Below are 57,417 nucleotides of genomic sequence, written 5' to 3'. Positions count from 1 at the left end.
CGGTTCAGCGAACGCAGCACGGTGGACTTGCCACAACCGGAGGGACCGATGAAGGCGGTGACGCTGCGGGGCAGCACGGTCAGGTCCACGTCCGACACAGCGTGGAAGGCGCCGTAGTAGATATTGAGATCTTTGACGTCGATCCGCTTGGCCATCTGAGTTATCCGTTCGCTTCTATCGGTTCCGGGTGAGCAGCTTGTTGACGCCGGCAGCGGCCAGGTACAGCGCCGCGATGATCAGGATCAGCGTGAGCGCCGCACCCCAGACCCGCTCGCGACCGGCAGCCTCCGGGTTGGCCAGCTCTTGGTAGATCAACAGCGGCAGCGAGGCCATGTTGCCGTCGAAGATGTTCTGGTTGATCGACTTGCTGTAGCCGACCAGCACGAGCACCGGCGCGGTCTCACCCATGACGCGGGCAAGGGCGAGCAGGATGCCCGAGATCATGCCGGGGGCCGCGGTGGGAATGACGATCCGCAGGATGGTCTTCCACTTCGGCACGCCCAGCGCGTAGGACGCCTCACGCAGCTCGTCGGGCACCAGCTTGAGCATTTCCTCGGTGCTGCGCACGACGACCGGCAGCATCAGCAGGACCAGCGCCAGCGATACGGCGAACGCGCTCTGCGGCATACCGAAGGTGGCGATCCACAGCGCGAAGATGAACAGCGCCGCGACGATCGACGGCACACCGGCGAGGATGTCGACCATGAAGGTGGTGACCTTGGCGAGCCTGCCGCGACCGTATTCGACCAGGTAGACCGCGGCCATGATGCCCAGCGGCACGGCGATGATCGAGGCCACCGCGGACTGCACGATCGTGCCGTAGATCGCGTGGTAGACACCGCCGCCGGTCTGATCCGGCAGGATGCCCTTCTGCGAGTTGAACCACCAGTCGGCGGACACGATCGCGGCGATGCCCTTGGTGACGACGAGTCCGAGCACCCACACCAGCGGGATCAGCGCGATGACGAAGCAGGCGGTGACCAGGCCGGTCGCGATGTTGTTCTTGATCCGCCTGCCGGTGCTGACGTGACGGAAGGTAGGCGCTTTGACCGGCTTGTCGAGGGTCGTTGTGCTGGTCATGTCAGCCGTTCACCTTTCCACCGGAGGCCAGGCGGGCCAGCGCGTTGACGACGAAGGTCAGCGCGAACAGGACGAAGCCGGCGGCGATGTAGGCGCCGGTCGGCAGCGGTGCGCTGAACTCCGAGGCGGCGGAAGCGATCTTGGAGGCGAAGGTGTAGCCGCCGTCGAAGAGCGACCAGGTTCCGGCCTGGCTCGCGGTGCGCAGCACCACCAGGACGGCGATCGTCTCACCGAGCGCGCGGCCGAGGCCGAGCATCGAGCCCGCGATCACACCGCTGCGGCCATAAGGCAGCACGGTCATCCGCACGACTTCCCACTTGGTGGCGCCGAGCGCCTGCGCGGCCTCGATGTGGGCGCGCGGGGTGAGCGCGAAGACCTCGCGGGCGACGGAGGTGATGATCGGCAGGATCATGACGGCGAGCACGACGCCCGCGGTGAAGATGGTGCCACCGCCGCCGATCGAGACGTTGCCGTCGGAGAAGAGGAAGAACCAGCCCAGCTTGTCGTTGAGGAACTGCTGGACCGGCGCGATCTGCGGCGCGAGCACCAGGAAGCCCCAGAGACCGAACACGATGGACGGCACCGCGGCGAGCAGGTCGATCAGCATCGTGAACGGCCTGCCGAGCTTCGACGGCGCGTAGTGGGTCAGGAACAGCGCGATCCCGACACCGATCGGGACCGCGACGATGAGCGCGAACACCGAGCTCAGCACCGTGACCATGAACAGGTCACGGATGCCGAAGCGCAGGTTGTTCGCGTCACCGGTCGAGAATTCGGTACTGGTGAAGAAGTTGACCTCGTCAGCCCTGAGCGAGGGGACCGCGCGGATCAGCAGGAACAACGCGATCAACGCGATGGCAGCGACGATGGTCGCGCCGGCCGCGGTGGCCGTCCACCGGAAGATCGTCTCGGCGTTCAGGCGGCCGGTACGACCCCCGTCAGGGGCCTTGTCGATTTTCGGTTCGGTCGGCATAGTCGCAGTATCTCCGGCCGCCCGCGGGCTCGTCGAATCCGACGAGCCCGCTGCGGTCACCTCAGGGTGCATGGTCATGGCCAGAAAGCGATCAGGAGATGGCGTTGATCGCGGTGGTCAGCTTGGTCTTGAACTGCTCCGGGATCGGCACGTAGCCGGCCTCGTCGAGACCGTTCTGACCGTTGGTGATCGCCGAGGTCAGGAACGCCTTGACGGCCTTGCCGGTGTCGGCGTCGGCGTACTTCGAGCAGACGATCTCGTAGGTCGGCATGATGATCGGGTAGGAACCGGCGACGGTCGGCTTGTAGAACGAGCTGACGTCGAGCACCAGGTCGTTGCCCTCGCCCTTGATCTTCGCGCCGTCGATGGCCTTACCGGCCGACTCGTTGGTCAGCTTCACCGGGGTCTTGTCGGCCGAGGTGACGATCTGCGCGTACGACAGGTTCTGCGCCTTGGCGAAGGACCACTCGTTGTAGGTGATCGAGTTCTTGGTGTTCTTGATCGCGGCTGAGGTGCCCTCGTTGCCCTTGGCGCCTTCACCGACACCGCCGTTGAAGGTCTTGCCGCCACCCTTGCCCCAGGCGCCGTCGGAGGCCGCGTCGAGGTAGAGCTGGAAGTTGTCGGTGGTGCCCGACTCGTCGGAGCGGAAGATCACGGCGATCTTCTCCGAGGGCAGCTTGGCGTTGGGGTTCAGCGCCTTGATCTCGGGGGCGTCCCAAGTGGTGACTGCCCCGTTGAACACCTTGGCGGCGGTCGGGCCGTCGAGGACCAGGTCGGTCACGCCGTCGATGTTGTAGGTGATCGCGATGGGACCGAAGACGGTCGGCAGGTTCCACGCCGGGGCGCCACAACGCTCCTGCGCCTTCGCGGGCTCTTCCTTCTTCGAGCTCAGCGGCGAGTCCGAGCCGGCGAAATCGGTCTGGTTGCCGATGAACTCGTTCACGCCCGCGCCGGAGCCGCTGGAGGTGTAGTTCAGGGTGAAGCCGTCGCAGTTGGTCTCGTAGGCGGCGACGAAGCGCTCCATGGCGTTCTTCTGCGCCGAGGAGCCGCTGGACTTCAGCGCCTTCTTGCCTTCGCAGGCCACGCTGGTGTTGGCGGCGTTGCTGGGGTCGCCACCGGTGTTGTCGTCACTGCCACAGGCGGCAAGAGACATGGCGCCCGCGGCGAAAACGCCGACCAGGGCACTGGTGCGCTTGAAGTTCACTTTTCCTCCGACAAAGCTGGGTGACTCGCTCGGTCCCTCACCGGCCCGAGCGAGTTGGGCGGTGCGGATCGCGGGGGAACGCGCGCACCAGGCGACGACTGTGCCGCCCAGAAGTAACCTAGGGTCGCCCGGTTGACAGTTGGCCGGACGTGGGTTAACGGAGAATGAACAGCCCGGCGCGAATCGGGCCACGAATGTGACGTTTGCCCCAGTTTTACTCACACGTACCCGGTCATCCGCGCGATATTCAGCGGCGCAGAAGAATTCACCCGCTGTGTGAGGTGTCTCGCATCAGCTCAGGGCAGCGCGTAGGCGACGTCGATATGGGCCGGGGCGAACCCCAGTGTGGTGTAGGTGTGCACGGCGGCCCGGTTGTCGGCCTCGGTGTAGAGCAACACCTCGGCCAGACCCTCGGCGCGCAGGTGCCGCAATCCGGCCAGGGTCAGCAGTCTGCCGAGGCCACGGCCCTGCGCGGACGGATCGATGCCGACCACATAGACCTCGCCGGCCGGCGCGGCGTCGGGGTGCACCTTGGTCCAGTGAAAGCCCAGCAAGCGGGCCGGATCGGCGGCGTCGAAGGCCAGGAACAAGCCGGCCGGATCGAACCAGGATTCGGCGCGCCGTGCCGCGATGTCGCGCTCGGTCCAGCCGCCCTGCTCGGGGTGCCAGGCGAATGCGGCGTTGTTGACCCGCAACAGTTCGGCGTCGTCGGCGGGGCCCGCATAGGTGCGCAGGACGAGATCCTCGGGCACTACCAGTTCCGGTAGCTCCGGGGTTGCCAATGATCGGCGCATCTGCCACAACTCCCGCGCCGTCACCAGCCCCAGGCCGGTGGCGAGCGCCTTGGCGGCGGGCAGATCACCGTGCGCCCACACCCGAGCGCCCGGTCCGCCTTCGGCAAGGGCGGCACGCACCAGCTCGGCGCCGACGCCGTTGCCGCGCGCCGACGGGTCGACCGCGACCTCCGCCATCGCGGGGTGTTCATCATGTGCCGCAACGAGATTCGCGTAGCCGACGAGTTCGCCCGCGCGTTCGGCGAGCAGATGCCTGGTCGCCGGGTCCGCCTCGGCGAGCGAGAGCACCGCCTGCTCGGAGACCGGCGCGACGCTGTCGGCCGCCGTCGCCCTGGCGAGCAGGTCGCGCACCAGCGGCGCGGCGACCGGCTCGACCCGGTCGGTCCAGGTCAGGGTTGCTGTCTGCGACATCGCCGTCCTCCTCGCTGTGCGCGGCGGGCAGGCGACCACGCCGCGCCGTACCGTCCTGGCGCTGCTCGGCGCGCGCTACTGCGCGCTGCCGTTGAGCGGGGCCAGCGAGTCGTCGCCGTCGACGTCCTCGTCGTGGAAACTCACCACCTCGCCCTTGGCCGCTGGCGTCCTCGCCGGGCGCACCGCCTTGTAGCCGACATTGCGCACGGTGCCGATCAGCGACTCGTACTCGCTGCCGAGCTTGGCGCGCAGGCGCCGCACGTGCACGTCGACGGTGCGGGTGCCGCCGAAGAAGTCGTAGCCCCACACCTCCTGCAGCAGCTGGGCGCGGGTGAACACCCGTCCCGCGTGCTGGGCGAGGTACTTGAGCAGCTCGAATTCCTTGTAGGTGAGGTCGAGCGGGCGCCCGCGCAGCCGCGCGGTGTAGGTGCCCTCGTCGATCACCAGCTCACCCAGGGTGATCTTGCCCGTGTTCTCCGGGCTGGCCACGCCGCCGTTGCGGCCGACCAGCAGCCGCAGCCGCGCGTCCAGCTCGGCGGGGCCGGTGCCGGGCAGCAGGATGTCGTCCAGGCCCCAGTCCGCGTTGACGGCCACCAGACCGCCCTCGGTCAGCACCGCGACGACCGGCACCGAGGAGCCGGTGCTGCCGAGCAGTCTGCACAAGCCGCGTGCGGCGGCAAGGTCGGTTCTCGCGTCGACCAGCGCCACATCGGCGCTGCCCGCCTCCAGCAGGGACGACACCTCGGTCGGCGCGGGCCGCACGTTGTGCGCCAGCAGCGACAACGACGGCAGCACCGCATCGGGGTTGGGGTCGGAGGTCAGTAGGAGCAGCTCCACCGGGCTCTCCTCCTATCTCGTGGCTCCGCGGACGACAGCAGCCGCGTAGCTACGTCGCCGAAACACAGGTCAGTCGATTGCAACACTAGCGCGTGCGCGGCCATGACCTCGCAACATGGTGCCCGCGAGATGACGAGTCGGCGTGCGCGTCGCCCGAACGGTAGCGCCGGATAGGCTGGCTCGCATGCGCAAGCTGATCATCGGGCTGCTGTGCCTGGCCGGGGTGGCGGTGGTGATCGATTTCGGCGCCGCCGCCTACACGGAGTACCACGTATCGCGGCAACTGCGAGCCGGAGCCGACTTGTCGGCCGACCCCGAAGTGACCATCAAGGGTTTCCCGTTCCTGGCCCAGGCGATGTCGGGTCGCTACGACGACGTGCTGGTCCGTGCGCGCAGCATGCGCCCCGACATCCCCGGCGAGATCGCGCTGGAGGCCACTCTCTACGGTCTGCACGCCTCGGCGAGTCAGCTGGTCGACGGCACCGCCCGCGCCGTGCAGGTCGACCGCGTCGAAGCCCAGATGGCGATCGAGCCGACCGAGCTGGGCCGGCTGTTCGGCATCCCCGACCTGCAGGTCCTCGGTCCGCCCGCCGACAAGTCCGACGGCACCGGCGGTTCCGGCGGCTCCGGGCTGACCACCGCGGGCGCCCATGTCCTCAAGGGCACCCTCCCCGTCGCGCCCAACGGCCGCATCCTCGGACCCGGCGTCGTGCCGACGAGCAACGCGACCAAGGTCGAGGTGCAGGTCGAAGCCGATCTGCTGCTCGACGGCGACAAGATCCGGATCCAGGCCACCCGCTTCTACACCGACCGCACCTCGACCACCGACACCCCGGCCTCGACCACCAAGACCGAGATCCTCGACGTCGATCGACCTGCTGTGCTCGAGCGGTTCAGCCGTACGATCGATACCAAGGAACTGCCGTTCGGCATCGCCCCCACCGAAGTGGAGGCCAAAGGCGGCCAGATCATCGTCTACGGTGTCGGCCGCTCCCTGACCATCGACCTGGACCGATTGCAGCAACCATGATCGAACTCGTCATCCTCGCCGCCGTGGTGCTGGCCGCCGTCGCGGTCGGCCTGCTGCTGCGGCGCAATCAGGGCCGCGTCCGCCCGGCCACGCTCGACCCCGAGACCGCCCAGCGGGCCCGGCTGCTCGACGCGGCGGGCGTCACCGGCGCCACCCCCGCGGTGCTGCACTTCTCGGCCGACTGGTGCGGCCCCTGCGACGCCGTCCGCCGGGTCGTCGCGGGCGTCACCGCCGACCTGTCCGATTCCCCGAACGCGCCGCGCGACATCGAGATCGACATCGACGCCGACCCCGCGCTGGCAAGGGAGCTCAACGTCCTCTCGCTGCCGACGACGTTCGTCTTCGACGCCGCGGGCAAGGAGCGTTTCCGCATCTCCGGCGTGCCGAAGGCGGGCGATCTGCGCACCGCGCTCGAACCGCTGACAGTGTGATCTAGCCCGGAGTTCAGGGGGGCCGGGACATTTCCCGGGACGACCGGGTAAACTGCTTCTCGTGCAATCCGACCACGAGCTGATGCTCACCCGACGCCGCACAGTTGATCTGTGTCGGCTCGGTGGTTGTTGCTGCCTGTGCCGCTGAACGGTCGGCTTCTCTCCCGAGATTCCTGACGCCGACCTATGTCCGCCGCGCGAGTGATCGTCTCGATCCCCCGGCGAACTGGCAGATCCGAAGTCAACAGACTCATCTTCAGCGCAGGAGTTCGCACAATGACCACTACCCTTGATTCCCCACCGCGCGTCGATGTCCGCGGGCCACGTTTCGTGGCCTGGGTGACGACCGGCGTGCTGGTTCTGGTGCTTGTCGCCGCCGCCTTCTCCACCGTCGCCGCCGCGATCCTGATCGGCCTGCAGGCTGTCGTCTTCGCGATCGGCGCCTCTGGCGGTCCTGCCAAGCACCCTTACGGCCGGATCTACGCGGCGTTCATCGCGCCGCGGCTCGGTCCGCCCACCGAGACCGAGCCCGTGCCGCCGCTGCGTTTCGCGCAGCTGCTCGGCTTCGCGTTCGCCGGTCTGTCCCTGCTGGGCTTCGCGCTCGGCTCCCCGATCGTCGGCGCGGTGTTCGCCGGCTTCGCTCTGTTCGCGGCGTTCTTGAACGCGGCGTTCGGGGTCTGCCTGGGCTGCCAGATCTACCCGCTGGTTGCCCGCTTCCGCCGGTCCACTGAATCGTCTGGCGAAACTGGCTGGCCCTCCGTGGTTACGCAGGCTGCCTCCTCCGGGCCTGACGCCAGTTCCGCCGGCCCGGCATCGAACTGAACCCCTGCAAGTCATCTCTGAAAGGAACAACATGGCTCGCTCCGATGTCCTGGTCTCCGTTGACTGGGCCGAAGAGAACCTCAACGCCCCCGGCGTCGTCTTCGTCGAGGTCGACGAGGACACCTCCGCCTACGAAGGTGGCCACATCGAAGGCGCCATCCGCCTCGACTGGAAGACCGACCTGCAGGATCAGGTTCGCCGCGACTTCGTGAACCAGGAGCAGTTCTCCGACCTGCTCTCCGCGCGCGGTATCGCCAACGACGACACCGTCGTGCTCTACGGCGGCAACAACAACTGGTTCGCGGCGTACGCCTACTGGTACTTCAAGCTGTACGGCCACAACGACGTCAAGCTGCTCGACGGTGGCCGCAAGAAGTGGGAGCTCGACGGTCGTCCGCTCTCGCGTGACGCGGTCTCGCGCCCGGCCACCCAGTACAAGGCCTCGGCGCCCGACACCTCGATCCGCGCGTTCCGCGACGAGGTCATCGCGGCCATCGGCGCCAAGAACCTGGTCGACGTGCGTTCGCCCGACGAGTTCTCCGGCAAGATCCTGGCTCCCGCGCACCTGCCGCAGGAGCAGAGCCAGCGTCCCGGCCACATCCCGGGCGCGATCAACGTGCCGTGGAGCAAGGCGGCCAACGAGGACGGCACCTTCCGTTCCGACGCCGAGCTCGCCGAGCTCTACAAGGATGCGGGCCTGGACGGCGAGAAGGAGACCATCGCCTACTGCCGCATCGGTGAGCGTTCCTCGCACACCTGGTTCGTGCTGCAGGAGCTGCTCGGCCACCAGAACGTCAAGAACTACGACGGCAGCTGGACCGAATACGGTTCGCTCGTCGGTGCACCTATCGAGTTGGGAGCGTAATCAATATGTGTGCAGCACCTACCCAGGGTCAGGCCATCCCGGCCGGCGTCGACGTGGAGAAGGAAACGGTCATCACCGGCCGCGTCCTGAGCGCCGACGGTCAGCCGGTGGGCGGCGCGTTCGTGCGTCTGCTCGACGGCAACGGTGACTTCACCGCCGAGGTCGTGGCCTCCGGCACCGGTGACTTCCGCTTCTTCGCCGCGCCGGGTTCGTGGACCCTGCGCGCGCTGTCCTCGTCGGGCAACGGCTCGGCCTCGGTCACCCCCGAGGGCGCAGGCATCCACTCGGTGGACGTCGCGGTCGCGAAGTAAGAACCTCACAACGGCCCTGGTAGTTCCTGTGCGGGAACTACCAGGGCCGTTTTCGTGTCCGCTCGGCGGAGTCGCTAGACTCCGATTCGTGGTCCTCTTCTTCGAGATTCTCCTTGTCGCCGTGTCGATCCTCATCGGCTGGTTCGGCCTGTACGTCTTCTACCGGCTCTTCACCGAGTCATGAGCGGGCTCGCGAGCGAAGGTTCCGAACCGGCCGAGCGAGCGAGCACAGAGCAAGACGCTCCGGCCGAGCGTCGCAGCGGTGACGAGGCAGTCAACGTCGCCGCCGAACGGGCCAAGGAGACCGGTGTCAGGAACATCGCGGTCCTGGCGGGCCTTCCCCTGCCCACCGACACCGCGAACCTGCGCGAGGGTCCCGACCTGAACCACGCCATGTTGGCGCTGCTGCCGCTGGTCGGCGTGTGGCGCGGCGAGGGCGAGGGCAATCATTCCACCGACGGCGACTACCGCTTCGGCCAGCAGATCGTCGTCTCCCACGACGGCGGCGACTACCTGGTCTGGGAATCGCAGACCTGGAAGCTCGACGCCGACGGCAACTACGAGCGCCCCGATCTGCGCGAGAGCGGCTTCTGGCGCGTCGGCACCGACGGTGACGACGAGATGCTCGAACTCCTGCTCACCCACAGCAACGGCATCGTCGAGCTGTTCTACGGCACCGCCCGCACCCAGTCCTCCTGGGAACTGGCCACCGACGTGGTGATCCGCAGCCAGTCCGGCGCGGTGGTCGGCGGCGCCAAGCGCCTCTACGGCATCGTCGAAGGCGGCGACCTGGCCTACGTCGAGGAACGAGTAGACGCCGACGGCGCCCTCGAACCCCGCCTCTCGGCTCGCCTGCAGCGCTACATCGGCTGACAGACTCACCGAAGGCCCCGCACATCCCGTGCGGGGCCTTCGACGTTCTCCGGAGAAATGGAGCGACCCCCGAGCCGTTCCACCGCGTTCGTGAACGCGGCGGTCCCGGTTGGATAGGCCGGGGGCTCGGGGGCCGGGTGACTGCCTGGGATTCGCTCAGCGCACCGCTGGGGAATCTCCCGCAGTGGTGCTGCTAGCGGGCAGCCACCTCACGCATCCGATAGACATACATCCGTCAGATCACCTCCTCTCTTGTGTACCGATGAATCTATCGGCACGTCGTGAGCTCGGCAATTGATTTTCTCGTCGCGCTGACCTGGGCGGATACCGGTCAGCGCGCCGGGTGGGTGACATGGCAGGCGCCGGTGACGTCGACGGTGACGATCGTGTCGGCGCGGTGGTCCGGCGGGAGCTGGTGGGTGACCACGACGACCGTGCGGTCCGGGTCGACCAGGCCGCTGTCGGCATCGAGCAGATCCCGGAGCAGTTGTTCGCCTTCGGCGGCGGCCAGGTGCTCGGTGGGCTCGTCGAGCAGCAGGGTGGTGGCCGGGGCGACGAGTGCGCGGGCGAGGAGGATACGTCTGCGCTGTCCGCCCGATACCGCGGCCGCGCCCCCGGTCAGGCCCGTGTGCACGCCGTCGGGCAGGGAGTCGAGCCAAGGGCCGAGTCCGACTGTGCGCAGAGCAGTTTCGGCGTCTTCGACCGTGAGGTCACCGTGGGCGACACGCAGGTTTTCCAGGATCGAGGTGCCGAAGAGGTGTGCGTCCTCGGCGAAGAACGTGACGCCATCCCGAGGGGTGTCGAAAAGGCCCGCCCAGGACATGAGCAGGGTCGTCTTGCCCGCACCGCTGGGTCCGATGACGACGATTCGGCGGCCGTCGGGCAGCGGAATCCGAGGCGACAGGCGTCCCGCGCCCGTGTCGGCGGACCCGCCGGATTCGGCGGCGCGGAGGCGGTGGAGGGCGGCGCGGGATGTCGTCAAAGTGGTCGCTGCGGCGGGGAGGGCGCCGACGGCTTCGAAGGCCGACAGCGGGACCAGAACGAGGATGGTGAGGGCCATCGGGCTCATGCCGCCGGGTAGTCCGCCTGTCGGTCCGTACGCGGCGATGCCGACCAGCAGGGCTCCCAGTGCGCTGACGCCGATGGACAGCGGGGTCGCGGCGGCGGCCCAGGCGCTGTGCGAGGCGGCGGTGTCCTCGGCTTGCACCGCGCGCCGGGTCGCCTTGTCCGCCTGGGCGAGTGCCGCGTCGAGCTTGCCCGCGACGCGCAGTTCGGCGGCGTGGTCGAGCACGGTGACCGCCTCCGCCGTGAACTCCGCGCGATCGGCGCGCACGGCCTGCTCGGCTTCCCGCGCTGCCACTCCGGACAGCCACGGCGCCAGCATCCCCGAAACAGCGAGGGCAACCGCCAGAATCACCGCCGCGGGCACCGAGATGAACGCGATCAACCCGACCGCCGCGAGCGACAGCACCACCGCGACCACCACCGGAACGAGCACCCGGACGACCACCGCACCGAGGTCATCGATATCGGCGCCGATCCGCACCAGCAGATCACCACGCCGCATCTCCCGCAGATCACCACCCCTGGGTTCCGACGCCTCCGAATCGCCGGACTGGGAACGATCCGCCGAAGTCCCCTGAAACCACCAGATATCCGCATGCGCGAGGGTGCGATACACCGTCGTCCGCGCCGACGTCATCGCCCGCAGCGCCACATCATGGGTGGCCAGCCGCTCCAGATACCGGCACACCCCGCGCGAGATGCCCAGCGCCCGCACCGCGACCACCGCCACGCTCAGATACAACACCGGCGGCATCTGCCAGGCCCGCGCGATCAACCATGCCGCCAGCGCGGCCAGTCCGAGCCCACTACCGAGCGCCGCCACACCCCACGCGATCGCCACCACGACCCGCCACGGCGACAACGCCAGCAGCTGGCGCATCTCCCGCAGATCCCGCCGCAGCGACCCACCAGCGGAACCGCCACGCGCGAGCTCGACTTCGGTCATGACACCGTCACCCCCGCTGGCACCTCGGACGCGCCAACCGCCAGGCCGGACTGCCGACCGGCTGAGTCAATGCCCGATGTGCCGGGCGAACTGCCCGGCACTGCATCGCTCTGATCACCGTCCCCGTCAGGTCCACGATCACCAGTTCCGCAGCTCTGAGACGCCGCGCTTTCACGCATCGTCTCTGTGCCGTCGGCGCGGTTGGCCGAGAGACCGCTGATGCCGAATCCGGTGTCCGGGCGCGCATCAGACGAGGCAGCATGGGCGTCGGGGGTCGGCCGGCCGGGATCGTCATCGCCGGGTCGGTCGGTGCCTGGTGCGCTGCTGCCGACCACCTGGACGACGACATCGGCCGCGGCCAGGACCGTCGGTCGGTGGCCGACGACAACGACCGTCGCGCCCGCGGCTGCGAGGGCGCGCAGAGTGGTCAGCACCTGCTGCTCGCTCTGGGAGTCGAGGTGGGCGGTGGGTTCGTCGAGCAGGAGGATGGGGCGGCGGGCGGCCAGCACCCGGGTGAGGGCGAGGCGCTGGCGCTGGCCCAGTGACAGGCCGATGCCGCCCTGTCCGACCTTGGTGTCCCAGCGGTCCGGTAGTTCGTTCAGCACCGTGTCGAAACCTGTTGCGGCGCTGATCTCGTCGAGGTCGGCAGCACTGGCCCGCGCACCGAGCAGTTCGACATTCTCCCGCAGTGTTCCCGGGACCAGGACAGGTCGCTGCGGCAGCCAGGCGATGCGGGCCCACCAGCTGTCCGGGTCGAGCTCGCGGACATCGGTGCCGTCGACCAGGACGGCACCGGCATCGGGGGCGACCAGGCCGAGAATCGCTTGCAGCGTGGTCGATTTCCCGCATCCGTTCGGCCCGGTCAGCACTGTCACCGCCCCGGGAGCGAGTTCGGCGGTCAGACGATCGGGCGCATTCCCCGAGCGGGCGGCAATCGTCAACCCGCGCACAGTGATACCCGAATCGACAACACCTGGGACCTCCGCAACCCGGCCGCCGGCATCGGACCGGTCCGTGCTCGCAGGCTCCCGCGACCCGGCCTCCAGCACCGCGAAAGCCTTGTCCCCCGCCGCCATCCCATCCTGCGCCGCATGGAACTTCTCCCCCACCTGCCGCAGCGGCCAGTACACCTCCGGCGCCAGGATCAGCGCGACGAGCCCGGCGTACAAACTCATCTCCCCGTACACCAACCGCAAGCCGATGGCGACGGCGATCAGCGCGACACTCAAGGTCGCCAGCGACTCCAGCACCATCGAGGACAGGAACGCGATCCGCAGCGCCCGCATGGTCCGCTGCCGCAGCGAATCACCCAGCGCCTCGACCTGATTCACCATGGTCGGCCCCTCTGGCCCTTCGCGGCCGAGAGCGCGCAGCGTCGGCATGCCCGCGAACAAATCGAGGAGCTGATCGGACAGGCGGGTGGTCGCGGCGAGGGTCGCTTCGGCGCGACCCTGGGTGAGCAGGCCGATGAGCACCATGAACAGCGGGATCAGCGGCACCGTGATGATCGCGATCAGCGCCGAGGTCGGATCGTGGAGGGCGATGACCACCAACACGATCGGCGGCACCAGGCAGGCCAGCAGCAGCGCGGGCAGATAGCCGGTGAACCAGCCCCGCAAGCCACTCAGTCCGTTGCCGACCACGACCGCGATCTCGGTCCGGCGCGCGTCGAGTTCGCGCGGCGGCAATTCCGCGCCCGCCCGCAACACCGCCGATTCGAGCTCTGCGACAACGGTCGCACCGGCCCGATGGGCCAGCCGCGCCTGCCACCAGCTCGCCGCGGCACGCACCGCCACGGCGACGGCCAGTCCGATCAATTCCGTTGTCCACACGTCGAACTCGCGCTTGCCGGGGTCGGTGATGACCCCGGCCAGCACCCGGCCGAGCAGCACGGCGATCACCACGATCGTCGCCGTGATCACCAGCGCGAGCAGCACCGACACCACCAGGTGGGGCCGGGCCGAGCGGGCATACCGCCACAGCCGTGGATCGATGGGGCGGCGCCTGGCGACGGTCTGCCGCTCGACGGCCGAACCGTCCCGGGACGAGTTCGCCGACACCATCACTCAGTCCTTGCTGATCAGCGGCAGCCCCGTCGGCGCGGGGATCTGCTCGACGGTCAGCCGCTGCCGGAACACCCAGTACGTCCAGCCCTGGTAGACCAGCACGACCGGCGTGGCCAGCAGGGCGGCCCAGCTCATCACCTTCAGCGTGTACGGCGTCGAGGACGCGTTGTAGATGTTCAGGTCGTAGAGCGGGCTGATCGTCGACGGCAGCACGTTCGGGTACATCGAGCCGACGATGAGCGCCGTCGCCGAGATGACCGTCAGCGTGGTGCCGACGAAGGCCCAGCCGTCGCGGCCCGCCGCGTTCGCCGCACCGGCGAGGACGAGTCCGAGCACCGCCGTCCCCAGCACCGCCCAGGTCCAGCCCGCGCCGTAGGCGAGCTGGGTCCACACCCCGAAGCCGCCGACGATCACCGCGGTCGGCACCAACAGCAGCCGGACGATGCGCTGCGCGTCGACACGGACCTCACCGCCGGTCTTGAGCACCAGGAACACCGCGCCGTGCAGCGCGAACAGGATGCCGGTCGCCAGGCCGCCGAGCAGGGCGTAGGGGCTGAGCAGATCCCACACCGAGCCGACCATCTGGCGATCGGAGTTCAGCGGCACCCCGCGCACCAGGTTCGCGAACACCCAGCCCCAGGCCAGCGCCGGGATCCAGGAGCCGATCCCGATGCCGATATCGCACCAGGCCCGCCATTTCGGATCGTTGATCTTGGCGCGGTATTCGATCGCGCAGATCCGCAGGATCAGCGCGACCAGCAACAGCAACAGCGCCAGGTAGAACCCGGAGAACATGCTCGCGTACCACTCGGGGAACGCCGCGAACATCGCGCCGCCCGCGGTGATCAGCCAGACCTCGTTGGCGTCCCACACCGGGCCGATGGTGTTGAGCACCACGCGCCTGCGCGTATCGGAGCCCTTGCCGAGGATCGGCATCAGCATGCCGACACCGAAATCGAAGCCCTCCAGCACGAAGTAGCCGGTGAACAGCACGCCGATCAGTACGAACCAGAACTGCTGCAGATCCATCACCGGCTCCTAGTAAGCGAAGGAAAGTTGTTCGACGGCAGGCTCTTCCGATTTCCGGTGCTTGCCGTCCGGACCGTCGGGACCGTCGTCGGCGGTGGGCCGTGTCGGCTCGTCCGGCCCGGCGACGGTGTACCGGCGGATCAGGTAGAACCACACCACCGCCAGCGCGCCGTAGAGCAGCGTGAACACCGCCAGCGAGAACACCACCGTGGCCGGCGCGTGGTCGGAGACCGCCTGCTGCACCGTCATCCGGATGTTCGGGTCGCCGGTCGGGTTGGGCACGACAGCCCAGGGCTGGCGGCCCATCTCGGTGAACACCCAGCCTGCGCTGTTGGCCAGGAACGGGGTGGGGATCGCGAGCAGGCTCAGCCAGGAGAACCAGCGCTGGTCGGGCACCCTGCCGCCGCGGGTCACCCAGAATCCGGCGAGCAGCAGCAGCACCGAGCCCGCGGCCAGGCCGATCATGGCGCGGAAGGACCAGTAGGTGACGAACAGGTTCGGCCGGTAGTCGCCGGGCCCGTACTCGACGTTGTAGGTCTGCTGCAGATCGACGACGCCGTCGAGGGTGACGCCGGTGAACTGGCCCTCGGCCAGATACGGCAGCACATACGGCACCTCGAGCACGTGGGTGACGCTGTCGCAGTTGTTGTGCGTGCCGACCGTGAGAATCGAGAAGTCGGGGTCGGTCTGGGTGTGGCACAGCGATTCCGCCGAGGCCATCTTCATCGGCTGCTGCTCGAACATCAGCTTGCCCTGGATGTCGCCGGTGAAGATCACCGCGACACCGGCCAGGGCGACCACCACCAGCGAAAGCCGCGCCACCGGCCGCCACATGACGCGCGCGTCCTCGAGTTTGGCCGGGTCGCCACTGCGCGCGTTGCGCACCATCCACCAGCCCGCGATGCCGGCGACGAAGGTGCCCGCGGTGAGGAACGCGCCCGCGACGACGTGCGGGAACGCGGCCAGTGTCGTGTTGTTGGTGAGCAGCGCCCAGATGCTTTCCAGCTCAGCGCGTTCGGTCTCGGGGTTGTAGCGCGCGCCGACCGGATGCTGCATGAACGAGTTCGCGGCGACGATGAAGTAGGCCGACGCGTTCACGCCGAAGGCCACGATCCAGATGGTCGCCAGGTGCACCAGTTTCGGGAGCCGGGTCCAGCCGAAGATCCACAGGCCGATGAACGTCGACTCCATGAAGAACGCGATGAGCCCTTCCAGTGCCAGCGGCGCGCCGAAGATGTCGCCGATGAAGCGGGAGTATTCGCTCCAGTTCATCCCGAACTGGAATTCCTGCACGATGCCGGTGGCGACGCCGATGGCGAAGTTGATCAGGAACAGCTTGCCGAAGAACTTGGTGAGCCGGTACCAGTGTTCCTTGCCGGTGACCACCCAGGCGGTCTGCATGATGGCGATCAGGGGCGCGAGACCGATGGTCAGCGGAACGAAGATGAAGTGATAGACGGTGGTGATACCGAATTGCCACCGGGAGACATCCACAATGTCCATCCGACCCTCCAGCTTCTACTACGACAAGTCGTAGTAAATCGTACGCCGGGGTCTACCCTTGTTCAGCGTGACAACCGCCACGACACGCCGAAAGGTTGCTGCACGATTGGATATACGCGGTCCGACCGGGAATTCCCGGCGCCGCAGGGGCACGCCCACCCGTGCCCCGCACACGACTCACCAGTCGCCGATGGTCCCCGGCCGTTCGACCCCCAGATTCACCATGTCGATGATCTCCTGCGCGTTGTCCGGCGCCGACATGCGCACCCCGTCGAGCTGATTCACCCGCGCCGCCAGCGTGATGCTCGACAGCAGCCAGATGCTGTCGCAGTCGAACAGGTCGGCGGTGAACAGCGACTGATACTTGCACTCCCAGCCCTGCTTCTCCGCCACCGCGAACAGCGAACGCTGGGTTACTCCCGGCAGCACCCCGCTCTTCGCCGGCGGGGTGATGAGCTGTTTGTCGCGCGCGATCACGACGGTTGAGCGCGGGCCCTCGAGCACCCGGTGCTCGGTGCTGTGGAAGATCACGTCCTCGGCGCCCATCCGCCGCGCGAACCGCAGCGCGGCCATATTGGTCGCGTACGAGAGGGTCTTCGCGCCGAGCAGCTGCCAGGGCGCCGCCTGCGCGAGGTCGACCGAGATGCCGCGGGCCAGCGACATCACCTTCACGCCTTCGGCGCGGGCCGTGGCGACCCGAGCCGGTACCGGGGAGACGAGCACGTACGCGGTGGGCTTCGGTTCGGTCGGGGTCAGTCCCGCCGGGGCGTCGTATTCCGAATCGCGGCCGCGGGTGTAGATCAGCCGCAGCATGCCTTCCTCTTCCGAACCCCACTCCTTGCACGCCAGCTCGACCGCGGCGCGCCATTTCGACAGCCCCGGCTCCGGCAGCTCCAGCGCCTGCGCGGACCGGCGCAGCCTCGCCAGGTGGAATTCCAGCGCGGTCGCCGTGCCGCCGCGCACCAAAATCGTTTCGAAGACGCCATCACCGCGCAGTGCGCCGATGTCGTCGGCATAAAGCAACGGCGCGTTCGCATCAGCGACCGCGCCGTCGAGTGTCACAAGAACCCGTTCTCCCATGTGACGAGCGTAGGCGTTATCGGTCCGTTATGCCTACGGCTGCGCACATTGGGCATGCTCGGGCGGCCTGCGTGGTCACGCTCCGCTACCGCCTCCGGCCGCTGACCTCGCATGCCGCCCCCGAATCGGACGCCCGGCTGCGGCGCGTGTCGGTGGACGCGCCTACAGTGGGTCTTGTGTCGGTGGTCGTCGCCCCCAGTCCTGTTCTCCACACTCCGGGTGCCGTCGCGGGCGCACCTGGCTCCCCGGACGCCGCGGTCGCGTGGCATTACGGTGATCCGTTCGGCGAGCAGAGGGCCGCGGCGCAGCGCGTCGCGGTGGTCGATCGCTCGCATCGCAGCGTCGCCAGGATCACCGGCGCCGAGCGCCTGAGCTGGCTGCACACCATCACCAGCCAGCACATCGCCGCGCTGCCCGACGGGCACAGCGCCGAGAATCTGGATCTCGATCTCAACGGCCGCGTGCTGCACCACTTCGTGCTCACCGATCTCGACGGCACCGTCTGGCTCGACACCGAAGCCGACCGCGGCGCGGAGCTGGTCGCGTTCCTGCAGAAGATGGTCTTCTGGGCCGACGCCAAACCAGAGCCCGCGCCCGACTACGCCGTACTGAGCCTGCTCGGCCCCCAGGTGAGCACTCTGCTCGACGCGCTCGGCGTCGCCGCGCTGCCCGAGGTCTACGCCGCCGTCGCGCTGCCCGGTGGCGGCTTCCTGCGGCGCATGCCGTGGCCGAGCGCCGATTCCTTCGACCTCGTCATCCCCCGCGCCGAGCTCACCTCCTGGTGGACCAAGCTCACCCAGGCAGGCGCGGCGCCCGCGGGCATGTGGGCCTTCGAGGCGCTGCGCGTTGCCGAACTGCGGCCCCGGATCGGCGTCGACACCGACGAGCGCACCATCCCGCACGAGGCCCGCTGGATCGGCGGCGTCGACGAGCACGGGGCGGTGCACCTGAACAAGGGCTGCTACCGCGGCCAGGAGACGGTCGCCCGGGTGCACAACCTCGGCAAGCCGCCGCGCAACATGGTGCTGCTGCACCTGGACGGCTCGGCCGACGAACGCCCGGCCACCGGCGCCGACGTCACCGCGGGTGGCCGCACGGTCGGCAGGCTCGGCACCGTCGTCGACCACTACGAACTCGGCCCGATCGCCCTGGCCTTGATCAAGCGCTCGGTCCCCGCCGGCACCGAACTGGTGGTCGGCACCATGGCCGCCGCCATCGACCCCGACTCGATCCCCGCCGACGATGTCGTGCAGGCGGGCCGGGCCGCCGTCGACCGGCTGCGCGGGCGATGAGCCGCCCGATCATGCGCGTCGGTGACACCGGCCGCGTCGAGGCCGTGTGCGTCGTGCACGCCGAACTCGAGGTCCGCACCCGCGTCGGGCGGACCGCCATCGACAAGCGACCCGTCGACGGTCGCGTCGCGGTGCGTGCCCTCGGCCTGGCCGGCGATCACGTCTGCGACACCGTCAACCACGGCGGCGTGCACCAGGCCGTCTACGCCTACGGCGAGGAGGACGCCCGCCGCTGGGCCGGGGAACTCGACCGCGAGCTGCCCGCCGGCTGGTTCGGCGAGAACCTGCGCCTGAGCGGGCTCCCGATCAGCGACGCGGTGCTCGGCGCGCGCGTCACGGTGGGCGACACACTGCTCGAGGTCAGCGCGCCCCGCGTCCCCTGCTCGACCTTCCAGCAGTGGGCGGGCGAGCGGCAGTGGGTGAAACGCTTCACACTCCAGTCCGACACCGGCGCCTACTTCCGGGTGCTCACCGAGGGCACGGTCGGCGCCGGCGACGAGGTGCGCGTGGTGCACGTGCCCGAACACGGCATCACCGTGCGCGACGTGTTCACCGGCGCCGACCCCGCGCTGCTGGAACGGCTGCGCACCGAGGAGCCGACCATCTCCGACGACATCCGCATGCAGATCGACCGGCACACCAGAACCCGCACCGAGGTTCCCCTGGAGGTCCGGCCCATGAGCGAGCGTCAGCGAGCGAATCAGCAGCTCAGCGTGCGCACGCTCATGACGGAGCCGAGCGCTAGCGAGGCGCAGTCATGAGCGTGGAGCTGGTCGAGGTGGTCCGCTCGGGCTTCCGTGAGTGCGTGCACCGCGGCTCGGTCGTCGTGCTCGACGCCGACGGCACGCCCACCCTCGAGCTCGGCGAGGTGCACGGCCCGATCTTCCCGCGCTCGACCAACAAGCCGATGCAGGCATTGGCCCTGCTACGCAACGGTTTCGACCCCGTCGACGACGACGAGCTCGCCGTGGCCACCGCATCGCACTTCGGCGAGCCCGACCACATCGCCCTGGTCCGCAGACTGCTCGACCGCTACGGCTTCGCCCCCACCGACCTGGCCTGCCCGCCCGACCTCCCCTTCGAGGATCGCGCCCGCGCCGCCGCGCTCACCGGCTCCGGCCCGAGCCCGCTCTACATGAACTGCTCGGGCAAACACGCGGCGATGCTGGCGACCTGCGCGATCAACGACTGGCCGCGCACCGGATATCTCGACGTGGAGCACCCACTGCAGCAGGCGGTGCTCGCCACGATCGCCGACGTCACCGGCGAGCCGGAAACCGACCTGGGCATCGACGGCTGCGGCCTGCCGATCGTGCCCGTCTCACTCGTCAACCTCGCGCGCGCCTTCGCCGGCTTCACCACGGCCGAGACCGGCACCGCGCCGCGCCGGATCGCCGATGCCGTTCGGGCGAATCCGCGAGTGATTTCGGGCACGAAGGGCCCGGACCTGCTGGCCATGGCGGCCACTCCCGGCTTGTTCTGCAAGATCGGCGCGGACGGTGTGCACGCGGGTGCGCTGCCCGACGGAAGGGCCTTCGCGTACAAGATCGACGACGGTCACGACCGTGCCCGGATGCCCTTGACGCTGGCGATTCTGCGCGGTCTCGGGGTCGATTGGACCGACGAGCACACCGACCTCGCGGCCACCGCGGTACTCGGCGGCGACGCCAGAGTCGGTGTGATCCGCGCGATCCCGGGGGTGCTCTGAGACCGGGTCCGCTCGGCGAAGAAGGGGCAAACGGCACCGGTTCGGTAGTTCTTCACCCACTCCTGGAAGCGCGACCGCCTGACACACGCTAAAGTGTCTGTCAGGAAGAGTATTAATTCGAACGGGGCCGCCAACAAACCCCAGGCCGCCCCGCAGTGACGCGAGGGGGTCAGCCATGGGCCGTGGCCGGGCTAAGGCAAAGCAGACCAAAGTCGCACGTGAGCTCAAGTACAGCTCCGCGCCGACCGACTTCGCGAGCCTTCAGCGCGAGCTGTCGGATAGCACTCCGCTCCACTCCCAACCAAGGAGTGGCGGCGTGATTTCCGACGAGCACGACGCAGACGATTCGCCGTCCCGTTGGAACAACGAGGACGACGACTACGACAGCTGGCGTCGCTGATCGAACGCCGGTGAAGGGGGAGGCCACGACGGCCTCCCCCTTCAACCGTTGTCCGGCAGCGATCCAGGCTCGCAGCAGTACGGCGAACATCCGAATACACGACGAGCGTCCTGTGCACACACAGGACGCTCGTCGTGTTCGCCGCCTCGAGGCCCCGACCACCCCGAGCCGACAGGCACCTACCCCTCGCGTCAGGGATAGCCGTTCCTGCGGCAGACAAACCAGCACAAACGCGTGAGCCGGGTCGCAACAGCGACCCGGCTCACGTGGTGCAGGCGGTAGCGCGTCAGAACCTGGGGTGGTCGCCCAGCAGGACGGCACGCGGCGCGCCGGCGTCGGCGGCCTTCTTGACCTGGCCCAGGGTCCAGCAGTCGATGTGGCGGGCGGTGAGCACCGCCAGCGCGCGATCGGCGTCCTCGGGCGCGACGATCGCGACCATGCCGACGCCCATGTTGAACGTCTTCTCCATCTCGGCCCGCTCGACGCGACCGCGCTGGGCGATCATCTTGAACACCGGCGCCGGGTTCCAGGTGCCGCGGTCCAGCTCGGCGACCAGGCCGGCGGGCAGCACGCGCGCCAGGTTGGCGGCCAGACCGCCACCGGTGACGTGCGAGAAGGTGCGTACATCGGTCTCGGCGATCAGCGCGAGGCAGTCCTTGGCGTAGATGCGGGTCGGCTCGAGCAACTCCTCACCCAGGGTGCGGCCGAACTCCTCGACGTAGCCGGTCAGCGACATCCGGTCGATGTCGAGCAGGACCTTGCGGGCCAGGCTGTAGCCGTTGGAGTGCAGGCCGGAGGAACCCATCGCGATGACGACGTCGCCGGGGCGCACGCGGTCGGGGCCGAGCACCGAATCAGCCTCGACGACACCGACGCCGGTGGCGGACAGGTCGTAGTCGTCCGGGTCCATCAGGCCGGGGTGCTCGGCGGTCTCGCCGCCCAGCAGCGCGCAGCCCGCCTTGATGCAGCCCTCCGCGATGCCGGAGACCAGCTCGGCGACCTTCTCCGGGATGACCTTGCCGATGGCGATGTAGTCCTGCAGGAACAGCGGCTCGGCGCCACAGACCACCAGGTCGTCGACGACCATGGCGACCAGGTCGAGACCGACGGTGTCGTGCTTGTCCAGCGCCTGGGCGACGGCGATCTTGGTGCCGACACCGTCGGTGGACGCGGCGAGCAGCGGCTCCCGGTACCCGCCCTTGAGTGCGAACAGACCGGCGAAGCCGCCGATGCCGCCCTGCACCTCGGGTCGGCTGGCCTTCTTCGCCAATGGTCCGAACAATTCGACGGCGCGGTCACCGGCTTCGATGCTCACGCCTGCCGCAGCGTAGGAAGCGCCTGCACCGCTGGGTGTCTGTTCAGTCATTGTGGGGGAAAGCTCCAAACCGAATCGGCGGATAGATGCCTAGTAACTCTAAGTGATCCGCCGGTTCAGCTGTCGTGCGGCTCCTAGCTCATTGTTCCAGCTCGATGGCCGGTGCGGGTGATTTGCGCCGGTCGGCGGCATTCTCGGCCCGGCGGCTGCGCTGTTGCACCGGATCCGGTACCGGAACAGCGGCGACGAGGCGGCGGGTGTACTCGTGTCGCGGGTTGCGCAGGATCTGCTCGTTGTCGCCTTCCTCGACGCAGGTTCCGTCGCGCAGCACCATGATCCGATCGGCGAGCTGGTCGACGACGGCGAGGTCGTGGCTGATGAACAGACACGCCCAGCCGCAGCCGCGCTGCAGATCGGCGAACAGTTCGAGTACCGCCGCCTGCACCGAGACGTCGAGCGCGCTCGTCGGTTCGTCGGCAACGAGCAGGTCGGGATCGAGTACCAGCGCTCTGGCCAGGCTCACCCGTTGCCGCTGTCCGCCCGACAGCTCGTGCGGATAGCGGTTCTCGGTGCCCGCGGGCAGCCGCACGTCGTCGAGCATGTGCCTGACCCGCTCGCGGACGCTCGCGCGATCACCGATGCCGTGCACGACGAGCGGTTCGGCCACGCACTCGCCGACGGTCAGGCGCGGGTTCAGCGACCCGGCGGGGTCCTGGAACACGAAACCGAAGCGCCGCCGGATCGGCCGCAGCTTGCGCTGGGACAACTCGGCGATGTCCTGGCCACGGATCAGCACCCGCCCCGAGGTCGGCCGCTGCAGCGCCGCCACGCACCGCCCGATGGTCGACTTGCCCGACCCGGACTCACCGACCAGGCCGAGGGTCTCCCCCGGCCGGATCCGCAGGCTGACCCCGTCGACGGCCCGGAACGCGGGCCGCCCGAACGGTCCGGGGAACTGCACGACCAGATCGCTGACGTCGAGCACCGGCTCGGCCTCCGGATCGAGCACGGGCCGCTCGATGGTGGCCGCCCCCAGATGCGGAACGGCGTCGAGCAGCGCCCTGGTGTACTCGGCGCGCGGGCTGGCGAACAGCTCGTGCACCGGCGCCTGCTCGACGACCTCACCCGCCCGCATCACGACCACCCGGTCGGCCAGGTCGGCCACGACTCCCATGTTGTGGGTGATCAGCACGATCGCACTGCCCAGCCGGTCACGCAGATCGCGCAGCAGTTCCAGGATCTCGGCCTGCACCGTCACGTCCAGCGCGGTGGTCGGCTCGTCGGCGATGATCACCTTGGGTTCGCACGCGATGGCGATGGCGATCATCACGCGCTGCTTCTGCCCGCCGGAGAGCTGATGCGGGTAGTAGTCGACCCGGTGCTCCGGATCGGGCAGCCCGACCGTGCGCAACAGCTCGATCGCCTTGGCGCGCGCGTCTTTCCGGCTCATCCCGCTGTGCGCGCGCAGCGCTTCACCGATCTGGAAGCCGGCGGTGAACAGCGGGTCGAGCGCGCGGGCGGGTTCCTGGAAGACCATCGAGACCTCGCCGCCGCGCAACGCGGTCAGCTGCTTTTCGGTCATCGCGGTCACCGCGCTGTCACCGATGCTGACCAGCCCCCGCACCTGCGCGGTGTGCGGCAGCAGCCCGATCGCGGTGCGCGAGCTCACCGACTTGCCCGACCCGGACTCGCCGACGATGGCGAGCACCTCGCCGGGGAACACCTCGTAGGACACGTTGCGCACGGCCGCGACCGGCCCGCTGTCGGTCGCGAAGGTCACCGACAACCCGGCGACCGACAGTGCGGGCGTGCGGGTCTCAGTCATCGACCGTCTCCTTCTCTTCCGCGGTGGTGACCGCGCGACGCGTCCGCAGCAGCGGGTTCAGCGTCTCGTCGATGCTCTCCCCGACCAGCGTCATCCCGAGGACGACGAGCACGATCGCGGTGCCGGGGAAGATGGAGGTCCACCAGATCCCGTTGGACACGTCGTTGAGCGCCTTGTTCAGGTCATAGCCCCATTCGGCCGCCTGGGTCGGCTCGATGCCGAACCCGAGGAAGCCGAGCGCGGCCAGCGTGAGGATGGCGTCGGCGGCGTTGATGGTGACGATCACCGGCAGCGACCCGGTGACATTGGACAGGATGTGCCGGAACATGATTCGCGCTGTCGACGCACCGGTGACCCGCGCCGCGTCCACATACGGTTCGGTCTTCACCGCCACCGTCGCATTGCGCACGACCCGGAAGTATTGCGGCACATACACCACCGTGATCGCGATGGCCGCCGACAGCATCCCGCCGAGACTGCTCGACGTACCACCCGCGACGACGATCGACACGACGATGGCGAGCAGCAGCGACGGGAACGCGTAGATGGCGTCCATGACCAGCACCAGCACCCGGTCGACCCACCGCCCGACGTACCCGGACAGCAGCCCGAGCGGCACGCCGACCAGCAGCGAGAGCACCACCGCGATCACGATCACCAGCAGCGCGGTGCGCGCGCCGTACAGCACCCGGGAGAACACATCCTCGCTGCGCACCGAGGTACCGAACCAGTGCTCGGCCGACGGCGGCTGCTGCGATACGAAAGCCACACCGTCGGAGGAGTTCTGGGCCAGTCCGTACGGTGCGAGCAGCGGCGCGAACACCGCGACCAGCACGAACACCGCGACTGACACCAGCCCCGTGATGAGCGTGACCCGTTGCAGCCCAGAGGTCTTCGTCAGAAGCTCAGTTCCCGGCAAGCGCCGCCGTTTGACCGTTGCCGTGCTCATCAGAACCTCACCCTCGGGTCGATCAGCGCGACGATGGCGTCGACGACGAAGCTCATCACCGCGACCACCAGCGCGATGAACGCGACAATGCCCTGCACCGCGATGAAATCGCGCGCCCGCAGATACTCGGCGAGCTGGTAGCCGAGGCCTTTCCACTCGAAGGTGGTCTCGGTGAGCACCGCGCCGCCGAGCATCATCGCGATGCACATGCCCATCACCGTGATGACCGGGATCAGCGCATTGCGCACCGCGTGCCGCCCGGTGACCACCCGCGCGGACAACCCACGCGCCCGCGCCGCCTCGACGAAATCACTGCGCAACGTCTGGATCAGGTTCACCCGCACCAGCCGCAGGAAGATGCCACCGGTGAGCAGCCCGAGGGCGAGGGCGGGGAGCACCGCGTGTTCGAGCACGTCGAGCACATAGGAGGGTTCGCCGTAGAGGATCGCGTCGACGATCAGGATGTTCGTCTTCGGCGAGACATGTTGCAGCGCGAGCTCGACATCGGTACTGGCCCGCCCGCCGACGGGAAACCAGCCCAGCCACACCGAGAAGATCAGCTTGAACAGCATGCCGACGAAGAACACCGGGGCCGCGTAGGCCAGCACCGCCGAGAATCGCAGCACCGCATCCGAGGTCGAATCCCGGTGTGTCGCCGCGTATCTGCCCAGCGGCACGCCGACGGCGAAGGCGACGACCAGTCCCCAGAACACCAGCTCGAACGTGGCCGCGCCGTAGGTGATCACCACCTCGCTGATCGCCTGGTTGTCCTGGGTCCGGCCGAAATCACCGTGCAGGAAACCGGTGATGTACTCCCGATATTGGGTCAGGATCGGCCGATTCAGCCCGGCCGCTTCCTTGCGCTGCTCGATCTGATCCTGGGTGAGCCGGCCACCCATGGCCGCGCTGATCGGGTCGCCGATCACCCGCATCAGGAAGAACACCACCGTCACCAGCAACCACGCGGTCGGCAGAATCAGCAGCAGCCGAATCAGCAGGTACCGCAGCAAAGCCACCTGGCGGGAACCCCCGCCGCGCATCCACCCGAAACGCTGCGCCCGGATCAGCGATCCGGGCGCAGCGGGAACGTCACTCACTTGCTCAGTACCGTGAACCGGAACTTGAAGGAGCCGTCGAGGGTCTGCTCGACACCGGAGACGCCGGGCTTGGACACCGCGACCTGCTTGCCCGAGAGCAGCGGCAGCGTCGGCAGATGGTTCTGCGCCAGGTCGGTCTGGATCTTCTGCAGCAGCTCGACCCGCTTGGCCGGATCGGATTCGGTGGTCTCGGCGATCAGCTGGGCGTTGATCCCGGGGTTCTCGAAGTGCGACTGCAGGAAGTTGTTCGGCCCGAAGAACGGCGAGAGGTAGTTGTCGGCGTCCGGGAAGTCGGGGAACCAGCCGAACTGGTACATCGGGTAGCCGTCGGAGGCGCGCTCCTTCTGGTAGGTGACCCATTCGGTGGACTGCAGGTTCACCTTGAACAGGCCCGACGCCTCGAGCTGCGACTTGACCGCGGCGTACTCCTCCGAGGAGCTGGAGCCGTAGTGGTCCGGGTTGTACTGCAGGTTCAGCGTCACCGGGGTGGCGACGCCCGCGTCGGCCAGGAACTTCGCCGCGAGGGTCTTGTCCGGCTTGGCGCCGTAGAGCTGCTTCAACGGCTCGGCCGCGCCCGTCATGCCTTGCGGCACATAGCCGTACGCGGGCTGATAGGTGTTCTTGTACACCGAGGACGCGAGCGCTTCCCGGTCCACCGAGGACGCGAGCGCCTTGCGCACGGCCAGCTTCTGCTCGGGGGTATTGCCCGGCATCGTGTTCATGTTGAACACGATGTAGCGCAGCTCGCCGCCGGGTCCGTCGGTGACCTTCACCTTGGAATCCGCACGGAGCGAGTCGATGTCGGTCGGCGTGAACGAGCGGTAGCCCACGTCGATGGCGCCGTTCTGCAGGTCCAGCTTCAGGTTGTCGGAGGTGGCGTAGTACTTGGTCGAGACCGTGGTGTTCTTCGGGGTGCCGAGGATGCCCTGGTAGGCGGGGTTGGCCTGGTACTCGACCAGCTTGTTCTTGTCGTAGCTGGTGATCGTGTACGGACCCGAATAGCCCTTCGCCGCAACGACTTCCTCGTCGGTGGCCACCTTGTCGGCCGAGAACACCTTCTCGTCGACGATCGGGCCCGCCTGGGTCGGCAGGATGGTCGGGAAGGTCTGATCGTTGGCGACCTTGAGCGTGAACGCGACGGTGAGATCGTCGACCACATCGGTCTTGTCGAGATTGCCGAGCAGCGAGGCGGGACCGTGCGGATCGTTGATCTCGAGCATTCGGTCGAAGGAGAACTTGACGCTCTTGGCGGTCAACGGATTTCCGTTGGCGAAAGTCAGCCCTGATTTGATCTTGCACGTGTACACGGTCGGCGCGCTGAACTCGCACTTCTCCGCCGCATCGGGCTTGGGCGTGGTATCGCCCGGCGCGAAATTCAGCAGATACGAATAGATCTGGTTCTCCACCAGCAGCGAGCCGTTGTCGTAGGCGGCGGCCGGGTCGAGCGAGAAGATCTTGTCCGTGGTGCCGACGACCAGCCCCGCACCGGACCCCGCCTCATCGGTGCGGCCCGAACCACAGCCTGCCAGCGCGGCCGCGACGACAGCCGCGACACCCACTGCGGCAACTTGTTTCGCGCGATTCTTGCGAACGCTCAGTGCACTGTTCAACATCAGATCCCATTCTCGAACGCCACGTCGTCGCCGCACCCGGATCACAGGTGCGACGACAACGCGGTGAGCTAGCGATATAGCGGGGGACCGTACAGGCGAACCATTACCGCCCAGTATCAATTCGAGCGAAAAATTGCGCGGATGTTATGAACTAATCTTACGAAATAGTCGGTTACCGGAATTCCCTACGTACGCAACACGAAAAGGGCCGATCAGGTTTATCCTGACCGGCCCTCCTGGTGACGATGCGGCGCTACGGCCTGCTCAGCGCATCGGCGTTGACGTTCTCCGCGAGCAGCTTCGCCTCCGGCTTACCCGAGAGCATCCCCTCGAGCACGTTCTTGCCGATGGCGGCTTCCTGCGGCAGCGGGATCGGGTAGTCGCCGGTGAAGCAAGCGGTGCACAGCCTGCTGGCCGGCTGCTCGGTGGCGGCGATCATGCCCTCGGTGGAGATGTAGCCGAGGGTGTCGGCGCCGATCGAGCGGCGCACGTTCTCGACCATGTCGTCGTAGCTGTCGTCGGCGCCCGCGCCGTTGGCGATCAGCTCCGCGCGCGAGGCGAAGTCGATGCCGTAGAAGCAGGGCCACTTCACCGGCGGCGACGCGATGCGAACGTGGATCTCGAGCGCGCCTGCCTCGCGCAGCATGCGGATCAGCGCGCGCTGGGTGTTGCCGCGCACGATCGAGTCGTCGACGACGATGAGCCGCTTGCCGCGGATGACCTCGCGCAGCGGGTTGAGCTTGAGCCGGATGCCGAGCTGGCGGATGGTCTGGCTCGGCTGGATGAAGGTGCGGCCCACATAGGCGTTCTTCATCAGGCCCTGGCCGTAGGGAATGCCGGAGCCCTGCGCGTACCCGACCGCGGCGGGCGTGCCCGACTCGGGCACCGGGATCACCAGGTCGGCCTCGACCGGGCTCTCCTTGGCCAGCTTGCGGCCGATCTCCACGCGGGTCGAATGCACCGAGCGCCCGGCGATCGTGGTGTCGGGGCGAGCCAGGTACACGTACTCGAAGACGCAGCCCTTGGGCTCGGGGTTGGCGAAGCGCATCGAGCGCACGCCGTCGGAGTCGATCGCGAGCAGCTCGCCCGGCTCGATCTCGCGGACGAACGCGGCGCCGACGATGTCGAGTGCGGCGGTCTCGGAGGCGACGACCCAGCCGCGGTCGAGCCTGCCCAGCACCAGCGGGCGCACGCCGTGCGGGTCACGCGCGGCGTAGAGGGTGTGCTCGTCCATGAAGGTCAGGCAGAACGCGCCGCGCAGCTGCGGCAGCAGTTCCATCGCGGCCTGCTCGATGCTCGAGTCCGCCGCGGCGTGCGCCAGCAGGGCGGTGACGATGTCGGAGTCGGAGGTCGCGCCGGTCATCTGCGGGCGGCCGTCGATCACGCCGGCCCCGATCAGGCCGAGTTCGCGTGCGCGCCCGGCCAATTCGGCGGTGTTGACCAGGTTGCCGTTGTGGCCCAGCGCCAGGCCGGAGCCGACGGCGGTGGTGCGGAAGATCGGTTGCGCGTTCTCCCAGGTGACGCCACCGGTGGTGGAGTAGCGACAGTGTCCGACGGCGATATGACCCGGCATCGCGCCGAGAGTCTGCTCGTCGAAGACCTGACTGACCAGGCCGAGATCCTTGAAGACCAGGATCTGGGAGCCGTCGGAGACGGCGATACCTGCCGCCTCCTGCCCGCGATGCTGCAGCGCATACAGGCCGTAGTAGGTGAGCTTGGCTACGTCCTCGTCGGGAGCCCAGACGCCGAAAACGCCACACTCCTCGCGGGGCTCGTTCTCGGGCTCGTGGGGGTCATTCACCGTTTGCTCCCTGTTCGGGCGGGCTGGGGGCACCCGTCATTCTACGGGTGAATAGGGACACGTAGTACGCGCGCTCGCATCCCGGCAGCAATCTCCCGCTCGCGTACCCACCGATAAGCGGTCGTGAGCTGTTACCGTGCGCAAGGTGACGACGGACGACAGCGGGCACGAAGTAACCGGTGATACTGGTTCGGATAGTGAAAACGCCAGGTCGGAGCGGATGGATTCCACACAGGCACAGACCGGCGATGCGATATTCGCCACACCTGCGCCCGAACGGCGTCACTGGTCCCACATCGTGGTCATCCCCACGCTGGTGCTCACGCTGCTCACCGCGCTGCTCGGCGTGATGTACCTCGGCTATGTCGCCGATCCGGAGAAGAACCTGCACGACTTCCCGATCGCGCTGGTCAACCTGGATGTCGGCGATGTCACCGGCTCCGGCGACCAGCAGCGGAAGGTGAACTACGGCAAGCAGGTCGCCGACGGACTGGTCGCGAACGTGCCCGCCGACAAGGTGGATCTGCGCGTCGTCGGCAAAGCGGAGTCCGAACAGTTGCTGCGCAACGCCCAGGTCTACGGCGCCATCGTCATCCCCGGCGACTTCAGCAAACGTCTGGGCATTCTCGGCGCGGGCAGCATCGTGCCCGGCGAGATGGAACGGCCGATCATCACCCTGCAGACCAACCCGGGGATGGGCGCGTTCGGCGTGCAGATCGTGCACCGCATCGGCGACCAGGCGCTGGCCGAAGTCGACAAACAGATCGGCACGCAACTGACCGACCAGGTGCGGGCCACCCTCGCGCAGACGCCGGAGGGCGCGCCGGTGCCCCAGGTGTCCGGCGCGGCGATGATCACGCTGGAGAGCCCGGTCGACGTGGTGCCCCAGCAGTTCCGGCCGCTGCCCAGCGGCTCCGGCGAGGGCTTGACCGCGTTCTTCTACGCCCTGCTCCTGCTCCTGGCAGGCATGGTCGGCGCGATGGTGATCCACACGATGGTCGACGCCCAGCTCGGCTTCGTCCCCACCGAATACGGCCCCTGGTTCGTCCACTACCCGACGGCCTCGATCTCCCGCTTCCACACCCTGCTCCTCAAATGGGGCGTGATGACCCTGGCCTCGGTGGTCATCTCGGGAGTCTTCATGCTCGCCGCCGAAATCGTCGGCATGCCGATCAGCAATCCCCTCGCGCTGTACCTGTTCTCGGTCCTGGCGATGATCGCGGTCGGCTGGACCGGCCTGATGACCCTCGCGGCCCTCGGCAGCGCAGGCCTGCTGGTCAACCTGATCCTGTTCGTCATCCTCGGCCTCCCCTCCTCCGGCGGCACCGTCCCCATCGAAGCCATCCCACCCCACATGGCCTGGCTCGCCGAGTTCGAACCGATGCACCAGGTCTTCCTCGGCGTCCGCTCGATCCTCTACTTCGAAGCCAACTACGAAGCAGGCCTCGACCGCGGAATCTGGATGTCCCTGCTCGGCATCGCAGTCGCAGTCGTCGGCGGCGTGGTCATCACCCGCTACTACGACTACAAAGGCCTGCACCGCAAGAACTCCGATGCTTGACTGGTGAAACGCCCGGGGCTTGAACAGATTTCGTTACGGAGCGGCCCGCTCTCGTCACTCGGAAGGAGGGTCGCTCTTCCCCGACAGCGGCACGATCGGCAGCCATCCGGCGATCTCCGCCGCCCGCATCCCTGACACCGACAACGCCCCGGACTCCACAGCCTCATCGAATTCGAGCAACCCGGTAGCCAGCAACAACCAGGTCCGGGGATCGGTCTCCACCACGTTCGGCGGCGTTCCCCGAGTATGGCGCGGCCCCTCGATGCACTGCACCGCCACGAACGGCGGGACCCGCACCTCCACCGAATGTCCCGGCGCATCCGCTGCCAGCGCCCGGGCCGTCCCCCGTACCGCCGCCGCGATCTCGGCGCGCCCGGGCGCCCCCATCTCCGCGTCCCGCAACCACTCCCCCACAGCCCACACCGCCGCCCGCACCTGCGCGGGATCGACCACATTCCGTCCTGCCATACCCAAGACGCTACCGACCTCGGAAGATCCCCAGCATCTCAGTCGATCGGCCTGGTCAGCCGCGTCCGGCGTGCAGTGCGTCGATGCGCAGGTCGAGGTACTCGAGCATCATCCGGCGGGCGTCGGTGGTGCCGCCGAGGAGGGCCAGGCGTTTGGTGTGGGCGAGGAGGAGCAGGCCGGAGAGATGGGCCAGGACGTCGGCGGTGATGACGCGGGCTCGTTCCTCGGTGGCGCCTAGTTCGATGGTGGCCGACACCATCGGGGCGAGGCCGGACAGCATGGCCGCGTTGAGGCCCGCGTCCAGTTCGGCGCCGAGGCCGTGCGGGCGGATGCCACCCCGGAAGAGGTAGAAGCCCAGGTCGAGGTCGCGGGGATTGCCGTCGTAGAAGTCGAAGAAGGCCAGGCCCGCGGCTCGGAAGCGGGCGGCGGGGTCGTCGAGGACGGTCACCGCCGCCACCTCGGCCGAGAGTCGCTCCAGGGATTCGCCGAGCAGGGCGGCGTAGATGTGTTCCTTGCTCGGGAAGTACGCGTAGAGGGCGCCGGGAGTGTAGCCGGCGGCGGTGGCGATGGCCCGGATATTGGCCGCGTCCACGCCGTCTTCCTCGAAGATCGTCCTGGCCGCGCGCAGGATGATGGCGCGTTTCGCCTCGGCGATCTCGTCTCGACGCCCCGCCCGGCTCGCTTCGGCCACTGGTCCCCACTTCCCTTCGATCGGGGCTTCACGCTACATTCTGAACAACGTTCAGCACAGTGAACAACGTTCAGGAGGTGTCATGCCGAGCTCCACCGAACCGCTGGAACCGACGACGCTGCGGTTGCGTAGTTGCGACGGTCTCACCCTGGTCGCCGACAGTTTCGGAGTGCCAGGCGGGCCGCTGGTCGTGATGCTGCACGGCGGCGGACAGAACCGGCATTCGTGGAAGCGCACCGGTCGAGCGCTGGCGGCGGCGGGCATGCACGTCGTCGCGGTGGACGCGCGCGGCCACGGTGACAGCGATTGGTCGCCGACGCGTAACTACACCCGCGACGCGATGGTCGGCGATCTGCTGACGGTGCTCGAGCAGCTCGGCGCGACGCCCGAGGAGGGCGCGGTCGTCGTCGGTGCCAGCATGGGCGGGATCACCGGCCTGCTCGCCACCGCCACGCCCGGCGGCGACGCGATCCGCGCCCTGGTGCTGGTCGACATCGTCCCCCGCTCGGAATCCAAAGGCGTGGAACGGGTCATGGACTTCCTCGGCAGGCACCGCGACGGCTTCGACACCCTCGACCAGGTCGCCGACGCGGTCGCCGCCTACCTCCCGCACCGCCCACGCCCCGACAACGCCGACGGCCTGCTGCGCAACCTGCGCCAGCGCGAGGGCCGCTGGTACTGGCACTGGGACCCCGACCTGCTCACCGGCCTCGAGGACAACCCGCAGGCCCGCATCGCCGAGATGGAAGCCGCCGCCGAGGCGCTGACCATCCCGGTCCTGCTGGTCCGCGGCGGCAAGTCCGATGTCGTCAGCGACGAAGGCGCGGCCGCCTTCCTCGCCCTGGCACCGCACGCCCGCCTGGCCGAGATCACCGCGGCCGCGCACACCGCGGCGGGCGACGACAACGACGCCTTCACCGACGCCGTCGCAGGCTTCGTCGCTACCGCCTGAGCCGCCGGGTGGGGGTTCCACACCCCTTGGGTGCCTATTTGCGGGACATTCGCTCGTCGACGATTGAAGTACCCCCAATCGCTCAGACGAGGAAGCACGGCGCTATGTCAATCGCTCTCGACCAGGCACTTCGCACCCACACGGCAGCGCATGCGCGCGAGCACACAACGCGGACGGCGCCGCCGACCGTACCCGTCATCGAATCGACCGCGACCGGTGCGCCCAGCCTGGTCCTCGACCAGTCCGTCGCGGCGGACTGGATGGCCGGGCACTTCACCGATCCGGAGCAGCAAACCCGGGTCAGGCGCATCTTCGGCAAGACCATGATCAACACCCGGCGCTTCGCGGTCGACCCGATCGAACCCGCGCCCAGCGGCGCACCGGCGACGATCCAGGATCGCATGCGCCTGTTCTACCGCCACGCCGTTCCGCTGGCGGTCGATGTCGCGCGGCGCGCACTCGACGGTGTCGACCCCGCCGACGTCGGACTTCTCGTGTTCGCCACGAGCACCGGACTCATCGCGCCCGGCGTCGATGCCGCGGTCGTCGAAGAGCTCGGACTGCCCCGGTCGGTCGCTCGCCTGGTGGTCAACTTCATGGGCTGCGCGGCAGCCATGAACGGAATCCGGACCGCCTCGGACTTCGTCCGGGCCAACCCAGGCAAGAAGGCGATGGTCATGTGCATCGAGCTCAACTCGGTGCATGCCGTCCCCGTCGAAACCATCGACGACGCGGTCACGCACAGCCTGTTCGGCGACGGTTGCGGCGCGGTCGTCATCGGCGCACACAGCGGGATGGAGCAGGCTCCTGCCGGGACGATCGTCATCCGGGACAAATTCACCCATCTGTTCGAGGGCACCGAAGACGGCATCGCGGTCGGCGTCAACCAGGACGCCATCACGTGTGAGCTGTCCGAGAACGTACCCACCTACATCTACGAGGGCGTCGCTCCCGTCGTCGGAGATGTCCTGCGCCGCAACGGCTTGCGTCAGCCCGACATCGATGTGTGGGCCATCCACCCGGGCGGGCCGAAGATCTTGCTCGAATCCGCGCGATCGCTCGGCCTCGCGCCGGAAGCCGCGTCGACGAGCTGGGACGTTCTCGCCGAGTACGGAAACATGTCGAGCGTCTCGCTGATCTTCGTGCTCGAACGCGTCGCCGCTCACCAGGCGGAGGACAAGCCTGTCTCGACGGGCGTCGCGTTCTCGTTCGCGCCGGGGGTCACGATCGAGGGATTCGTCTTCGACGTCGTTCGCCGGTGATCACGTCGCTACTGCTCGCGCAGTTCGATCCGCATCGCCGCGAGCGGGAGCAACGCTCCCCCGGCATTGATCGCCAGGTGCAGCAGTGCCGGCGCGGTCGCGCTGCCGGTGTGCCTGCGCAACGCGCTGAAGATCAGACCGGCGAGCGTGGTGAGCGCGACAGTTCCCGGCACCGATTCGCCGGTGGCCCGCGCCGGCCGGATGTGGCACAGCCCGAAGTCGAGCGCGCCCGCCGCCGCGGCGACGCGCGGTTCGGCGGCCTCGTCGAGGAGCGGGTCGAGGGTGCCGCGGAACACCGCTTCCTCGGCGAGCACCGTGCCCACCGGAATATGCAGGGCGATCCATTCGAGCGTCGATGTCTCGGGTACCCGCTCGGCGACCTCGAGCGGTAGCCGCCGCAACGCCGGAACCGCCAGCGCGACACCATAACCGGCGAACACCAGCGCGGCGCTTCCCACACCCCACCGGAGCCCTTTGGCCGACAACCAGTTCGGGCGACCATCGAAGGCCGCTGTGTACACCGCCGCGAACACGATGCTCGCCGCGGTGCGCCCACGCAACCGCAGATCGAGCGGCGGCAGCACGCGGTTACTCCACAGCACCGGAAGCGTCAGCGCCACAACGAGTTCGATACGGCGACGCCAACTGCGCCGCCCTGCCCTCACTTGACCTCCCGCTCGAACTCTTCCGCGGATTCCAGTGCGGCCCGGATACTTTCGACGACCTCAGGACTGACCCCCGGCGGCTCGGCCACAGCCAGCCACCCGTCGAGCACCAGCGACCCATACCGATGCCCGTGCCCGTCGACAACCCCTTGCGCATTCGTGAGATCCGCCGTGACCTGCCAGAACGTCACAAACGGCGCCCAGCGCATCTGCGTCGACACAGCGGTGCCGCGCGGTTCGCTCAGCCAATCGGGCTGGGTGAAGATCAGGTCGGCCGACCACCACACGATCGGATCGGACGGGTGCTGCAGGTAGGCGATGCGCGGCTCGCGCCACCTCTCCGCGGACCCCAGATCCCCTGCGTCGTCGGCGAATCGGACGACCAGCCCGTCGGCATAGACCGGCGCGACCTCGCGCGACCCGGGATCACGCCGGTCGACGAACTGCCGCCACAACCGATTCGAGTTCGGCGGCCCCACCCACAGCGCACCGTCCACCTTCTCGCGTAGATCGGCGAGCCCGTCGAAGGCCTCCTCGGAGCCCTGGGAACCCAGGCTCTCCCCGTAGACGAACAATTTCGGCCGCTGCCCCTCCGGCTGGGCCAGCCACCGCTGGTACACCGCGTCGAACAGGTCCCTGCTGGCCGCGGCGGCCTTCTCCCGGTCGGACAGAAACGACAGCACGCTGGGCAGATACGAGTACTGGGTGGCCACGATGGCGGTGTCGCCGCCGTAGAGGTATTCGATCGCGCCCGCCGCCATCGAGTTGACCCAGCCGGTGCCGGTGGTGGTCACCACCACCATGGCCTCGCGCTCGAAGGCCTTGGTCCGTTCCAGCTCGTCGACGGCCAGCTGCGCGGCGGTCTGCTCGCCGACCGCCGACTCCAACCCGACGTAGGCCCGAATCGGTTCCCGCGCAGTCTTTCCCGTCACCTCGGTGATGTCGTCGGCGGTCGGCCCGTTCGACACGAACCACCGTCCCTCGAAGCCGAGGGTCTCCCACGGCGCGAGCGAGGCCACGCTGCCGGAGCGCTCCGGTTTCGCGGGCTGCACCGCGAACTCCGACGCCCGGTCGTTGCGCACGCTGAACGCCGAGTTGGCCACGGCGAAGAACGCCCGCGACGCCACACCGTTGAAGACCGTCACCGCCAACACCACGAGCACGAGCGCACCGGCGGCAGGCGCGAGCTCGCGCGGCACCCGCACCCAGCGATTGAGCTGGCGGGCCAGCACGAGTACCAGCGCCCGCACGGTCCGGTAAGCGGCGACCACGGCGATCCCGACCGCCACGCTGAGCAGCCCGGTCCGCAGGTAGGCGGGCGTCGTGGTGCCCGCCATCCCCATCAGCGAGGTGATCTCGCGCTGCCAGCGCGCCGACTGCACCAGCATCAGCGCCGCGACCAGCGCGCAGACGACCAGCACGGTCGCCTTGATCCCGTACCGCAGCCGGTCCGACGGGCTGGGAATCGGGATCCGCGCCCGCACCCAGCGCCGGAACGCCCACTCGAGCACACACCCGAGCCCGTAGCCGATGGCGGCGTTGATCCCGCTGATCAGGCCCTGGAACAGCCAGTCGCGCGGCACCAGCGACGGCGTCACCGACAGCGCGAAGAACAGCGTCGCCAGGACCAAGCCCGGGTAGTTGAGGTCGATGATGTCCTCGACGCGGCGCAGCAACCCGGCGCCGCGCGTACGCAGCGTCACGAGGGTCGAGCCTGTCGCGGACACCAAACCAGTATGGCTGGCCGGTTTCGGCACAGCGGGGTGTTGTGGATGGTGGGTCGGTCACTGTCTGCCGGGCGTTCGGCAACTACCCATCGCACTCGAGTAGTTTCACGCGCCCGTGCGAATCCCCCGGTCAGCATGCTTGTTCCTATGAGCACACCCACTGCCAAGCCGAGGAACACCTCGGCCTACATGGCCCAGGCCGCGATCGCGTTCGCCGTCAGCCTGTTCGGGACCGGTGCCGGAATCGCCTATCTGCCGCTGGACGGCTGGCAGCGCGCGTTCCTGGCGATGTCGGGCCTGTTCCTGGTGACCAGCTGCTTCACCCTCGCCAAGGTGGTACGCGACCAGCAGGAGACCCAGTCACTGATCGGCCGGATCGATGAGGCACGGCTGGAACAGCTGATCGCCGAACACAATCCGTTCAAATCGGTGTCCTGATCGGACCTGGGCCGGCGCCGATCGAGGGGTTCGGCGCCGCCCGGTCTATTTCAGCTGATGCTCGGTGGCCGCGGACTCGATGAGGAAAGACTTGATCCGCGCGGCCAATTCCGGTGTGTAGTCCGGCGGTTGGGCCACCGCGGCCCACGCGTCGGGCACCACGTTGCCGTAGTTGTGCCCGTGCCCGTTCGACACAGTCTGCGCGCGGGGCAGATCCGCGGCGACCTGCCAGAACGTGACGATCGGATACCACGACATCGCCGGTGACACATCGGGTCCGCGCTTCTCGGTCAGCCAGTCGGGTTCGGAGAACAGCAGATCCGGCGACCACCACACCACCGGATCGGACGCGTGCTGCAGGTAGACGATGCGCGGGTCGGTCCAATTCTTCGACGGCCGGGCCAGCTGATCGGCGCTCGCGGCGAAGCGCACCGAGAGCCCGTCGGCGTAGATCGGGGTGATCTCCTCGGTGCCGGGGTCGCGCCTGCGCACGAATTCCGACCAGAGCCGGTTGGAGTTGGGCGGGCCGACCCAGAGCACGCCGTCGGCGCGATTGCGGATATCGGCCAGCCCGGAGAACGCGCCCTCCGATCCCTGCGAGCCGAGGCTCTCGCCGTAGACCAGCAGCTTGGGCCTGGCGTTCTCGGGCAGCGCGGACCAGCGTTCGTACACCTTGTCGAACAGCAAGCGGCCCATGGTCATCGACTTGTCCCGGTCGGACAGGAACGACAGGGCGCTGGGCAGGTAGGAGTACTGGGTCGCCACCAGCGCGCTGTCGCCGCCGTACATCAGCTCGACCGACTCCGCGCTGGTCGAATCGACCCAGCCGGTGCCGGTGGTGCTGATCACTACCAGCACTTTGCGTTCGAAGGCCTTGGTGCGGTCGAGTTCGGCGACGGCCAGATCGGTCTGCGCCTCGAACCCGTCGGCCGATTCCAGCCCGGCGTAGACCCGGATCGGTTCGCGCGCGGGCTTTCCGGTGACCTGCCCGATCGCCAGCGCGGTGGGCGCGTTGGACACGAACCACCGGCCCTCCGAGCCGAGGGTGTCCCACTTCGCCAGCGACTCCGGGCTGCCGGAACGTTCGGGCAGCGTCGGCTGGATCGCGTGCGCCGAGGTGTGGCTGTTGCGGGCGCTGAACGCCGAATTCGCCACGGTGAAGAAGGCTTTCGCGAGTACGCCGTTGAACAGCAGCACGGCGGCGACGATCACGATGACCACGCCGAGGGGCCGGGCGAACGAGGCGGGAATCCGCACCCACTTGTTCAACCCGCGCGCGACGAAACGCACCAGCCGGACGATGCCGCGCGAGATCCAGATCAGCAGGCCGACCACCACCGCGCCGACCGGCACGGTGCGCGGGTACCCGGAATCGGAGATCGGTTCCATCCCCATCAGATCGGTGATCTGGTGCTGCCAGTGCGCGGACTGGATGCTCAGCGCGATCGAGACGATCAGGCAGCCCAGCACGATCGCGGACTTCACCGCGATCGACGTCCAGCTCGGCCGCTTCGCCCAGACGTCGGTGATCCGGTCCGGCAGTGTGATCCTGGGCTGCACCCATTGACGCCAGGCCCAGGCCAGCGCGCAGCCGATGCCGTAGCCGATGGTGGCGTTGATACCGCTGACCAGGCCCTGGAAGAACCAGTCACGCGGCAGCAGCGACGGTGTCAGCGACCAGCAGAAGAACACCGTGGCCACGACGAGGCCCGTGTAGTTCGGGTGGAAGAACCGCTCGACCAGATGGATTCCGCGCACGACCGGGTTGTCGTGTAACGCGGGGGTGTCCGGCGCGGCGGGGGTGTCCGGCGCGGCCGGGTTGTCGTGTGCCGCCAGGGTGGGAGTCGAGCTCGTATCCTCTGTGGTCAAGCTCGACTCCTCATCCGATTCAGGCGGTGTGCGCTCCGAACAGCTTAGGCAGGGTGCCCTCGAACGCCTCACGCAATTCGGCGAGTGTCACCGAGAACTGGCCCTGCACCTCGATCGAATCCGAGCCCTGGTCGACCACACCGATGCGCACCCACGGCAGCTGCCGCGCGTCGCACATCTTGGTGAAGCGGGTCTCCTCCGAGCGCGGCACGGCGACGAGCACGCGGCCCGCCGACTCCGAGAACAGCTCGACGAACGGGTCCGAACCCTCGGGAAGCACGATGCGGCAACCGGTCTCGCCCGCCAGCGCGGCCTCGACGACGGTCTGCGCCAGACCACCCTCGGACAGGTCGTGCGCGGCGGAGATCATGCCGTCGCGCGAGCCCGAGGTGAGCACCTCCGAGAGCAGCTGCTCGCGGGCGAAGTCGACCTTCGGCGGCACGCCACCGAGGTGATCGTGCACGACCTGCGACCAGATCGAGCCGTCCAGCTCGTCGCGGGTCTCGCCGAGCAGGATCAGCGACTCGCCCGGCTCGAGGCCGAGGCCGGTCGGGATGCGGCGGTGCACATCGTCGATCACGCCGAGCACGCCGACCACCGGAGTGGGCAGGATGGCGTCCTTGCCGGTCTGGTTGTAGAAGCTGACGTTGCCGCCGGTGACCGGAATACCAAGCGCCGCACAGCCGTCCGCGAGACCGCGCACGGCCTGCTGGAACTGCCACATCACGCCCGGGTCCTCCGGCGAACCGAAGTTCAGGCAGTTGGTGACGGCCTTCGGGGTGGCGCCGGTGGTGGCGACGTTGCGGAAGGCCTCGGCCAGCGCCAGCTGCGCGCCGGTGTACGGGTCGAGCTTGGTGTAGCGGCCCGAGGCGTCGGTGGCCAGCGCGATACCGCGACCGGACTCCTCGTCGATGCGCACGACACCGGCGTCGGCGTGCTCGGCCAGCACGGTGTTGCCGCGCACGTAGCGGTCGTACTGCTCGGTGATCCACTTGCGGCTGCACAGCTGCGGGCTGGCGATCATCGTCAGCAGGGTCTCGCGCAGCTCGTCGGCCGTCTTGGGCCGGGTGAGATTCGCGGTGGTGTCGGCGATCAGCGCGTCCTGGGTGTCGGGACGCTGCACCGGGCGCTCGTAGACCGGGCCCTCGTGGGCGACGGTGCGCGGCGGCACGTCGACCACGGTCTCGCCGTGCCAGGTGATGACGAGGTGGTCGCCGTCGGTGACCTCACCGATGACGGTGGCCAGCACGTCCCACTTCTTGCAGACGGCCATGAAGGCGTCCACGTTCTCGGGGGTGACGACCGCGCACATGCGCTCCTGCGACTCGCTCGACAGGATCTCGGCGGGGGTCATGTTCTTGGCGCGCAGCGGGACCTTGGTCAGGTCGATGTGCATACCGCCGTCGCCCGCCGCGGCCAGCTCGGAGGTGGCGCAGGACAGCCCGGCGCCGCCGAGGTCCTGGATGCCGACGACGAGTCCGGCCTTGTACAGGTCGAGACAGCACTCGATGAGCACCTTCTCGGTGAACGGGTCACCGACCTGCACGGCGGGCAGCTTCTTGCGGCCGGTGCCGGTCTCCTCGCCGGAGAAGGTGTCCGAGGCGAGCACGGACACGCCGCCGATGCCGTCGAGGCCGGTGCGCGCGCCGAACAGGATGATCTTGTTACCCGCGCCGGAGGCGAAGGCCAGGTGCAGGTCCTCGACGCGCATCGCGCCTGCACACAGCGCGTTCACCAGCGGGTTGCCCTGGTAGGAGGCGTCGAAGACGGTCTCGCCGCCGACATTCGGCAGGCCGAGGGAGTTGCCGTAGCCGCCGACGCCACGCACGACGCCGTCGACGACGCGACGGGTGTCGGCCGCGTCGGCCGCGCCGAAGCGCAGCTGGTCCATGACCGCGATCGGGCGCGCGCCCATCGCCATGATGTCGCGCACGATGCCGCCGACGCCGGTGGCCGCGCCCTGGTACGGCTCGACGTAGGACGGGTGGTTGTGGCTTTCCACCTTGAAGGTGACCGCCCAGCCGTCGCCGATGTCGACCACGCCCGCGTTCTCGCCGATGCCGGCCAGCATGGAGGCCTTCATCTCGGGAGTCGTCGTCTCACCGAAGTAGCGCAGGTGCACCTTGGAGGACTTGTAGGAGCAGTGCTCGCTCCACATCACGGAGTACATCGCCAGTTCGGCGTCGGTGGGCCTGCGGCCCAGAATCTCCTTGATGCGGGCGTACTCGTCGTCTTTGAGACCGAGTTCCTTGTACGGCTGCGGAGCATCCGGGGTGGCTGCGGCGGTAGCGACGGTGTCGACCTGCAGTGTCACGGGAGACCAGGGTCCTTTCGGCCGGGGGAACTTGACTCCAGAGTCTAATGGTTAGTACCGGAGCGGCTTCGCCCCGCACTACCCACTGGTGACCGACCTCGCACCCGGCCTGATCACACCTGCGCTTCGGGCGGGTCCGCACCCGTTAGTCTGACGCCGTGAACGAGAGTCCGGGGGTTGCCGAGCAGGTCGAGCCGCCTGTTCCCGCGCGTGACGCGGCGCCGAGTTCCACGCCTGCCAGGCCGTCGGCAAACCCACCGCGCACGGTCGACCGCGACCGGCAGCGCAAGTGGCTGGCCGCATCGATCGGGTTGTTCGTGTTCTCCGCCGCGGTCGCGCTGCTCGCGCACTGGTGGCACGGGTTCATCGACCTGCAGGTTTACCGCAACGGCGCCCGTGTCTGGCTCGACGGCGGTGACCTGTACGGGCCGATGCCGCCGGTCTACGGCCTCGGCCTGCCCTTCACCTATCCCCCGCTCGCCGCGGCGTTCTTCGTGCCGCTGGCGTTGATGCCGCTGGTGGTCGCCGAGATCGCCGTGCTGGTGACCTCGCTGGTGAGCCTGGGTATCGCGCTGTGGCTGGTGCTCGTTCGCGTCCGTCCCGAGCTCGACCGGATCTCGGTGCTCACCGTGGTGATCGCCGGTCTCGGCCTGGCCCAGTTCCTCGAGCCGATTCGCCAGACGTTCAACTTCGGCCAGATCAATCTGATCCTGATGGCCGCGGTCACCCTCGACATCCTGGTCCGCAAGCCGTTCTGGCCGCGCGGGATGCTGATCGGTATCACGGTGTCGATCAAGCTGATTCCGGCCGGCTACCTGCTGTATTTCCTGTTGCGGCGGGACTGGAAGGCCGCGGCCACCCTGGTCGTCTCGGCGGCGGGCGCCGTCGGCGTCGGGTTCCTGCTGTTCCCGAGCGATTCGGTCGAATACTGGTTCCACACCGTCACCGACACCGGCCGCATCGGCACCCCGTACTTCGCGGGCAACCAGTCGATCAAGGGCACGCTGTTCCGGCTCGGCATGGACGAATCGGTGGCCACCGGGCTGTGGATCGCGCTGTCGGTGCTGACGGTCGCGCTGGCCGCGGTGTGGATGTACCGGCTCATCGGCGCGGGCAAGGACGTCGCCGCGCTACTGGTCAACGCCGCTGCCGTGCTGCTCGTCTCGCCGGTGTCGTGGTCGCATCACTGGGTGTGGGTGGCGCCCGCCCTTGTCGTGGCCGTCGACCAGGTCACGCGCCACCGCTCCCGCGTGTTCGCCGCCGTCGTCGCGCTGTTCACGGTGATGTTCATCGTCGGCCCGCAGTGGGTGCTGCCGCATTCCAACGGCAAGGAACTCGACTGGGCCTGGTGGCAGCAGATCATCGGCGCCAGCTACGTGTGGACCACGTTCGCGGTGATCGTGTACGCGGTGATCACCTATCGGCCGGCCCGGAAGACAGCCGCCGAACCGGAACCCACCGCAACCTGACACCGTTCAGCCGCCAGCCCGGAAGGCGTGCCCGCGCAGGCGGCGCCGAGACCGCTCAGTCGAGGGCAGCCGGGGTGAGGAACGCAGCCAGCGCCGCGGCGTAGGCGGGAACATCGGCCGCGCCCATGAGTTCTCGGCACGAGTGCATGGCCAGCTGCGGTGCGCCGATGTCGACGGTCGACATGCCGGTGCGCGCGGCGGTCATCGGGCCGATGGTCGAACCGCACGGCAGATCCGCGCGGTGGACGTAGCGCTGCAACGGAACACCGGCCTGCGCGCACGCCAGCGCGAAGGCGCCCGCACCCGCCGCGTCGGTGGCGTAGCGCAGGTTCTGATTGACCTTGAGCACCGGCCCGCCACCGACCTCGATGCGGTGCGCGGGTTCGTGCCGGTCCGGGTAGTTGGGGTGCGTCGCGTGCGCCATGTCACCGGAGGCGACCACCGAACCGGCAAGTGCGGCAAGGTAATCCGCCCGCCCACCGCCGCGGGCCAGCACGATGCGCTCCAGGACGGCGGGCAGCAGATCCGACTGCGCGCCCCGATCCGATTGGCTGCCGACCTCCTCGTGGTCGAACATCACCAGCACCGGCGTCGCCGCCCCCGGCTCGTCGACGGCGGCGAGGAACGCTTGCAGCCCGGCGTAGCAGGTGCCCTGATTGTCCAGGCGCGGCGCGCTCACCAGATCGTTGTCGCGCCCTACCAGCGTGCTCGGCGCGAGATCGTGGGTCATCAGTTCCCAGCCGAGCACGTCGGCGCCGTCGACCCCGGCACGCTCGGCCACGAAATCCAGGAAGGAGGCGGGCGAATCACCGATCCCCCAGATCGCGTTCACATGCCGCTGCGGGTCGAGGGTCACCCCGCGCCGGTCCTCGGACAGGTGGATGGCCAGCTGCGGCACCCGCAGAATCGGCTCGTCGACGCGAACCAGGACGTCGCTCATCCGCGCACCGTCGCGCACGCTCAGCCGCCCGGAGATCCCGAGCTCCCGATCCAGCCACGAATTCAGCCACGCGCCGCCATAGGGCTCGAGCCCGACCAGCTGCCACCCGGCCGTCGCCAGATCCGGGTGCTGCTTCACCCGCAGATTCGGGCTGTCGGTATGCGCCCCGACCACCCGGAACGGATCAGCGGGCGCCGCGTCGAAGTCGGCCCACGCGATCAGCGAACCGCCGCGCACCACATAGTGTTTCCCGCCGACACCCTCCCACGCCTGCGCCTCGGCCAACGGCGTGAACCCGTTGGCCGCCAGCTCGGCGGCGACCGTCGCACACACATGGAACGGCGACGGCGAAGCATCGATGAAGGCGCACAGGCCACTCGCGGTGGCCGCAGTCAGGGATACAGGCACGTTCGCGATCCTAGGCGCTGCGGCTCCTGATCGACCCGGCCCCGCACGACCCGACCTCGAGGAGGGTCCGCCGCGCAGCGGCGGTTCGCGGCCGTCCCGCCGGTCAGGTGCCGGTGCGTAGGCGACGAAGGAGCAAGCACCGGTGCCTGACCGGCGGGACAGGAGGGGCCGCGAACTCGAGCGCGCCAGCGCTCCAAAATTACAGCTCGGCGATGACCGATAGCGCGGCGACCAATTCGCTGTAGCGCCGCGCACCGAGCCGGGCCCGCAGATCGTCCTCTGCCTGCTGTTCTTCCGCCCGGATCCGCCCGACCAGCTTCGCGCCGAGATTGCTCAGCCCGATCAGGATCCGCCTGCGGTCATCCGTCGCGGCGACCCGGAAGATCAGGCCGCGTTCGGCGAGATGGTCGGCGTGCCGGGTGGCCGAGGACGGCGCGAGGCGCGCGGCAGCCGCCAGTTCCGACATCGTCATGCCGTCGTCGGTCGACAACTGCGACAGAATCGCCCAGTGGTCGGCCGTGAGATTGTCGGCCGACAGCGCCGATTCGAGCTGCCGGACCCAGTTGCGCTCCGCCGAGCGCAGCGCGCCGTGCAGCGTGGAACACCCACTTATGATGGACACCGATCGCATTCCCACCTGCCGACACATTCATTCGAACGAACCCGTTCGCACTCGAGCGATAGAGTACAGAATGCCCACGTTCGACGAGAGTCGGGACGAGACGATCGAGATTCTCTCGATCGTGCCCACTCAGGGCCCCGGTGGGATCATCGCTCCATCGTGTACCGCGGCCATTTCCCTCGCTGTCGATGAAATCAATAGCGGGACAGGAATTCTGGGTCGCGAAATTCGGCTGACGACCATCGACGGCGGCCGCTCACCGTACGAAGTGGCCACCGAGGTCGAAGCGTTTCTGGCGACCGGAATGGTCGGCGCGATCACCGGCTGGCACACCTCGGCCGTGCGCCGCGCCGTCGCCGACGCCGTCGACGGCCGCGTCCCCTACCTGTACGCGACCGATCACGAGGGCCTGCCCGACGAACGCCCCGGCGTCCTGCTGGTCGGTGAGCATCCCGATCACCAGACCGTGCCCGCCGTGGCGTGGATGACGCGCGAACTGGGTGTGCGCAAGTGGGCGGTGATCGGCAACGACTACATCTGGCCGCGCCAGACGGTCAACGCGCTGCGCCGCGCGCTGCCGTCACCGGCCGATATCGTGCTCGAGCAGTACGTTCCGCTCGGCACCCGTGATTTCCAGGCGTTCCTGGACAGTCCCGCCCTGCTGCGCGCCGACGCGGTGCTGGTCCTGATGGTCGGCGCCGACACAGCCCGGTTCAACCGGCAGTTCGCCGCGACCGGCCTGCCCGCGATCATGCCGCGCCTGAGCCCCGCCGTCGACGAGAATGTCCTTCTGAGCGCGGGCCCCGCCGCCAACACCAACCTGTATGTGGCGTCGAGCTTCTTCGTCGACGAGCGCACCGCCGACGGCCGCGACCGCCGGGCCCGCTACCGCAAACACCAGGGCGCCTTCGCCCCCGCGCTGACCACCTTCAGCAATTCCACCTACGAGGCGGTCCACCTGCTGCGCACGCTGGCCGACACGGTCGGCACCCTGGACGTGCCGACCATCGCAGGCCGTCTCGCCACCGGCATCGTCCTGGACGGCCCGTCCACCCGACGGGGATTCGTCGGAAACCAAGCCGTCGGCCCCGCCTATCTCGCGAGAGCCGACGGAGTGGATTTCGACATTATCGACCGACTGCCATAGCAGCCCACACGCCCCGACCCCGAGGAGGGGCCGCCGCGTCAGCGGCGGTTCGCGGCCGTCCCGCCGGTCAGGTGCCGTTGCGTAGGCGACGAAGGAGCAAGCAACGGTGCCTGACCGGCGGGACAGGAGGAGCCGCGAACTCGAGCGCGCCAGCGCTCCAATAACTCAGGCGCTGATCAGGCTGTCGATCACCGAAAAGAACATGCCGAGGCCGTCGTCGCTCGGACCGGTCAGCGCCTCGGTGGCGTGCTCGGGGTGCGGCATCAGGCCGACGACCCGGCCGTTGGCCGAGGAGATGCCCGCGATGCCGCGCTGCGAGCCGTTCGGGTTGTCGCCCGCGTAGCGGAACACCACGCGACCTTCGCCCTCGAGCTCGTCGAGCACCTTCTGCGAGGCCTGGTAGCGACCCTCGCCCGACTTCAGCGGGACGAGGATCTGCGCGCCCTGCTCGTAGCGGGAGGTCCAGGCGGTGTTCGTCGCGTCGACCTGCAGCCACTCGTCGCGGCAGATGAAATGCAGGCCCTCGTTGCGGGTCAGCGCACCGGGCAGCAGCCCGGCCTCGCACAGCACCTGGAAGCCGTTGCAAATGCCGAGGACCGGCAGGCCCTGACCGGCCGCGCGCACGACCTCGCCCATCACCGGCGCGAACCGGGCGATGGCGCCGCAGCGCAAGTAGTCGCCGTAGGAGAAGCCGCCGGGCACGATGACCGCGTCGACGCCCTTGATGTCGGCGTCGGCGTGCCACAGGCTCACGGCCTCGGCGCCCGCCAGGCGCACCGCGCGGGCAGCGTCGACGTCGTCGAGGGTGCCCGGGAAAGTAATTACGCCGATGCGTGCGCTCACGAGACCCGAACGACCTTCCAGTCCTCGATCACGGTGTTGGCGAGCAGTGCCTCGGCGATCTGCTCGAGCTCGGCGTCGGAGACACTCTCGTCCACCTCGAGCTCGAATCGCTTGCCCTGCCGCACATCCGAGATTCCGGCGAATCCCAGACGCGGGAGCGCGCCGACCACGGCCTGTCCCTGGGGGTCCAGGATCTCGGCCTTCGGCATGACCTCGACCACGACTCGTGCCACGCGTTGCTCCTCATGTGGTGTGGGGGGTTACCTCAGAAATCCTAGTTGACCCGGCCGTCGTGCCCGCGTTCCGGGGTCGCGGCGGCTTAGCATCGGCATATGCGTATCGCCCACTTCGGTCATTCCTGCATCCTCGTGGAACTGCACGGCGTGAAGGTGCTGTTCGATCCAGGCACGTTCGCGCACGGTTTCGAGGGCATCACCGGACTGGACGCGATCGCGGTGACCCACCAGCATCCCGACCACATCGATCCGAACCGGATCGAGGCGCTGATCGAGGCCAACCCGACCGCCCGCCTGCTGTCGGACCCGCAGACCGCCCAGCGCCGCAGCGAGGGCTGGGAGCCGGTCTCGGCCGGTCAGGTGCTCGATATCGGTGAGCTACAGATCACCGGCGGTGGCGGGCGCCACGCCGTCATCCACCCGGACATCCCGGTGATCGACAACACGGTCTTCCAGCTCGGCACCGCGGCCGATCCGGCCCAGCTGGTCCACCCCGGCGACTCGCTGTGGGTGCCGCCGGTCCCGGTCGGCGTGCTCGCCATCCCGGCCGTCGCCCCCTGGATGCGGATCTGGGACACCGTCGACTACCTGCGCGCGGTGAATCCCCGCACCGCCGTCCCGATCCATTTCGGGATCATCGAGCCGGCGGCGCAGGGCATCTACTTCGGCAGGCTGAACGAGATGGCTCCGGCGGGCACCGAGTTCCGGGCGATCCAGCCGGAGGATCAGGCGCAGTTCTGACTCAGCGATAGCTGCTCAGGAACAGCGCCTCGGCCAGGGCCATGTGTTCGATCTCGCTCGGGTCCACACTCTCGTTGGGCGCGTGGATCAGGCATTTCGGCTCCTCGACGCCGGTCAGCATGATCTCCGCGTTCGGGTAGGTGTCGGCGAAGACGTTGCACAGCGGAATCGAGCCGCCCTGGCCCTCGGTGGTGACCGGGCGCCCGTAGGCGGTTTCCATCGCCTTGCCCATGGCCGCGCGGGCCGGACCGTGTTCGGCGGCGGCGAACGGCTCGCCCAGCGACTCGAGTTCGATGTCGAGGTGCGCGTTCCAGGGCAGGTGCGCGCGCAGATGCTTCTCGAGCAGGTCGTAGGCCTGCTTCGGCTCGGTACCCGGCGGGATGCGCAGATTGAGTCTGGCCCTGGTGCTCGGCTGGATCGCCGCCGAGGAGCCGACCACCGCGGGTACGTCCATGCCGAGCACGGTCAACGCGGGCCGCGACCACAGCATGTCGGAGACCGTGCCGCTGCCGACCAGGTCGACGCCGTCGAGCACGCCCGCGTCGGACCGAAAATCGGGCACCGGATACTGGGCGCCCGACCACTTCTGATCGTTGGTGAGCCCATCGATGGTGGTGTTGCCGTGCTCGTCACGCAACGACGCCAGCAGCCGGATCATCGCCGCCAGCGCATCCGGCGCAGGCCCGCCGAACATGCCCGAATGCATCGGACCTGCCAGGGTGTGCACGGTGAGGACCACGTTCACCATCCCGCGCAGGGTCTGGGTGAAGGTGGGCACGCCGACCGCGAAGTTGCCGCAGTCCGAGACCAGGATGGCGTCGGCGGCCAGCAGGTCGGGGTTCGCGACGACGAACTTCTCCAGCCCGCCGGTGCCCTGCTCCTCCGAGCCTTCCGACACCACCTTGATGCCGATCGGGAAGTCCGGGCCGATCGCGCGCAGTGCCGTCAGGTGGGTGACGATATTGCCTTTGCAGTCGGCCGCGCCGCGCCCGTACCAGCGGCCGTCCTTGTCGGTCAGCGTCCAGACGGGGGTTTTCCACGCGGCGTCGTCGAGCGGCGGTTGCACGTCGTAGTGGCAGTACAGCAGCACCGTCGGCGTTCCCGGCGGACCCGGCTTGTGCCCGATGACCGCCTTGCTGCCGTCCGGCGTCTCGTGCAGCCCGACCTCGGTCAGCCCGGCCGCGGCGAACGCGTCGGCCACCCACTGCGCCGTCTGCTCACACCCTTCCGGCGGGAACTGACGCGGGTCAGCGACGGATTTGAACGAAACCAGCTCGGCCAGATCCTTTTTCGCCTGACCCATCAGCCTGGATACCTTGCCGCGCAGCGCAGCCACATCGGGAGTTTCGGTCATCACGCCTCACTTCGTCGTGTCGTCCAGCTTCAGTGTGTCGAGATGAGAAAGGTAGTCCTGCAACCGATCCGGGCAATAGGTGGCGATGGTGATGCCCACCGCCTCGGCGGTGTCACGCGGGCCGATCACCGGACGCTGCCCTGGACCCGCCGCGCCGTTGGTGATCGAGGCCTGGTATTTCGCCCTGATCAGCGGCGAACTCGGGTCCTGGCAGACCGAGCCGCCGTCGTCGCCGAGAGCGTTCGCGATCACGTCCGGCTCCGGTGCGGGCAGACCTGCGGCGATCAGATTGCTGTGCAGCTGTTCGGCTTTGCGCTGGGCGTCGGTGTTCTCACGGATCGCGCTGAAGGTGAACAGGCCGATCAGCGCGAACACCACCAGCAGCGCACCGGCGGTGACGTAGATCCAGCGTCGCTTGTTGTCGGGGGCGTCTCCGGTCGTCATACCTGCTCCCCTTCCGGAACGGCGAGTTTCCAGCTGTCCCTGCGATTTCGGTAGAACAGGTACGGGATGAGCAGGCCGACGATGCCCATGCCGCCGCCGACGATGAGTACGTACACCCACGGGCTACCCGCACCGAACTGCGAAGGCGGGACGAAGCCGATCGCGAACGCGGCGATCGAGGACGCGGCGCCGAGTCCGCAGAGCGCGAACAACGCCGGCGCCCGGTATCCGCGCGGATGATCCGGATCGTCTCTGCGCAGCTTGGCGGCCGCGGCGAACATCAGCACGTACATGATCAGATACACCTGCGTGGTGATCACCGACAGAATCCAGTATGCGCTGGAGACATTGGGGATGAAGGCGTAGAGCAGCGCGATCAGCGTGGTGAAAATACCCTGCGCCACCAGCATGTTCTGCTGCACGCCGTGCTTGTTGAGCCGGGTGAGGATCGGCGGCAGATAGCCCTCGCTGCGCCCGATCAGCAACAGCCCCTTCGATGGTCCGGCCAGCCAGGTGAGCATGCCGCCCAGTGCCGCGGCCACCAGCGCGATACCGATGATCGGGGTGAGGAAACCGATCCCGAAGTGACTGAAGAACCCGTCGAAGGCCTGCATCACACCCGCGGTGAGACTCAGGCTGGCCGACGGGACGACCCAGCTGATCGCCAGCGCGGGCAGGATGAAGATGACCAGCACCAGGCCCATGGCCAGGAACATCGCCTTCGGGAACTCCTTGGCCGGATTGCGCAGCGACGACACGTGCACCGCGTTCATCTCCATGCCCGCGTAGGACAGGAAGTTGTTCACGATCAGCACCAGACTCGCCAACCCGGTCCACGCGGGCAGCAGATGCGACGAATCCATCGGCGCCGCAGACGGATTGCCCTGCGCGAGGAATACCAGACCGAGCACGACCAGCAGCGTGCCGGGAATCAGCGTGCCGATCACCAGACCCATACTCGACAACCCGGCCACGGTCTTGGTGCCCTGCGAGGACACATACACACCGGCCCAGTAGATCGTGATGATCACGATCGCCACATAGAGGCCGTTGGCGGCCAGCGACGGATGAATGATGTACGCGAAAGTGCTTGCCACATAAGCGAGCAGGCTCGGATAGTAGAAAATCGTCATGGCGAACTGGCACCAGACTGCGAGAAAGCCGAGCGGCTTGTTCAGCCCGTCCCCGACCCATTTGTAGATGCCACCCTGCCAACCCGATGCCAGTTCCGCGGCGACCAGCGAGGTCGGCAGCAGAAAGAGAATCGCGGGAATGATGTAGAGAAATACGCAGGCGAGTCCGTAAACCGCCATCGTGGGGGCTGATCGGAGGCTGGCCACCGAACTCGTGGTCATCAGCGCCAATGTCACCCAGGACAAATACTTCGTGGTGGTCGCGACTTTCGTCGCGGTGCCCGTCATCAGCGCTGCCTCCTGCTGTGTCTGCACAACTAGCGGGAACCCTCGATCACTTGCTCATGCATAGTAACCATCTAGCATCCCCTTGGTAGGCTCGAATCGAGCGCAAAGAGAACAGAATCGTTGCAGAATTCCGGTAGAGCAAACACCTGGCAGTGCACCCTCTGACTGGAGGAACAGTGGCCGAGAATCTCTTCCCCAACGACCTTTTCAGTCTTCCCGGCTTCACCCGGCCCGCCCCGCACGGCGGGTTTCCCGCCCACGAACTCTTTCCCGACGTCGCCTACGAGATCGTGCACGACGAATTGATCCTCGACGGTGTCGCCCGGATGAATCTGGCCACCTTCTGCACGACGTGGATCGACGACAAGGCCCGTCGCCTGATGGCCGAATCGATCGACAAGAACATCGTCGACAAGGACGAATACCCACAGACCGCCGAGCTGGAGAAGCGCTGTGTGCGCATGCTGGCCGACCTGTGGCACGCTCCCGATCCCGCGTCCACGCTCGGCACCTCGACCACCGGCTCCAGCGAGGCCGCGATCCTCGGCGGTCTCGCCGCGAAGTTCCGCTGGCGGGCGCGCGGCGGCACCGGGATGCCGAACCTGGTGAGCGGGCCGGTGCAGGTGTGCTGGGAGAAGTTCGCGCGCTACTTCGACGTGGAACTGCGCCAGATCCCGTTGCGCGGCGACCGGTACACCATGCACCCCGACGACCTACCGGAATACTGCGACGACAACACCATCGCCGTGGTGCCGACCTTCGGCCAGACCTTCACCGGCCTGTTCGAGGACGTCGCCGCGATCAGCGCCGCCCTCGACCGCCTGCACGCCGCGGGCGGGCCCGACATCCCGATCCACGTCGACGCGGCCAGCGGCGGCTTCCTCGGTCCGTTCACCGCACCGGACCTGGTGTGGGACTTCCGGTTACCGCGGGTGAAGTCGATCAACACCTCCGGTCACAAGACCGGTCTCGCCCCGCTCGGCGTCGGCTGGGCGATCTGGCGCGAAGCCGCCGATCTGCCACGGGAACTGATCTTCGACGTCGACTACCTCGGCGGCAACATGCCGACGTTCAATCTCAATTTCTCCCGGCCGGGCGGGCAGGTCATCACCCAGTACTACAACTTCATCCGGCTCGGCCGCGCGGGTTACGCCCGGGTGCAGTCGGCGACCTACTTCGTCGCACGGCATTTCGCGAAGGGGCTGGGTGCGATCGGACCGTTCGAGCTGATCCACGCGGGCGAACCGGAGCGCGGCATCGCCGCGGTGACGTGGCGGCTGACCGAGGGCCCCGACTACAACCTCTACGACCTGTCCGACCGGCTGCGCGCCCGCGGGTGGCTCATCGCCGCCTATCCGCTGCCCGCCGGCCGGCAGGACGAGACGATCATGCGCGCGGTGTTCCGGCACGGCTTCACCCTCGACATGGCCGAACTCCTGCTCGCCGACATCGGGCGCAGCCTGCGTCATCTCTCGGCCAATCCGTGGCGCACGCCGCTGACCCGCGCGCAGGCGGGTGGCTTCACCCACGACGCCGCCCCGGAAGTGCCGTGACATGGGGCCACCGCCGCGCGCCTTGATCGCCGACGCGCGCGACGGTGGCCGGTCAGGCAGCTTTGGCCGCGGTGATGGGTTCCCAGCGGTACACGTCGCTGCGCGCACCGTGATACAGCGCCAAGTCGACGGCGTCGAGCATCGCCTGGCGCGGACCCGACCGCTGCAACTGGGCCGCCGAGATCGCCAGCCGCAGTACTCCGCCGCGCCGCGCGGTGCGGGCGGCGCCCATCACCAGCGCCCGGCACCACCACGGTTCGGCGCGGAAACCCTCGCCGATGCCGTACACCCTGGCCCGCTGCGCCACGTCGCGTTCCAGATCCAGCATGGTGGTCAGGCCGAAGGCCATGCGGAAGCCGACGTCGGGCAGCGCGGCCAGCGCGCCCGCCGAGGCGTCCCAGCGCGGCGCGGCGAACAGCCGGGTGCGCAGCTGCACCTGTTCCATCACCCGGTCGGCCGCCTTGAGCCGCAGCGTCGCCTCGTGCCTGGGCAGGCTCGCGAACTCGGCCCGCCGTGACTTGGTCGCCGCCTGGTCGTATCCGTGCAGCACGATCGCGTCGCCCTCGTGCCGCCTGCCGCGCAGCCACGACTGGGTCGCCGGATCGTCGACCAGCCGGTACTTGCCCTTCAACCGGGGCGCGACCAGCAGCGACAGCCGAACACCGCGCTGGTCCATGTCCGTCGCGAACTCGATCGCGGCGTCGCGGGTCGTGTCCCGGATCCCCGATACGGAAACGATCAGCTCAGCGTTCATGGACCTACGATGTCAGCCCGAGGTGACACCCGCGTGCTCCGCCGATGACGCCCCGACGAACATCGGCGCACGCCTCATCACCGCTGCCGGTGCGGCCGGTTACGCGTCGGCCAGGCCGACCTTGTCGAGCACCCAGGCGTACTCGAAGCCGACTTCCTTCCACTTCTCGTAGCGCCCGCTCACGCCGCCGTGGCCCGCGCTCATCTCCGTCTTCAGCAGCAGTTCGCTGTCGCCGGTCTTGGTGTCGCGCAGTTTGGCGACCCACTTGGCCGGCTCGACGTAGAGGACGCGGGTGTCGTTGAGGCTGGTGATCGCCAGGATCGCCGGGTAGTCCTTGGCTTCGATGTTCTCGTAGGGCGAGTACGACTTCATGTAGTCGTAGACGTCCTTGTCGGCCAACGGGTTTCCCCACTCGTCCCATTCGATGACCGTCAGCGGCAGCGACGGGTCGAGGATCGAGGTGAGCGGGTCGACGAAGGGGACATTGGCGAGGATGCCGGTGAACAGTTCCGGCGCCAGGTTGGCGACCGCGCCCATCAGCAGGCCGCCCGCGCTGCCGCCGTCGGCGATCAACCGGTCCGCCGCGGTGGCGCCGGTGTCGATGAGATGGTGTGCGCAGGAGACGAAGTCGGTGAAGGTGTTCTTCTTCAGCAGCGTCTTGCCGTGCTCGTACCAGAGCCTGCCCATCTCGCCGCCGCCGCGCACATGCGCCACCGCGAACACCATGCCGCGATCGAGCAGCGACAGCCGCGAGACCGAGAACGACGGGTCGATGCTGGCCTCGTAGGAGCCGTATCCGTAGAGCAGCATCGGCTTCGGGCCGTCGGCGGGCAGGTCGCGGCGCTTGATGAGCGAGATCGGAATCCGGGTGCCGTCCTGGGCGACGGCCCAATCCCGGTGCTGCTCATAGTCGTTCGGGTCGTAGCCACCGAGCACCGGCTGTTCTTTGCGCAGCAGCAGCTCACCGGTGGCGGGCACGTAGTCGAACACCTGCATCGGGGTGATGAACGAGGTGACCCCGACCCGCAGCGTCGGCTGCTCCCATTCCGGGCTGGAACCGGCACCGGCGGAGAACAATTCGAGCCCGAAGTCCAGCTCGGTCAGTTCGCCGTAGCCCTCGGCGGTCAGCGGCCACACCGACAGGCGCGGCAGCGCGTCGCGGCGGTAGCCGAGCACCAGGTGGTTGGCGAAGGCGTCGATGTCCTCGAGCCGCACGTCCTCGCGGTGCCCGATCAGGATCGTCATGTCCGACGGGTCGGTGGCGGGCGCCTCGGCGAGGACGAAGTTCTCCGCCTTCACCCCGTCGACCACGTCGTTGTGCAGGATCAGGAAGCGGTCCTCGCCGGCGATCACCGCGTGCTCGGCCGAGTACTCCACGCCCTCGCGACGCGGCAGCAGCACCCGGAACTCGCCCTCGGGGTTGTCCGACTCGAGCACCCAGCCCTCGGTGGTGATCTTGGAACCGAGCCAGATCATCAGGTACTTCTCGGAGCGGGTCGCGCCGACGCTGACCCAGTAGCGCTCGTCGGGCTCGTGGAACACCGTCACGTCGGTGTCGGCGGCCGCGCCGACGCGGTGGCGCCACACGGTGTCGGGCCGCCACGACTCGTCGACGGTCTGATAGAAGATGTGCGTGCCGTCCAGCGACCAGGTCGCCCCCGGCGCCGCGCCCGCGACCTCGTCCGGCAGCAGCTCACCGGTGCGCAGGTCCTTGATCCGCAGCGTGTAGCGCTCGTCGCCGGTGCTGTCGACCGAGTAGGCGAGCAGGTTGCCGTCGTGGCTGAGCGAGAACGCGCCAAGTGCGAAGAAGTCCAGCCCCTCGGCCAGGACATTGCTGTCGAGCAGCACCTGTTCGCCCTCGATCACCGTCTCGGCCTCGAGCTGCGGCGGCGTCCACGCGTCGATGCCGTCGGCGTTCGCATCGATGGGACAGCGGCAATGCACCCCGTACTGCTTGCCCTCGAAACTGCGGGAGTAGTACCAGTACTCCCCCAGCCTGGTCGGGACCGACAGATCGGTCTCCTGGGTGCGGGCCTTGATCTCGTCGAAGATCTTGTCCCGGAGCGGCTGGAGCTGGTCGGTCTGCGCCTCGGTGAAGGCGTTCTCGGCCTCCAGGTACGCGATGACCTCGGGATCGTCCTTGTCCCGTAGCCACTCGTACTCGTCGACGAACGTGTCACCGTGGTGCACCCGCTCGAAGGGCACCTTCTTCGCGATCGGCGCCGACACCGTCTCATTCTCGCCAGCCATGGGTCCACCGTAGCCGCAGCGCTCCAGCCCGGCCCGCCAACTCGGCCGCTACGCCCCCAGGCGTCCGTGCTAGGTATTTTTGCGGATGGCAGCGGGGCGGTGGGTGCGTAGCCTGCTCGCATGGGGATGCGGTATGCGGTTCGATCGTTCGTCGTGACTGTCGGGGTGGTGCTTGCGGCCGCGTCGGCGGCGGTCGCCCCGGCGGCCGCGTGTGCCTGCGGTGGGGTGGTCAGCGGCGGGAACTCGGCGCGGGTCGACAGCGAGACCGCGGTGCTCGGCTGGGACGGGACGCGCGAGACGGTGCTGATGCGGTTGGGGATGCAGTTCGACGGTGCCGATGCGGCCTTGATCGTTCCCACGCCGACACCGGCGACCGTGTCGGCCGGGAGCTCGGCCTCGTTCAGTGAGCTGTCTCGGCTCACCGCGCCCGAGGTCGTCAAGGAATACCACTGGTTCGGGAGCGACTACGACGGTGCGACCTCGGGTGCCGCCCCCGGCTCCGGTCCCGATGTCCTCGGACAGGTGCAGCTCGGCCCGCTGGAGGCGACCACCTTGCGCGGCGGCGATCTCACCGGCGTACGGGAGTGGCTGGACGCCAACGGCTATCAGCTCCGCCCCGAGGTGAGTGCCACCCTCGACCCGTACCTGCGCGAGGGCTGGTCCTTCGTCGCCATGCGCCTCACCAGCTCGAAACCCCTTTCGGGCGAGCTCGATCCGGTGCGCCTCACCTTCGATTCCGACCGCCTCGTGTACCCGATGCGGATGTCCGCCGCGGCCACCCGACCGCAGTCGGTCCATCTCTACGTCTTCAGCGACCACCGCGTGGCGCGCGTCGACGCCGACACGGCGACACAGTCAACGACCACCGAATTCGCCTCCCCCATCGGTGAACTCACCGATCCGGATCTGAAAGCGCTTGCCGGGGGCAAGAACTACCTGACCGAGCTCTCGGTGAACATTCCCCAGCCGTCGACCATCACCAGCGATTTCACCCTCGCCGCCGCGTGGAAGGACGTCACCGTGCGCGACCGGGTGGTGAGCAAGGAGTATGTCCAGATCCTGGGCTTCCCAGCGGGTTACGTGCTGATCATCGCCGGACTCTCGGTCATCGGGGTGATCGCGGGCGCGGTACTGCGCCGCCGGTCGGCCGGCTAGCACGACGGCCCGCCTCTCGGGCCGCAAAGCCGTCGAGCCGGGCCGCGCGAAACAGTATTCTCAGGCCCCCAGCGCTGGGCCGATGGTCTGCCAGGACGCATGCAGCGCGTCCTGCCAGTACGACCAAGAGTGCGTCCCGACCGGGTGGTAGTCGATCCTGGCACCGATCCCCGCCGCGCGCAGGCGCTGGTCGAAGGCCACCATGCACGTGTTGACGCCGAGTTCGATGGGCCCGCCGAGGAAGATGTTCTCCGCCAGCTGCGGCTTGAGCTCGGCCTCGTGCGGGCCGGGGATGCCGGTACCGGTCGACAGGTACAGCGCCTTGCCGCGCAGCCGGTCGATCATCAGCGCCGGATCGTGCGCGGCCCATTCCGGGCTGCCGGGCGCGCCCCACATGTTGAGCGGGTTGCCACCGCGATTGGCGATGGAGAACATGATCGCGCCCGCCGCCATCGCGCTGTCGGGGCACGCGCTGTAACCGGCGACGGCCCGATACAGCTCGGGGTGCCGGGCGGCCAGGACATAGGCCGCGTTGCCGCCCATCGACAGGCCGCCGATGCCGTTGACGCCGTTGCCGTCGAACGCCGCGTTGATCAGCCCGGGCAGCTCCTGGGTCAGGAAGGTCTCCCACTTGTACCGGCCGAAGCGCGGGTCGTCGGTGATCCAGTCGGCGTAGTAGCTGGCCTGCCCGCCGATCGGCATCACCACGTTGACGTGCTTGCCGCGGAAGAAGGCCTCCGCGTCGGTCGCGTTGGTCCAGGTGCTCTGGCCGACACCGGGATCGAGGCCGTCGAGCAGGTAGTACGTCGACCG

51 protein-coding genes and 1 pseudogene (2 of these 52 running past the window's edge) are annotated in these 57,417 nt (G+C 68.4%); 19 read left to right on the top strand and 33 right to left on the bottom strand.

Annotation, left to right across the window (positions count from 1 at the left end; genetic code table 11):
* From pstB to IEY60_RS18875, 6 genes are all read right to left on the bottom strand, one after another.
* Positions 1–155, bottom strand: partial view of a phosphate ABC transporter ATP-binding protein PstB gene (gene pstB, locus IEY60_RS18900; RefSeq protein ID WP_189030094.1) — the 5' portion only. Its footprint begins 622 nt before the window's first position; 155 of the gene's 777 nt are visible here — the first part of the coding sequence; it begins with the start codon at positions 153–155; its stop codon lies beyond the left edge, outside the window.
* Between the two features lie 19 nt (positions 156–174).
* A complete protein-coding gene (gene pstA / locus IEY60_RS18895) occupies positions 175–1,080 on the bottom strand; it encodes a phosphate ABC transporter permease PstA (protein WP_189030092.1) in 906 nt (301 codons plus the stop codon).
* Between the two features lies 1 nt (position 1,081).
* On the bottom strand, positions 1,082–2,053 hold the full coding sequence (pstC, locus tag IEY60_RS18890; protein WP_229739947.1) for a phosphate ABC transporter permease subunit PstC: 972 nt from the start codon (positions 2,051–2,053) through the stop codon (positions 1,082–1,084).
* Between the two features lie 91 nt (positions 2,054–2,144).
* Positions 2,145–3,257 (bottom strand): phosphate ABC transporter substrate-binding protein PstS, encoded by a 1,113-nt coding sequence (gene pstS, locus IEY60_RS18885; RefSeq protein ID WP_189030088.1) that lies wholly within the window; start codon positions 3,255–3,257, stop codon positions 2,145–2,147.
* Positions 3,258–3,553: 296 nt separating this feature from the next.
* Positions 3,554–4,462 (bottom strand): mycothiol synthase, encoded by a 909-nt coding sequence (gene mshD, locus IEY60_RS18880; protein WP_189030086.1) that lies wholly within the window; start codon positions 4,460–4,462, stop codon positions 3,554–3,556.
* Between the two features lie 75 nt (positions 4,463–4,537).
* Positions 4,538–5,299: a winged helix-turn-helix transcriptional regulator gene (locus tag IEY60_RS18875; RefSeq protein WP_189030084.1), complete on the bottom strand. Its 762-nt coding sequence runs from the start codon at positions 5,297–5,299 to the stop codon at positions 4,538–4,540.
* Between the two features lie 184 nt (positions 5,300–5,483).
* On the opposite strand from IEY60_RS18875, the gene IEY60_RS18870 reads away from it, so the two are divergent.
* The 6 genes from IEY60_RS18870 to IEY60_RS18845 all read left to right on the top strand — a co-directional run bounded on the left by IEY60_RS18870 (position 5,484) and on the right by IEY60_RS18845 (position 9,631).
* The gene (locus IEY60_RS18870) at positions 5,484–6,329 is read left to right on the top strand and encodes an LmeA family phospholipid-binding protein (protein ID WP_189030082.1); all 846 of its coding nucleotides are present in this window, start codon (positions 5,484–5,486) and stop codon (positions 6,327–6,329) included.
* Complete coding sequence (locus IEY60_RS18865; protein ID WP_189030080.1) at positions 6,326–6,760, top strand: thioredoxin family protein; 435 nt, start codon at positions 6,326–6,328, stop codon at positions 6,758–6,760. Before IEY60_RS18870 ends, IEY60_RS18865 begins: the two co-directional genes overlap by 4 nt.
* 276 nt (positions 6,761–7,036) lie before the next feature.
* On the top strand, positions 7,037–7,582 hold the full coding sequence (locus IEY60_RS18860; protein WP_229739946.1) for a DUF4395 domain-containing protein: 546 nt from the start codon (positions 7,037–7,039) through the stop codon (positions 7,580–7,582).
* Between the two features lie 31 nt (positions 7,583–7,613).
* Complete coding sequence (locus IEY60_RS18855; RefSeq protein WP_189030078.1) at positions 7,614–8,447, top strand: sulfurtransferase; 834 nt, start codon at positions 7,614–7,616, stop codon at positions 8,445–8,447.
* Between the two features lie 5 nt (positions 8,448–8,452).
* Complete coding sequence (locus IEY60_RS18850) at positions 8,453–8,758, top strand: DUF1416 domain-containing protein (RefSeq protein WP_189030076.1); 306 nt, start codon at positions 8,453–8,455, stop codon at positions 8,756–8,758.
* Positions 8,759–8,938: 180 nt separating this feature from the next.
* Positions 8,939–9,631 carry a heme-binding beta-barrel domain-containing protein gene (locus IEY60_RS18845; protein WP_189030074.1) on the top strand — a complete coding sequence of 231 codons (693 nt, stop codon included), beginning with the start codon at positions 8,939–8,941 and terminating at the stop codon, positions 9,629–9,631.
* A 331-nt stretch (positions 9,632–9,962) separates the two neighbouring features.
* Here the strand turns inward: IEY60_RS18845 and IEY60_RS18840 are convergent, their stop codons facing one another.
* The 5 genes and pseudogenes from IEY60_RS18840 to IEY60_RS18820 all read right to left on the bottom strand — a co-directional run bounded on the left by IEY60_RS18840 (position 9,963) and on the right by IEY60_RS18820 (position 17,320).
* On the bottom strand, positions 9,963–11,642 hold the full coding sequence (locus IEY60_RS18840) for an ATP-binding cassette domain-containing protein (protein WP_189030072.1): 1,680 nt from the start codon (positions 11,640–11,642) through the stop codon (positions 9,963–9,965).
* Positions 11,643–11,974: 332 nt separating this feature from the next.
* Positions 11,975–13,705 (bottom strand): annotated as a pseudogene (gene cydD / locus IEY60_RS18835) (thiol reductant ABC exporter subunit CydD); the annotation flags it as partial.
* A gap of 3 nt (positions 13,706–13,708) precedes the next feature.
* Positions 13,709–14,737, bottom strand: coding sequence for a cytochrome d ubiquinol oxidase subunit II (gene cydB / locus IEY60_RS18830; RefSeq protein ID WP_189030060.1), 1,029 nt, complete (start codon positions 14,735–14,737; stop codon positions 13,709–13,711).
* Positions 14,738–14,746: 9 nt separating this feature from the next.
* Positions 14,747–16,240, bottom strand: a complete 1,494-nt coding sequence (locus IEY60_RS18825; protein ID WP_189030058.1) for a cytochrome ubiquinol oxidase subunit I — start codon at positions 16,238–16,240, stop codon at positions 14,747–14,749.
* Between the two features lie 177 nt (positions 16,241–16,417).
* Entirely contained in the window at positions 16,418–17,320 is a 903-nt protein-coding gene (locus tag IEY60_RS18820; protein WP_189030056.1) for an aminodeoxychorismate lyase, read from the bottom strand.
* Positions 17,321–17,496: 176 nt separating this feature from the next.
* Here IEY60_RS18820 and ygfZ point away from each other — a divergent pair, with 176 nt between their 5' ends.
* The 4 genes from ygfZ (at position 17,497) to IEY60_RS18800 (ending at position 20,720) form a co-directional block, all read left to right on the top strand.
* Complete coding sequence (ygfZ, locus tag IEY60_RS18815; RefSeq protein WP_229739945.1) at positions 17,497–18,612, top strand: CAF17-like 4Fe-4S cluster assembly/insertion protein YgfZ; 1,116 nt, start codon at positions 17,497–17,499, stop codon at positions 18,610–18,612.
* Between the two features lie 11 nt (positions 18,613–18,623).
* Complete coding sequence (locus IEY60_RS18810; protein ID WP_189030052.1) at positions 18,624–19,373, top strand: MOSC domain-containing protein; 750 nt, start codon at positions 18,624–18,626, stop codon at positions 19,371–19,373.
* Positions 19,370–20,320, top strand: a complete 951-nt coding sequence (locus IEY60_RS18805) for an asparaginase (protein WP_189030050.1) — start codon at positions 19,370–19,372, stop codon at positions 20,318–20,320. Before IEY60_RS18810 ends, IEY60_RS18805 begins: the two co-directional genes overlap by 4 nt.
* Before the next feature lie 175 nt (positions 20,321–20,495).
* Positions 20,496–20,720: a DUF3073 domain-containing protein gene (locus IEY60_RS18800; protein WP_189030048.1), complete on the top strand. Its 225-nt coding sequence runs from the start codon at positions 20,496–20,498 to the stop codon at positions 20,718–20,720.
* 286 nt (positions 20,721–21,006) lie between these two features.
* Here the strand turns inward: IEY60_RS18800 and purM are convergent, their stop codons facing one another.
* The 6 genes from purM to purF all read right to left on the bottom strand — a co-directional run bounded on the left by purM (position 21,007) and on the right by purF (position 29,320).
* Positions 21,007–22,086, bottom strand: coding sequence for a phosphoribosylformylglycinamidine cyclo-ligase (gene purM / locus IEY60_RS18795; protein ID WP_189030046.1), 1,080 nt, complete (start codon positions 22,084–22,086; stop codon positions 21,007–21,009).
* An 88-nt stretch (positions 22,087–22,174) separates the two neighbouring features.
* The gene (locus IEY60_RS18790) at positions 22,175–23,860 is read right to left on the bottom strand and encodes an ABC transporter ATP-binding protein (RefSeq protein ID WP_189030044.1); all 1,686 of its coding nucleotides are present in this window, start codon (positions 23,858–23,860) and stop codon (positions 22,175–22,177) included.
* Positions 23,853–24,809, bottom strand: a complete 957-nt coding sequence (locus IEY60_RS18785; protein WP_189030042.1) for an ABC transporter permease — start codon at positions 24,807–24,809, stop codon at positions 23,853–23,855. Before IEY60_RS18785 ends, IEY60_RS18790 begins: the two co-directional genes overlap by 8 nt.
* Positions 24,809–25,849 carry an ABC transporter permease gene (locus IEY60_RS18780; RefSeq protein WP_189031229.1) on the bottom strand — a complete coding sequence of 347 codons (1,041 nt, stop codon included), beginning with the start codon at positions 25,847–25,849 and terminating at the stop codon, positions 24,809–24,811. Before IEY60_RS18780 ends, IEY60_RS18785 begins: the two co-directional genes overlap by 1 nt.
* A gap of 53 nt (positions 25,850–25,902) precedes the next feature.
* The gene (locus IEY60_RS18775) at positions 25,903–27,519 is read right to left on the bottom strand and encodes an ABC transporter substrate-binding protein (protein ID WP_229739944.1); all 1,617 of its coding nucleotides are present in this window, start codon (positions 27,517–27,519) and stop codon (positions 25,903–25,905) included.
* Positions 27,520–27,772: 253 nt separating this feature from the next.
* Positions 27,773–29,320 carry an amidophosphoribosyltransferase gene (purF, locus tag IEY60_RS18770; RefSeq protein WP_229739943.1) on the bottom strand — a complete coding sequence of 516 codons (1,548 nt, stop codon included), beginning with the start codon at positions 29,318–29,320 and terminating at the stop codon, positions 27,773–27,775.
* Between the two features lie 220 nt (positions 29,321–29,540).
* On the opposite strand from purF, the gene IEY60_RS18765 reads away from it, so the two are divergent.
* A complete protein-coding gene (locus tag IEY60_RS18765; protein ID WP_189030038.1) occupies positions 29,541–30,881 on the top strand; it encodes a YhgE/Pip domain-containing protein in 1,341 nt (446 codons plus the stop codon).
* Between the two features lie 54 nt (positions 30,882–30,935).
* Here the strand turns inward: IEY60_RS18765 and IEY60_RS18760 are convergent, their stop codons facing one another.
* Both IEY60_RS18760 and IEY60_RS18755 read right to left on the bottom strand, forming a co-directional pair.
* Complete coding sequence (locus tag IEY60_RS18760; protein WP_189030036.1) at positions 30,936–31,349, bottom strand: sterol carrier family protein; 414 nt, start codon at positions 31,347–31,349, stop codon at positions 30,936–30,938.
* A 55-nt stretch (positions 31,350–31,404) separates the two neighbouring features.
* Positions 31,405–32,040, bottom strand: coding sequence for a TetR/AcrR family transcriptional regulator (locus tag IEY60_RS18755; protein WP_189030034.1), 636 nt, complete (start codon positions 32,038–32,040; stop codon positions 31,405–31,407).
* 82 nt (positions 32,041–32,122) lie between these two features.
* On the opposite strand from IEY60_RS18755, the gene IEY60_RS18750 reads away from it, so the two are divergent.
* Both IEY60_RS18750 and IEY60_RS18745 read left to right on the top strand, forming a co-directional pair.
* On the top strand, positions 32,123–32,992 hold the full coding sequence (locus IEY60_RS18750) for an alpha/beta fold hydrolase (RefSeq protein ID WP_189030032.1): 870 nt from the start codon (positions 32,123–32,125) through the stop codon (positions 32,990–32,992).
* Positions 32,993–33,096: 104 nt separating this feature from the next.
* Complete coding sequence (locus IEY60_RS18745; protein WP_189030030.1) at positions 33,097–34,254, top strand: type III polyketide synthase; 1,158 nt, start codon at positions 33,097–33,099, stop codon at positions 34,252–34,254.
* 8 nt (positions 34,255–34,262) lie between these two features.
* On the opposite strand, the gene IEY60_RS18740 is transcribed toward IEY60_RS18745, so the two are convergent.
* Both IEY60_RS18740 and IEY60_RS18735 read right to left on the bottom strand, forming a co-directional pair.
* Entirely contained in the window at positions 34,263–34,874 is a 612-nt protein-coding gene (locus tag IEY60_RS18740) for a CPBP family intramembrane glutamic endopeptidase (protein ID WP_229739942.1), read from the bottom strand.
* Between the two features lie 41 nt (positions 34,875–34,915).
* Positions 34,916–36,646 carry an alpha/beta hydrolase gene (locus IEY60_RS18735; RefSeq protein ID WP_229739941.1) on the bottom strand — a complete coding sequence of 577 codons (1,731 nt, stop codon included), beginning with the start codon at positions 36,644–36,646 and terminating at the stop codon, positions 34,916–34,918.
* A 147-nt stretch (positions 36,647–36,793) separates the two neighbouring features.
* Between IEY60_RS18735 and IEY60_RS18730 the strand changes: the two genes are divergently transcribed.
* A complete protein-coding gene (locus IEY60_RS18730) occupies positions 36,794–37,084 on the top strand; it encodes a YiaA/YiaB family inner membrane protein (protein ID WP_189030026.1) in 291 nt (96 codons plus the stop codon).
* Between the two features lie 45 nt (positions 37,085–37,129).
* On the opposite strand, the gene IEY60_RS18725 is transcribed toward IEY60_RS18730, so the two are convergent.
* Positions 37,130–38,953, bottom strand: coding sequence for an alpha/beta hydrolase (locus IEY60_RS18725; protein ID WP_229739940.1), 1,824 nt, complete (start codon positions 38,951–38,953; stop codon positions 37,130–37,132).
* Between the two features lie 19 nt (positions 38,954–38,972).
* A complete protein-coding gene (gene purL / locus IEY60_RS18720) occupies positions 38,973–41,267 on the bottom strand; it encodes a phosphoribosylformylglycinamidine synthase subunit PurL (RefSeq protein WP_189030023.1) in 2,295 nt (764 codons plus the stop codon).
* A 158-nt stretch (positions 41,268–41,425) separates the two neighbouring features.
* Between purL and IEY60_RS18715 the strand changes: the two genes are divergently transcribed.
* Positions 41,426–42,736 (top strand): glycosyltransferase 87 family protein, encoded by a 1,311-nt coding sequence (locus IEY60_RS18715; protein WP_229739939.1) that lies wholly within the window; start codon positions 41,426–41,428, stop codon positions 42,734–42,736.
* A gap of 55 nt (positions 42,737–42,791) precedes the next feature.
* Here IEY60_RS18715 and IEY60_RS18710 read toward each other — a convergent pair whose 3' ends face one another.
* Complete coding sequence (locus tag IEY60_RS18710; RefSeq protein WP_189030021.1) at positions 42,792–44,084, bottom strand: M18 family aminopeptidase; 1,293 nt, start codon at positions 44,082–44,084, stop codon at positions 42,792–42,794.
* Between the two features lie 199 nt (positions 44,085–44,283).
* Positions 44,284–44,715: a MarR family winged helix-turn-helix transcriptional regulator gene (locus tag IEY60_RS18705; protein ID WP_189031214.1), complete on the bottom strand. Its 432-nt coding sequence runs from the start codon at positions 44,713–44,715 to the stop codon at positions 44,284–44,286.
* 61 nt (positions 44,716–44,776) lie between these two features.
* Between IEY60_RS18705 and IEY60_RS18700 the strand changes: the two genes are divergently transcribed.
* Entirely contained in the window at positions 44,777–45,853 is a 1,077-nt protein-coding gene (locus IEY60_RS18700; RefSeq protein WP_189030019.1) for a substrate-binding domain-containing protein, read from the top strand.
* A 165-nt stretch (positions 45,854–46,018) separates the two neighbouring features.
* Here the strand turns inward: IEY60_RS18700 and purQ are convergent, their stop codons facing one another.
* Entirely contained in the window at positions 46,019–46,696 is a 678-nt protein-coding gene (purQ, locus tag IEY60_RS18695) for a phosphoribosylformylglycinamidine synthase subunit PurQ (protein ID WP_189030017.1), read from the bottom strand.
* Positions 46,693–46,929, bottom strand: coding sequence for a phosphoribosylformylglycinamidine synthase subunit PurS (gene purS, locus IEY60_RS18690; RefSeq protein ID WP_022565847.1), 237 nt, complete (start codon positions 46,927–46,929; stop codon positions 46,693–46,695). Before purS ends, purQ begins: the two co-directional genes overlap by 4 nt.
* Before the next feature lie 99 nt (positions 46,930–47,028).
* Between purS and IEY60_RS18685 the strand changes: the two genes are divergently transcribed.
* Positions 47,029–47,673, top strand: coding sequence for an MBL fold metallo-hydrolase (locus tag IEY60_RS18685; protein WP_189030014.1), 645 nt, complete (start codon positions 47,029–47,031; stop codon positions 47,671–47,673).
* 1 nt (position 47,674) lies between these two features.
* Here IEY60_RS18685 and IEY60_RS18680 read toward each other — a convergent pair whose 3' ends face one another.
* Genes IEY60_RS18680 through gadC form a run of 3 tightly spaced genes read right to left on the bottom strand, consistent with a single transcriptional unit; the run spans position 47,675 to position 50,892 of the window.
* Entirely contained in the window at positions 47,675–49,027 is a 1,353-nt protein-coding gene (locus tag IEY60_RS18680) for a dipeptidase (protein ID WP_189030012.1), read from the bottom strand.
* Positions 49,028–49,033: 6 nt separating this feature from the next.
* On the bottom strand, positions 49,034–49,471 hold the full coding sequence (locus IEY60_RS18675; RefSeq protein WP_189030010.1) for a hypothetical protein: 438 nt from the start codon (positions 49,469–49,471) through the stop codon (positions 49,034–49,036).
* Positions 49,468–50,892 carry a glutamate/gamma-aminobutyrate antiporter GadC gene (gadC, locus tag IEY60_RS18670; RefSeq protein ID WP_189031211.1) on the bottom strand — a complete coding sequence of 475 codons (1,425 nt, stop codon included), beginning with the start codon at positions 50,890–50,892 and terminating at the stop codon, positions 49,468–49,470. Before gadC ends, IEY60_RS18675 begins: the two co-directional genes overlap by 4 nt.
* A 176-nt stretch (positions 50,893–51,068) precedes the next feature.
* Here gadC and gad point away from each other — a divergent pair, with 176 nt between their 5' ends.
* On the top strand, positions 51,069–52,445 hold the full coding sequence (gene gad / locus IEY60_RS18665) for a glutamate decarboxylase (protein WP_189030009.1): 1,377 nt from the start codon (positions 51,069–51,071) through the stop codon (positions 52,443–52,445).
* Between the two features lie 52 nt (positions 52,446–52,497).
* On the opposite strand, the gene IEY60_RS18660 is transcribed toward gad, so the two are convergent.
* Positions 52,498–53,199 carry a DUF2334 domain-containing protein gene (locus IEY60_RS18660; RefSeq protein WP_189030007.1) on the bottom strand — a complete coding sequence of 234 codons (702 nt, stop codon included), beginning with the start codon at positions 53,197–53,199 and terminating at the stop codon, positions 52,498–52,500.
* A gap of 99 nt (positions 53,200–53,298) precedes the next feature.
* Positions 53,299–55,449, bottom strand: coding sequence for a S9 family peptidase (locus tag IEY60_RS18655; RefSeq protein WP_189030005.1), 2,151 nt, complete (start codon positions 55,447–55,449; stop codon positions 53,299–53,301).
* A gap of 120 nt (positions 55,450–55,569) precedes the next feature.
* Here IEY60_RS18655 and IEY60_RS18650 point away from each other — a divergent pair, with 120 nt between their 5' ends.
* On the top strand, positions 55,570–56,604 hold the full coding sequence (locus IEY60_RS18650; protein ID WP_229739938.1) for a DUF2330 domain-containing protein: 1,035 nt from the start codon (positions 55,570–55,572) through the stop codon (positions 56,602–56,604).
* Between the two features lie 60 nt (positions 56,605–56,664).
* On the opposite strand, the gene IEY60_RS18645 is transcribed toward IEY60_RS18650, so the two are convergent.
* On the bottom strand, positions 56,665–57,417 hold the 3' portion of the coding sequence (locus IEY60_RS18645) for an alpha/beta hydrolase (protein WP_189030003.1). 180 nt of this gene lie beyond the right edge of the window; the window shows 753 of its 933 coding nt (coding positions 181–933); its start codon lies beyond the right edge, outside the window; it ends in the stop codon at positions 56,665–56,667.

The sequence above is a fragment of the Nocardia rhizosphaerihabitans genome, assembly GCF_014646295.1.
GTDB lineage: Bacteria > Actinomycetota > Actinomycetes > Mycobacteriales > Mycobacteriaceae > Nocardia > Nocardia rhizosphaerihabitans.
The sequence above is the reverse complement of the archived record's forward strand: the minus strand, read 5'-3'. Positions and strand labels throughout refer to the sequence as shown.

Excerpts from the sequence above, each read along its gene's own strand:
- pstA (WP_189030092.1), bottom strand. The coding sequence starts at position 1,080 with ATGACCAGCACAACGACCCTCGACAAGCCGGTCAAAGCGCCTACCTTC.
- pstC (WP_229739947.1), bottom strand. The coding sequence starts at position 2,053 with ATGCCGACCGAACCGAAAATCGACAAGGCCCCTGACGGGGGTCGTACC.
- mshD (WP_189030086.1), bottom strand. The coding sequence starts at position 4,462 with ATGTCGCAGACAGCAACCCTGACCTGGACCGACCGGGTCGAGCCGGTC.
- IEY60_RS18870 (WP_189030082.1), top strand. The coding sequence starts at position 5,484 with ATGCGCAAGCTGATCATCGGGCTGCTGTGCCTGGCCGGGGTGGCGGTG.
- IEY60_RS18865 (WP_189030080.1), top strand. The coding sequence starts at position 6,326 with ATGATCGAACTCGTCATCCTCGCCGCCGTGGTGCTGGCCGCCGTCGCG.
- IEY60_RS18860 (WP_229739946.1), top strand. The coding sequence starts at position 7,037 with ATGACCACTACCCTTGATTCCCCACCGCGCGTCGATGTCCGCGGGCCA.
- IEY60_RS18855 (WP_189030078.1), top strand. The coding sequence starts at position 7,614 with ATGGCTCGCTCCGATGTCCTGGTCTCCGTTGACTGGGCCGAAGAGAAC.
- IEY60_RS18850 (WP_189030076.1), top strand. The coding sequence starts at position 8,453 with ATGTGTGCAGCACCTACCCAGGGTCAGGCCATCCCGGCCGGCGTCGAC.
- IEY60_RS18845 (WP_189030074.1), top strand. The coding sequence starts at position 8,939 with ATGAGCGGGCTCGCGAGCGAAGGTTCCGAACCGGCCGAGCGAGCGAGC.
- IEY60_RS18840 (WP_189030072.1), bottom strand. The coding sequence starts at position 11,642 with ATGACCGAAGTCGAGCTCGCGCGTGGCGGTTCCGCTGGTGGGTCGCTG.
- cydB (WP_189030060.1), bottom strand. The coding sequence starts at position 14,737 with ATGGATCTGCAGCAGTTCTGGTTCGTACTGATCGGCGTGCTGTTCACC.
- IEY60_RS18825 (WP_189030058.1), bottom strand. The coding sequence starts at position 16,240 with ATGGACATTGTGGATGTCTCCCGGTGGCAATTCGGTATCACCACCGTC.
- IEY60_RS18820 (WP_189030056.1), bottom strand. The coding sequence starts at position 17,320 with ATGGGAGAACGGGTTCTTGTGACACTCGACGGCGCGGTCGCTGATGCG.
- IEY60_RS18810 (WP_189030052.1), top strand. The coding sequence starts at position 18,624 with ATGCGCGTCGGTGACACCGGCCGCGTCGAGGCCGTGTGCGTCGTGCAC.
- IEY60_RS18805 (WP_189030050.1), top strand. The coding sequence starts at position 19,370 with ATGAGCGTGGAGCTGGTCGAGGTGGTCCGCTCGGGCTTCCGTGAGTGC.
- IEY60_RS18800 (WP_189030048.1), top strand. The coding sequence starts at position 20,496 with ATGGGCCGTGGCCGGGCTAAGGCAAAGCAGACCAAAGTCGCACGTGAG.
- purM (WP_189030046.1), bottom strand. The coding sequence starts at position 22,086 with ATGACTGAACAGACACCCAGCGGTGCAGGCGCTTCCTACGCTGCGGCA.
- IEY60_RS18790 (WP_189030044.1), bottom strand. The coding sequence starts at position 23,860 with ATGACTGAGACCCGCACGCCCGCACTGTCGGTCGCCGGGTTGTCGGTG.
- IEY60_RS18785 (WP_189030042.1), bottom strand. The coding sequence starts at position 24,809 with ATGAGCACGGCAACGGTCAAACGGCGGCGCTTGCCGGGAACTGAGCTT.
- IEY60_RS18780 (WP_189031229.1), bottom strand. The coding sequence starts at position 25,849 with ATGCGCGGCGGGGGTTCCCGCCAGGTGGCTTTGCTGCGGTACCTGCTG.
- IEY60_RS18775 (WP_229739944.1), bottom strand. The coding sequence starts at position 27,519 with ATGTTGAACAGTGCACTGAGCGTTCGCAAGAATCGCGCGAAACAAGTT.
- IEY60_RS18765 (WP_189030038.1), top strand. The coding sequence starts at position 29,541 with ATGGATTCCACACAGGCACAGACCGGCGATGCGATATTCGCCACACCT.
- IEY60_RS18760 (WP_189030036.1), bottom strand. The coding sequence starts at position 31,349 with ATGGCAGGACGGAATGTGGTCGATCCCGCGCAGGTGCGGGCGGCGGTG.
- IEY60_RS18750 (WP_189030032.1), top strand. The coding sequence starts at position 32,123 with ATGCCGAGCTCCACCGAACCGCTGGAACCGACGACGCTGCGGTTGCGT.
- IEY60_RS18745 (WP_189030030.1), top strand. The coding sequence starts at position 33,097 with ATGTCAATCGCTCTCGACCAGGCACTTCGCACCCACACGGCAGCGCAT.
- IEY60_RS18730 (WP_189030026.1), top strand. The coding sequence starts at position 36,794 with ATGAGCACACCCACTGCCAAGCCGAGGAACACCTCGGCCTACATGGCC.
- IEY60_RS18705 (WP_189031214.1), bottom strand. The coding sequence starts at position 44,715 with ATGCGATCGGTGTCCATCATAAGTGGGTGTTCCACGCTGCACGGCGCG.
- IEY60_RS18700 (WP_189030019.1), top strand. The coding sequence starts at position 44,777 with ATGCCCACGTTCGACGAGAGTCGGGACGAGACGATCGAGATTCTCTCG.
- IEY60_RS18685 (WP_189030014.1), top strand. The coding sequence starts at position 47,029 with ATGCGTATCGCCCACTTCGGTCATTCCTGCATCCTCGTGGAACTGCAC.
- IEY60_RS18680 (WP_189030012.1), bottom strand. The coding sequence starts at position 49,027 with ATGACCGAAACTCCCGATGTGGCTGCGCTGCGCGGCAAGGTATCCAGG.
- IEY60_RS18675 (WP_189030010.1), bottom strand. The coding sequence starts at position 49,471 with ATGACGACCGGAGACGCCCCCGACAACAAGCGACGCTGGATCTACGTC.
- gadC (WP_189031211.1), bottom strand. The coding sequence starts at position 50,892 with ATGACGGGCACCGCGACGAAAGTCGCGACCACCACGAAGTATTTGTCC.
- IEY60_RS18660 (WP_189030007.1), bottom strand. The coding sequence starts at position 53,199 with ATGAACGCTGAGCTGATCGTTTCCGTATCGGGGATCCGGGACACGACC.
- IEY60_RS18655 (WP_189030005.1), bottom strand. The coding sequence starts at position 55,449 with ATGGCTGGCGAGAATGAGACGGTGTCGGCGCCGATCGCGAAGAAGGTG.
- IEY60_RS18650 (WP_229739938.1), top strand. The coding sequence starts at position 55,570 with ATGGGGATGCGGTATGCGGTTCGATCGTTCGTCGTGACTGTCGGGGTG.